At 65.9% G+C, this 56251-nt stretch carries 51 protein-coding genes and 1 pseudogene (1 of these 52 cut by a window edge); 34 read left to right on the top strand and 18 right to left on the bottom strand.

The genetic code is table 11. The annotated features are described in order from the left end of the window. On the top strand, positions 1 to 762 hold the 3' portion of the coding sequence (locus tag AC3WON_RS05855; RefSeq protein ID WP_492351356.1) for a sensor histidine kinase. 543 nt of this gene lie to the left of the window's left edge; 762 of the gene's 1305 nt are visible here — the last part of the coding sequence; its start codon lies beyond the left edge, outside the window; it ends in the stop codon at positions 760 to 762. 16 nt (positions 763 to 778) lie between these two features. On the opposite strand, the gene AC3WON_RS05850 is transcribed toward AC3WON_RS05855, so the two are convergent. Further along, positions 779 to 2257 (bottom strand): efflux transporter outer membrane subunit, encoded by a 1479-nt coding sequence (locus AC3WON_RS05850; protein ID WP_492351355.1) that lies wholly within the window; start codon positions 2255 to 2257, stop codon positions 779 to 781. A gap of 122 nt (positions 2258 to 2379) precedes the next feature. On the opposite strand from AC3WON_RS05850, the gene AC3WON_RS05845 reads away from it, so the two are divergent. From AC3WON_RS05845 to AC3WON_RS05820, 6 genes are all read left to right on the top strand, one after another. Then, positions 2380 to 2868 (top strand): winged helix-turn-helix transcriptional regulator, encoded by a 489-nt coding sequence (locus AC3WON_RS05845; RefSeq protein ID WP_492319514.1) that lies wholly within the window; start codon positions 2380 to 2382, stop codon positions 2866 to 2868. Positions 2869 to 2942: 74 nt separating this feature from the next. Further along, on the top strand, positions 2943 to 4049 hold the full coding sequence (locus AC3WON_RS05840) for an HlyD family secretion protein (protein WP_492351354.1): 1107 nt from the start codon (positions 2943 to 2945) through the stop codon (positions 4047 to 4049). After that, positions 4049 to 5650: a DHA2 family efflux MFS transporter permease subunit gene (locus AC3WON_RS05835; protein ID WP_492351353.1), complete on the top strand. Its 1602-nt coding sequence runs from the start codon at positions 4049 to 4051 to the stop codon at positions 5648 to 5650. The genes AC3WON_RS05840 and AC3WON_RS05835 overlap by 1 nt, the downstream gene beginning before the upstream one ends. A gap of 13 nt (positions 5651 to 5663) precedes the next feature. Continuing rightward, the gene (locus AC3WON_RS05830; protein WP_492319517.1) at positions 5664 to 5855 is read left to right on the top strand and encodes a hypothetical protein; all 192 of its coding nucleotides are present in this window, start codon (positions 5664 to 5666) and stop codon (positions 5853 to 5855) included. 158 nt (positions 5856 to 6013) lie between these two features. Beyond that, complete coding sequence (locus AC3WON_RS05825; protein WP_492319518.1) at positions 6014 to 7066, top strand: alpha/beta fold hydrolase; 1053 nt, start codon at positions 6014 to 6016, stop codon at positions 7064 to 7066. Between the two features lie 232 nt (positions 7067 to 7298). Further along, the gene (locus tag AC3WON_RS05820) at positions 7299 to 7733 is read left to right on the top strand and encodes a MarR family winged helix-turn-helix transcriptional regulator (protein ID WP_492351352.1); all 435 of its coding nucleotides are present in this window, start codon (positions 7299 to 7301) and stop codon (positions 7731 to 7733) included. 32 nt (positions 7734 to 7765) lie between these two features. Here AC3WON_RS05820 and AC3WON_RS05815 read toward each other — a convergent pair whose 3' ends face one another. Further along, positions 7766 to 8542: an enoyl-CoA hydratase gene (locus AC3WON_RS05815; RefSeq protein WP_492319520.1), complete on the bottom strand. Its 777-nt coding sequence runs from the start codon at positions 8540 to 8542 to the stop codon at positions 7766 to 7768. A 291-nt stretch (positions 8543 to 8833) separates the two neighbouring features. Between AC3WON_RS05815 and AC3WON_RS05810 the strand changes: the two genes are divergently transcribed. The 3 genes from AC3WON_RS05810 to AC3WON_RS05800 all read left to right on the top strand — a co-directional run bounded on the left by AC3WON_RS05810 (position 8834) and on the right by AC3WON_RS05800 (position 11177). Continuing rightward, positions 8834 to 9322, top strand: a complete 489-nt coding sequence (locus AC3WON_RS05810) for a winged helix-turn-helix transcriptional regulator (protein WP_492319521.1) — start codon at positions 8834 to 8836, stop codon at positions 9320 to 9322. 128 nt (positions 9323 to 9450) lie between these two features. After that, positions 9451 to 10638 (top strand): thiolase family protein, encoded by a 1188-nt coding sequence (locus AC3WON_RS05805; RefSeq protein ID WP_492351351.1) that lies wholly within the window; start codon positions 9451 to 9453, stop codon positions 10636 to 10638. A 65-nt stretch (positions 10639 to 10703) separates the two neighbouring features. Further along, entirely contained in the window at positions 10704 to 11177 is a 474-nt protein-coding gene (locus tag AC3WON_RS05800) for a MaoC family dehydratase (RefSeq protein ID WP_492351350.1), read from the top strand. 298 nt (positions 11178 to 11475) lie between these two features. Here the strand turns inward: AC3WON_RS05800 and AC3WON_RS05795 are convergent, their stop codons facing one another. The 3 genes from AC3WON_RS05795 to AC3WON_RS05785 form a co-directional block, all read right to left on the bottom strand. Beyond that, positions 11476 to 14595 (bottom strand): efflux RND transporter permease subunit, encoded by a 3120-nt coding sequence (locus AC3WON_RS05795; RefSeq protein WP_492351349.1) that lies wholly within the window; start codon positions 14593 to 14595, stop codon positions 11476 to 11478. Further along, complete coding sequence (locus AC3WON_RS05790; protein WP_492340419.1) at positions 14592 to 15716, bottom strand: efflux RND transporter periplasmic adaptor subunit; 1125 nt, start codon at positions 15714 to 15716, stop codon at positions 14592 to 14594. Before AC3WON_RS05790 ends, AC3WON_RS05795 begins: the two co-directional genes overlap by 4 nt. A 94-nt stretch (positions 15717 to 15810) precedes the next feature. Continuing rightward, positions 15811 to 16428, bottom strand: coding sequence for a TetR/AcrR family transcriptional regulator (locus tag AC3WON_RS05785; protein ID WP_492319526.1), 618 nt, complete (start codon positions 16426 to 16428; stop codon positions 15811 to 15813). A 95-nt stretch (positions 16429 to 16523) separates the two neighbouring features. Here AC3WON_RS05785 and AC3WON_RS05780 point away from each other — a divergent pair, with 95 nt between their 5' ends. Next, positions 16524 to 17969, top strand: coding sequence for an efflux transporter outer membrane subunit (locus AC3WON_RS05780; RefSeq protein ID WP_492351348.1), 1446 nt, complete (start codon positions 16524 to 16526; stop codon positions 17967 to 17969). Positions 17970 to 17981: 12 nt separating this feature from the next. Here the strand turns inward: AC3WON_RS05780 and AC3WON_RS05775 are convergent, their stop codons facing one another. Beyond that, the gene (locus AC3WON_RS05775; protein ID WP_492351347.1) at positions 17982 to 18305 is read right to left on the bottom strand and encodes a putative quinol monooxygenase; all 324 of its coding nucleotides are present in this window, start codon (positions 18303 to 18305) and stop codon (positions 17982 to 17984) included. Between the two features lie 73 nt (positions 18306 to 18378). Further along, a complete protein-coding gene (locus AC3WON_RS05770) occupies positions 18379 to 19128 on the bottom strand; it encodes an SDR family oxidoreductase (protein WP_492319529.1) in 750 nt (249 codons plus the stop codon). A 113-nt stretch (positions 19129 to 19241) separates the two neighbouring features. On the opposite strand from AC3WON_RS05770, the gene AC3WON_RS05765 reads away from it, so the two are divergent. Next, entirely contained in the window at positions 19242 to 20159 is a 918-nt protein-coding gene (locus tag AC3WON_RS05765) for a LysR family transcriptional regulator (RefSeq protein WP_492351346.1), read from the top strand. 68 nt (positions 20160 to 20227) lie between these two features. Then, entirely contained in the window at positions 20228 to 21607 is a 1380-nt protein-coding gene (locus tag AC3WON_RS05760) for an FAD-containing oxidoreductase (RefSeq protein WP_492351345.1), read from the top strand. A gap of 12 nt (positions 21608 to 21619) precedes the next feature. Here AC3WON_RS05760 and AC3WON_RS05755 read toward each other — a convergent pair whose 3' ends face one another. After that, positions 21620 to 22252: a malonic semialdehyde reductase gene (locus AC3WON_RS05755; RefSeq protein ID WP_492319532.1), complete on the bottom strand. Its 633-nt coding sequence runs from the start codon at positions 22250 to 22252 to the stop codon at positions 21620 to 21622. 491 nt (positions 22253 to 22743) lie between these two features. Here AC3WON_RS05755 and AC3WON_RS05750 point away from each other — a divergent pair, with 491 nt between their 5' ends. Both AC3WON_RS05750 and AC3WON_RS05745 read left to right on the top strand, forming a co-directional pair. Continuing rightward, on the top strand, positions 22744 to 23682 hold the full coding sequence (locus AC3WON_RS05750) for a S1C family serine protease (RefSeq protein ID WP_492351344.1): 939 nt from the start codon (positions 22744 to 22746) through the stop codon (positions 23680 to 23682). Positions 23683 to 23716: 34 nt separating this feature from the next. Further along, entirely contained in the window at positions 23717 to 23932 is a 216-nt protein-coding gene (locus AC3WON_RS05745; protein WP_492351343.1) for a response regulator transcription factor, read from the top strand. Between the two features lie 34 nt (positions 23933 to 23966). Here AC3WON_RS05745 and AC3WON_RS05740 read toward each other — a convergent pair whose 3' ends face one another. Together AC3WON_RS05740 and AC3WON_RS05735 are read right to left on the bottom strand one after the other, a co-directional pair. Continuing rightward, the gene (locus tag AC3WON_RS05740) at positions 23967 to 24563 is read right to left on the bottom strand and encodes a DJ-1/PfpI family protein (protein WP_492319535.1); all 597 of its coding nucleotides are present in this window, start codon (positions 24561 to 24563) and stop codon (positions 23967 to 23969) included. A gap of 83 nt (positions 24564 to 24646) precedes the next feature. Continuing rightward, the gene (locus AC3WON_RS05735) at positions 24647 to 25771 is read right to left on the bottom strand and encodes an NAD(P)H-dependent flavin oxidoreductase (RefSeq protein ID WP_492319536.1); all 1125 of its coding nucleotides are present in this window, start codon (positions 25769 to 25771) and stop codon (positions 24647 to 24649) included. A 267-nt stretch (positions 25772 to 26038) separates the two neighbouring features. Between AC3WON_RS05735 and AC3WON_RS05730 the strand changes: the two genes are divergently transcribed. Beyond that, positions 26039 to 26935, top strand: coding sequence for a GntR family transcriptional regulator (locus AC3WON_RS05730; RefSeq protein ID WP_492351342.1), 897 nt, complete (start codon positions 26039 to 26041; stop codon positions 26933 to 26935). Positions 26936 to 27043: 108 nt separating this feature from the next. Here AC3WON_RS05730 and AC3WON_RS05725 read toward each other — a convergent pair whose 3' ends face one another. Next, positions 27044 to 27712, bottom strand: a complete 669-nt coding sequence (locus AC3WON_RS05725; protein ID WP_492319538.1) for a GntR family transcriptional regulator — start codon at positions 27710 to 27712, stop codon at positions 27044 to 27046. A 335-nt stretch (positions 27713 to 28047) separates the two neighbouring features. Between AC3WON_RS05725 and AC3WON_RS05720 the strand changes: the two genes are divergently transcribed. From AC3WON_RS05720 to AC3WON_RS05705, 4 genes are read left to right on the top strand one after another with little or no spacing between them, the layout of a single operon-like run. After that, positions 28048 to 29301, top strand: coding sequence for an MFS transporter (locus AC3WON_RS05720; protein WP_492351341.1), 1254 nt, complete (start codon positions 28048 to 28050; stop codon positions 29299 to 29301). Between the two features lie 28 nt (positions 29302 to 29329). Next, positions 29330 to 30142, top strand: coding sequence for a putative hydro-lyase (locus AC3WON_RS05715; protein WP_492319540.1), 813 nt, complete (start codon positions 29330 to 29332; stop codon positions 30140 to 30142). 27 nt (positions 30143 to 30169) lie between these two features. Then, the gene (gene pxpB / locus AC3WON_RS05710; protein WP_492351340.1) at positions 30170 to 31813 is read left to right on the top strand and encodes a 5-oxoprolinase subunit PxpB; all 1644 of its coding nucleotides are present in this window, start codon (positions 30170 to 30172) and stop codon (positions 31811 to 31813) included. A gap of 26 nt (positions 31814 to 31839) precedes the next feature. Continuing rightward, the gene (locus AC3WON_RS05705; RefSeq protein WP_492351339.1) at positions 31840 to 33570 is read left to right on the top strand and encodes an acetyl/propionyl/methylcrotonyl-CoA carboxylase subunit alpha; all 1731 of its coding nucleotides are present in this window, start codon (positions 31840 to 31842) and stop codon (positions 33568 to 33570) included. Positions 33571 to 33590: 20 nt separating this feature from the next. On the opposite strand, the gene AC3WON_RS05700 is transcribed toward AC3WON_RS05705, so the two are convergent. Continuing rightward, positions 33591 to 34394 (bottom strand): BPL-N domain-containing protein, encoded by an 804-nt coding sequence (locus tag AC3WON_RS05700; protein WP_492351338.1) that lies wholly within the window; start codon positions 34392 to 34394, stop codon positions 33591 to 33593. Between the two features lie 286 nt (positions 34395 to 34680). Here AC3WON_RS05700 and AC3WON_RS05695 point away from each other — a divergent pair, with 286 nt between their 5' ends. Both AC3WON_RS05695 and AC3WON_RS05690 read left to right on the top strand, forming a co-directional pair. After that, positions 34681 to 34866: a hypothetical protein gene (locus AC3WON_RS05695; RefSeq protein ID WP_010810228.1), complete on the top strand. Its 186-nt coding sequence runs from the start codon at positions 34681 to 34683 to the stop codon at positions 34864 to 34866. Positions 34867 to 35082: 216 nt separating this feature from the next. Next, on the top strand, positions 35083 to 35958 hold the full coding sequence (locus AC3WON_RS05690) for an EamA family transporter (RefSeq protein WP_492351337.1): 876 nt from the start codon (positions 35083 to 35085) through the stop codon (positions 35956 to 35958). Positions 35959 to 35982: 24 nt separating this feature from the next. On the opposite strand, the gene AC3WON_RS05685 is transcribed toward AC3WON_RS05690, so the two are convergent. The 3 genes from AC3WON_RS05685 to AC3WON_RS05675 all read right to left on the bottom strand — a co-directional run bounded on the left by AC3WON_RS05685 (position 35983) and on the right by AC3WON_RS05675 (position 39295). Continuing rightward, positions 35983 to 36675 (bottom strand): GntR family transcriptional regulator, encoded by a 693-nt coding sequence (locus tag AC3WON_RS05685; protein ID WP_492319545.1) that lies wholly within the window; start codon positions 36673 to 36675, stop codon positions 35983 to 35985. A 120-nt stretch (positions 36676 to 36795) separates the two neighbouring features. Then, positions 36796 to 38409 (bottom strand): OpgD/OpgG family glucan biosynthesis protein, encoded by a 1614-nt coding sequence (locus AC3WON_RS05680; RefSeq protein ID WP_492319546.1) that lies wholly within the window; start codon positions 38407 to 38409, stop codon positions 36796 to 36798. Between the two features lie 133 nt (positions 38410 to 38542). After that, positions 38543 to 39295, bottom strand: coding sequence for a TerC family protein (locus AC3WON_RS05675; RefSeq protein ID WP_492351336.1), 753 nt, complete (start codon positions 39293 to 39295; stop codon positions 38543 to 38545). A 205-nt stretch (positions 39296 to 39500) separates the two neighbouring features. Between AC3WON_RS05675 and AC3WON_RS05670 the strand changes: the two genes are divergently transcribed. From AC3WON_RS05670 to AC3WON_RS05615, 12 genes and pseudogenes are all read left to right on the top strand, one after another. After that, complete coding sequence (locus AC3WON_RS05670) at positions 39501 to 40478, top strand: 2-dehydropantoate 2-reductase (RefSeq protein ID WP_035818877.1); 978 nt, start codon at positions 39501 to 39503, stop codon at positions 40476 to 40478. Between the two features lie 276 nt (positions 40479 to 40754). Beyond that, positions 40755 to 41474 (top strand): GntR family transcriptional regulator, encoded by a 720-nt coding sequence (locus AC3WON_RS05665; protein ID WP_010810222.1) that lies wholly within the window; start codon positions 40755 to 40757, stop codon positions 41472 to 41474. Positions 41475 to 41833: 359 nt separating this feature from the next. Next, a complete protein-coding gene (gene frc / locus AC3WON_RS05660; RefSeq protein WP_035818879.1) occupies positions 41834 to 43066 on the top strand; it encodes a formyl-CoA transferase in 1233 nt (410 codons plus the stop codon). Between the two features lie 138 nt (positions 43067 to 43204). Next, positions 43205 to 43987 carry a fumarylacetoacetate hydrolase family protein gene (locus tag AC3WON_RS05655; protein ID WP_010810220.1) on the top strand — a complete coding sequence of 261 codons (783 nt, stop codon included), beginning with the start codon at positions 43205 to 43207 and terminating at the stop codon, positions 43985 to 43987. A 37-nt stretch (positions 43988 to 44024) separates the two neighbouring features. Further along, positions 44025 to 45587: a Re/Si-specific NAD(P)(+) transhydrogenase subunit alpha gene (locus AC3WON_RS05650; RefSeq protein WP_492351335.1), complete on the top strand. Its 1563-nt coding sequence runs from the start codon at positions 44025 to 44027 to the stop codon at positions 45585 to 45587. A gap of 14 nt (positions 45588 to 45601) precedes the next feature. Next, positions 45602 to 46999 carry a Re/Si-specific NAD(P)(+) transhydrogenase subunit beta gene (gene pntB / locus AC3WON_RS05645; protein ID WP_492319549.1) on the top strand — a complete coding sequence of 466 codons (1398 nt, stop codon included), beginning with the start codon at positions 45602 to 45604 and terminating at the stop codon, positions 46997 to 46999. 319 nt (positions 47000 to 47318) lie between these two features. Further along, a pseudogene (locus AC3WON_RS05640) lies at positions 47319 to 47519 on the top strand (oxalate/formate MFS antiporter); the annotation flags it as partial. A 576-nt stretch (positions 47520 to 48095) separates the two neighbouring features. Beyond that, a complete protein-coding gene (gene oxc / locus AC3WON_RS05635; RefSeq protein ID WP_492319550.1) occupies positions 48096 to 49835 on the top strand; it encodes an oxalyl-CoA decarboxylase in 1740 nt (579 codons plus the stop codon). Between the two features lie 42 nt (positions 49836 to 49877). After that, entirely contained in the window at positions 49878 to 51128 is a 1251-nt protein-coding gene (frc, locus tag AC3WON_RS05630) for a formyl-CoA transferase (RefSeq protein ID WP_035818898.1), read from the top strand. A 154-nt stretch (positions 51129 to 51282) separates the two neighbouring features. Then, positions 51283 to 51720, top strand: a complete 438-nt coding sequence (locus tag AC3WON_RS05625; RefSeq protein ID WP_492340420.1) for a PAS domain-containing protein — start codon at positions 51283 to 51285, stop codon at positions 51718 to 51720. A gap of 279 nt (positions 51721 to 51999) precedes the next feature. Beyond that, positions 52000 to 53577 carry an AMP-binding protein gene (locus AC3WON_RS05620; RefSeq protein WP_492351334.1) on the top strand — a complete coding sequence of 526 codons (1578 nt, stop codon included), beginning with the start codon at positions 52000 to 52002 and terminating at the stop codon, positions 53575 to 53577. 77 nt (positions 53578 to 53654) lie between these two features. Beyond that, positions 53655 to 54668: a Bug family tripartite tricarboxylate transporter substrate binding protein gene (locus tag AC3WON_RS05615; RefSeq protein ID WP_492351333.1), complete on the top strand. Its 1014-nt coding sequence runs from the start codon at positions 53655 to 53657 to the stop codon at positions 54666 to 54668. Between the two features lie 24 nt (positions 54669 to 54692). Here the strand turns inward: AC3WON_RS05615 and AC3WON_RS05610 are convergent, their stop codons facing one another. From AC3WON_RS05610 to AC3WON_RS05600, 3 genes are all read right to left on the bottom strand, one after another. Then, positions 54693 to 55286: a TetR/AcrR family transcriptional regulator gene (locus tag AC3WON_RS05610; RefSeq protein ID WP_492351332.1), complete on the bottom strand. Its 594-nt coding sequence runs from the start codon at positions 55284 to 55286 to the stop codon at positions 54693 to 54695. A gap of 152 nt (positions 55287 to 55438) precedes the next feature. Further along, positions 55439 to 55744: a LysR family transcriptional regulator gene (locus AC3WON_RS05605; RefSeq protein ID WP_492351331.1), complete on the bottom strand. Its 306-nt coding sequence runs from the start codon at positions 55742 to 55744 to the stop codon at positions 55439 to 55441. A 104-nt stretch (positions 55745 to 55848) separates the two neighbouring features. Beyond that, the coding region (locus AC3WON_RS05600; RefSeq protein WP_492351330.1) for a LysR substrate-binding domain-containing protein at positions 55849 to 56251 on the bottom strand (403 nt) is incomplete at its 5' end.

The following is a 56251-nucleotide window of genomic DNA, read 5'->3' as shown; positions in this document are numbered from 1 at the left end:
CTGGTGGCGCTGGCCAATGCCGCCGACGCGCTCGACCCGAATGCCAGGAGCCGGCCGCTGGACGAGACCGGGCCCACCGAACTGGCACGCGCCGCGCGCGCATTCAATGCCATGCGCGAGCGCATTGGCCGCTTTGTCGAAGAGCGCGTGCAGATCCTGGCCGCGATCTCGCACGACCTGCAGACGCCGATCACGCGGATGAAGCTGCGCGCCGAAATGACCGAAGACTCTGAAGACAAGCGCAAGCTGGTGGACGACCTCAACGAGATCGAGACGCTGGTGAAGGAGGGGCTGGCCTACGCGCGCGCCACGCATGGCGATGGCGAGACGCCGTCGCGGATCGACATCGTGTCGTTCGTCGAGAGCCTGGTCTACGACTACCAGGACACCGGCAAGGCCGTCACCATCCTGCAGCGTGCCGTCGGCACCCTCGAGACCCGCCCGCACGCCTTGCGCCGCATCCTGACCAACCTGACCGACAACGCGCTCAAGTTCGGCGGGGCGGCGGAGCTGAGCGTGCAGCGTGAGGACGGCGGCGCGGTGATCATCAGCGTGCTCGACCGCGGGCCCGGCATCCCGGCAGAGCAGCTCGAGTCTGTGCTGCAGCCGTTTGTCCGGCTCGAGGCATCGCGCAACCGGGAGACCGGCGGCACCGGCCTGGGCCTGGCGATTGCCCACCAGCTTGCGCTGGCGATCGGCGGCTCGCTGACGCTGCGCAATCGCGAGGGCGGCGGCCTGGAGGCGCGGCTCAGGGTGGGTTGAGCCGCCGCCCGCCACATTACCAGCCGCCCCCCAGCGCACGGAACGTTGCCACCGCCGCGCGCGCATTGTCGGCGCCCACACGTGCCTGCTGGTCGCGCGCGGCCAGCAGCAGGCGGTCTTCCTCCAGCACTTCGAACAGGCTGACCGCGCCGCCCTTGTAGGCGTCCTCGGCGGCGCCGCGCGAGCGCGCGTGGGCAGCCACTTCCACGGTCAGCTCCTTGCCCTGCAACTCCAGCTGGGTCAGCGTAATGATCGCGTTCTCCACGTCCTCGGTGGCGCGCAGCATGGCCTTGCGATAGGTGGCCAGGGCTTCGGCGTTGGCGCCCTTGGCCTGCGCCACTTCGGCGTCGACCCGGCCGAAGTCGAACAGCCGCCAGCGCAGTCCCGCGATCGCGGCGGGCTGGAAGGCGGACCCGGTGAACAGCTTGCCGGCGGAGAGGCTCTCGAAGCCGAGCAGCGCTGACAGCGACAGCTTCGGGTAGTACTCGGCAGTGGCCACGCCGATGCGGGCACTGGATGCCGCCAGCCGGCGCTCCGCGGCAATCACGTCCGGGCGGCGTTGCAGCAGGTTGGCCGGACCTTGCGCCACGGCGATCTGCGGCACGGCGGTGCATTCGGTCGGCGTCAGGAGTTCGGCGGCATAGGTGCCTGGATGCGCGCCCATCAGTACATCGAGGCGGTTCAGTTGTGTCTCCAGCTCGATCTGCAGCGGCGGGATGGTCACGCGGGTCTGTGCCAGCTGTGCTTCCGCCTGGGCCCGTTCCCGCTCCGCGCCGATGCCATCGGCCAGGCGCAGCTGAACCAGCTCGAGCAGCTTGGCATTGGTCCGCACCTGCTGTTGCGCGATGGCGATGCGCTGCTGCGCGCCGCGCACGCGGAAATAGGCATCTGCCGCTTCGGCGGCCACCAGCACGCGCACGCCCATGTGCTCGGCTTCCGCGGCCTGGGCCTCCGCGCTGGCGGCCTCGGCACCGCGCCGCAGGCCGCCGGCCACGTCGATCTCCCAGCTTGCCCCCACGCCTGCGCTGTACACCGTCTTGTTGCGGTCAAAGCCCGGCGCGTTCTTGCCGAGGCTGCCCAAGGGTCCTTCCAGCGACTGGCGCCGCCTGGCCACGCTGCCGGACAACGATGCCTGCGGCAGCAGTTCGGCGCCGGCGTGGCTGGCCGCGGCGCGCGCCTGGTCGACCCGCGCAATGGCCGCCGCCAGGTCGAGGTTCTGCTCCAGCGCGCGCTGGATGACGCGCGTCAGCGCGGGATCGTCAAAGGCCAGCCACCAGCTGTCCAGTGACGGCGCCGGCTGCGTGGCCTCGCGGGCGTCCAGCGCCGCTGCGTGCGGATAGGCCGCGGGCATGTCCGAGGCCGGCGTTTGGTACTCGGGGCCGACCGCGCAGGCCACCAGGGTGGCCGCGGCGCTGGCCGCAAGCAGGGTGGGCAGGAGGCGTGCGATACCGGCGCGGGTGCGTCGGAGCGGGGGATGGAATCGACTTTGGGGCATGACGGACACCTTTCAACAGCGACGGATAAAGCACAAGCCAAAAACTAACTTGCATGATGATAGTTACTACTCTAGACTAACTTTCAAATTGATAGCAACCCCATTTTCGGAGGAAGCCCGTCATGCAGAGAAAGCCGCTTGCTAAAACCCCGTGCCCCGTCGCTCGCACGCTGGCCCGCGTCGCCGACAGCTGGAGCGTCCTGATCCTGCGCGAAGCGTTCTACGGTGTGACGCGCTTTGACGAGTTCCAGCACAACCTGGGCATCGCGCCCAACATGCTGACCCGCCGCCTGAACTCGCTGGTGGAGGAGGGCATGCTGGTGCGGCGCCCGTACTGCGACCGCCCGCCGCGCTCGGAGTACGTCCTGACCGAGCGCGGCAACGACTTCCGCCCGGTCTTGCTGGCCATGCTGGCCTGGGGCAACAAGCATCTCGCGCCCGAAGGCGAAAGCGTGCAGCTGGCCAACCGGCTTACCGGCGAGCGTGTCGAGCCGGTACTGGTCGATGCCGCCAGCGGCCGCCCTGTCACCGACCCCGATTTCCACATCGCTCCCGGCCCGGCGGCTACCGACGGCCTGCGGCGACGGCTGAACCGCTCGGCCGAGGCCTGACCCGAACTCTCCCGAACCCTCCACCTATTCCGCCTCGCAGGCGGGGTAAGCCTTGAAAGCAGAAAGGAAGTGCCATGAGCAGTAATACGCTGACTGATCGGGCGGGTACCGAACCCGTTCCCGCTTCGAAATCCAAGGCCAGCCCCAGGCGGCTGCTGGCGACCGGCGCGCTGGTTGTCGCCGGACTGGCCGCGATCGGCTACGGCTACCACTGGTGGACAACGGCTCGCCACCTGCAGAGTACCGATGACGCCTATGTCGGCGGCGATGTCACGGTGATCGGCGCCAAGGTCGGTGGCTACATCGCGGAAGTCACGGTGACGGACAACCAGACGGTCCACGCGGGCGACGTGCTGGTGCGTATCGACGACCGCGACTACCGCGCCGCACTGGCCAAGGCGGAAGGCGCCGTGGCCGCGCAACAGGCACTGCTGGCAAACCTGGATGCCACCGCGCGCCTGCAGGAGGCGGTCATCGCCCAGGCCAGGGCTGGCATCTCGGCTACTAATGCAGACACCGTACGGGCGCGCGACGACCAGGTGCGCTACGCCAGCCTGGTGGCGAAGGCGGCTGTCTCCATCCAGAGCTCGCAGAAGGCTGACTCGGACTACAAGCAGGCCCAGGCCAATGGCGAGAAGGCGCGTGCCTCGCTGCTGGCCGCGCAGCGCCAGCTGGACGTGATCGGCACGCAGAAGCAGCAGGCGCAGGCGTCATTGGCGCAGGCGATTGCCGAGCGCGACATCGCCAAGCTGAACCTTGGCTATACGGAACTGCGCGCGCCCGTGGACGGCACCGTGGGCAACCGGCGCGCCCGCGTCGGCGCCTTTGCCGGTGCCGGCAGTCAGTTGCTGTCCATCGTTCCGGCCAGCGGGCTGTGGGTGGACGCGAACTTCAAGGAAGGGCAACTGGCGCACATGCGCCCCGGCATGCCGGTCGAAATTGAAGCCGATGTGCTGCCGGGGCGGGTCTTCCATGGCCACGTTGCCAGCCTGGCGCCCGCCACCGGTGCGCAGTTCAGCGTGCTGCCGCCGGAGAATGCCACCGGCAACTTCACCAAGATCGTCCAGCGCGTGCCGGTGCGGATCCGCCTGGACGAGCAGGACGCCCGGCTTGGCGTCCTGCGCCCGGGCCTGTCGGTGATCGCCCAGGTCAACACGCAGCCAGGCAAGCAGGTGCAGTGATGACCACGGCCACCCAGACCACCGCTGCGTCCGCCGTGGCGGCGATGCCGGACGAGATGTCCACCGCCGCCAAGGTGTTCGCCTTCAGCACGATGTGCGTGGGCATGTTCATCGCCTTACTGGATATCCAGATCGTATCCGCCTCGTTGCGCGATATCGGCGGCGCGCTCTCGGCCGGCGCCGATGAAACCGTCTGGGTGCAGACCAGCTACCTGATCGCCGAGATCATCGTCATTCCCTTGTCCGGCTGGCTATCGCGCGTGATGTCGACGCGCTGGCTATTCGCCGCGTCCGCGGCGGGCTTCACGGTGGCCAGCCTGCTGTGCGGGGTGGCGTGGGACATCAACAGCATGATCGTGTTCCGGGCGCTGCAGGGTTTCCTGGGCGGCTCGATGATCCCGATGGTGTTCACCACGGCTTTTGCCTTCTTCGTCGGCCCCCAGCGTGTCATCGCCGCCGCCACGGTCGGCGGGCTGGCCTCGCTGGCGCCGACGCTGGGGCCCACCATCGGCGGCTGGATCACCGATCACTATTCCTGGCACTGGCTGTTCTTCATCAACCTGGTGCCGGGTATCTTCGTCACCATCGCCGTGCCGCTGCTGGTCAAGGTCGACCGGCCCAACTGGTCGCTGGTGCGCGGTGCCGATTACCTGGGCATGGTGCTGATGGCGCTGTTCCTGGGTTGCCTCGAATACACGCTGGAGGAAGGGCCGCGCTGGGACTGGTTCGGCGACGACGTGATCCTGGCCACCGCCTGGATCTCCGGCTTGTCGGGCGTGGCGTTCATCTGGCGCACGCTGACCTATGCCAACCCGCTGGTGGACCTGCGCGCGCTCAAGGACCGCAACTTCGCGCTTGGCTGCTTCTTCTCCTTTGTCACCGGCATCGGCATCTTTGCCACCATCTACCTGACGCCGCTGTTCCTGGGGCGCGTGCGCGGCTTCAGCGCGCTGGATATCGGGCTGGCGGTGTTTTCCACGGGCGTGTTCCAGATGGCGTCGATCCCGCTCTATGCCTTCCTGGCCAACCGGGTCGACCTGCGCTGGCTGATGATGATCGGCCTGGGGCTGTTCGCGGTGTCGATGTGGTACTTCGCCCCCATCACGCACGACTGGGGCGCGGCGCAACTGCTGCTGCCGCAGGCGCTGCGCGGCATGGCCCAGCAGTTCGCGGTGGCGCCCACGGTGACGCTGACCCTGGGCAGCCTGCCGCCGGAGCGGCTCAAGCTTGCGTCCGGGCTGTTCAACCTGATGCGCAACCTGGGCGGGGCCATCGGCATCGCGGCCTGCGCGACCGCGCTCAACAACCGCGGCAACATGCACTTCCTGCGCGAGGCAGAGCACCTGAACATCCGCAATGAAGCCATGGGCAGCCTGTTGCAAGGGATCAGCGACCAGTTCGTCGCGGTCGGGCACGATGCGCTCGATGCGCAGACCGCGGCGCTCAGACAACTGTGGGGGCTGGCCTGGCGCGAGGCGCAGACCCAGACCTTTGGCGACATCTTCCTGCTGATCCTGGTCTGCTTCGCGATCGCCACCGCCATGGTGCCGCTGATGCGCAAGGTTGGGGTGCCGAAGGGCCCGTCGGCAGACGCGCATTGATGAAGGAACGACCATGAATATCAGTCTGTGCAAGCGGTTCCTGTCTGTCGCGCTGATCGCGGGGAGCGTCACGGTGGCGTATGCGGGGGAGCGCCCGCGCGACAACGGTGTGGCGTGCGCTCGTGCAGCGAATGCTTATTGCAATCTTCCAGATAAGGGCTATAGGCCAATGCCGCAAGGCGTGCCGCAGGGAGAGTCCGATTGACTGGTGTGCCAGTCCTCAACCGGGCTGCTTTGTATCTACGTATGTCGCCATCACGGATCCATACACAGCAATACAAATCCCCCTGAAATCCGACACATGCCGCTTGCCATGGCCTCCTAGACTCGTGCTCACATTGATCACGCAAACAGGAGAAGAAGATGTCGAAGACAGTCGATTTACCCCGTCGAGGCTTTCTGGGTGCAGCGGCAGCGACGCTGGCCACCGCGCCGTTCGGGCTGCCGCAGGCCGCCCGCGCGCAAAACGGTGTGTCGAAGGCGCCGGCGCTGCCCTTGACCACGCCGGGCACCCATGCCAGCTTCGCGCCGATCAAGCACGTCAATGCCGGCGTGCTCAATATCGGCTACGCCGAGGCCGGCCCTGCCACAGGGCCGGTCGCGCTGCTGCTGCACGGCTGGCCCTACGATATCCACAGCTTTGTCGACGTGGCACCGCTGCTGGCGGCCCGCGGCTATCGGGTGGTCATTCCCCACCTGCGTGGCTTTGGCTCGACGTCCTTCCTGTCTGCCGACACCATGCGCAACGGCCAGCCCGTGGCAATCGCCGCCGACATGATCGCGCTGATGGACGCGCTGAATATCCGCAACGCCGTCGTGGCCGGTTTTGACTGGGGCGCGCGCACCGCCGACATCATGGCGGCGATCTGGCCGGACCGCTGCAGGGGGCTGGTCTCGGTCAGCGGCTACCTGATCGGCAGCCAGGCAGCCGGCAAGCAGCCGCTACCGCCTGAGGCCGAGCTCCAGTGGTGGTACCAGTTCTATTTCTCCACCGATCGGGGCCGCGCCGGCTACCAGAAGTACACGCACCAGTTCGCCAGGCTGATCTGGAAACTGGCATCGCCGCAATGGCAGTTCGATGATGCGACGTTCAACCGCAGCGCCGCCGCCTTCGACAATCCCGACCACGTGGAAATCACCATCCACAACTATCGCTGGCGGCAGGGGTTGGCCAGCGGCGAGGCCAGGTTCGACGACTTCGAGAAGCGGCTCGCTACGGCGCCAGCCATCGGCGTGCCCACCATCACCATGGAAGGCGATGCCAACGGCGCGCCGCACCCCGAGCCCAGCGCCTATGCCAGCAAGTTCACGGGCCGCTACGAGCACCGGGACCTGACCGGGGGGATCGGCCACAACCCGCCGCAGGAAGCGCCCACAGCGTTTGCGCAGGCGGTGCTCGACGTTGACAGGCGCTGACGAAAGCGGGGGCGCAATGCGCAGATTGCTGATACTGGCTGCCATGACGCTGTCGGCGCTGGCATCGGAGCTGGGCGGCGCAGGCCATCGGTGCGCATGGTCGGGCATGCCCCGGACCATGCGCCCGGAGAAGCGGGCACGAAACAGGGGCGGCTCGGGCGCTGAGGGCTACACCGGCGCATGATAATATTCGCATGCGAACGAAAATCCCCCCCTTTATGGCGCACCTGACATGGAACATCGCCTCGTCTACCTGTTGAACGTGGGCCAGCGGCGCCTGCAGCGCTGGTCACAAACGCGCACTGCCGCGGGTGGCGTGACACCAGCCCAGGCCGGACTGCTTTTCTTCCTGGGCAGCAACGATGGCGCGCTGACGAGCGAGGCTGCCGCGGCGCTGGACCTGGGCGCGCCTGGGATGAGCGGCCTGGCCGACCGGACCGAAAGGGCCGGCCTGATCGAGCGCCGGCCGGACGAGAACGATGGCCGTGCCTCGCGCCTGTGGCTGACGGAGGCAGGGCGCCTGGCGCGCCAGCGTTCCAAGGCGAGCATGAAGGCATTGAATGCCAGGCTGACCGAAGGTTTCACCGCCGCCGAGATCGACGTGGTGGCGCGCTGGCTGACCAGCCTGCAGACAAAGTTTCCGGCCGCGGACGAGGGCGAGGTGTAGCCTGGCAGCGGCCGGAAAGCGAGGCAGTCGACTTACTGCCCGGCAACCCTGGTGAAGTCAGGTTTGCGTTTTTCGGCGAAGGCGGAGAATGCTTCCCGGGCTTCCGCACTGGCCAGCCGCTCCTCGAACCTGGCGCTTTCGCTGTTCATCTGCGAAACCAGTTTTTCCGCATCGCGCATGAGCTGTTTCATTGCGCTCAGGGAGCCCGCCGGCCTGGCGGCAATCTTCTCGGCCATCCGGCGCGCATCCGTGCGCAGCTGGTCATTGGCGCAAATCTTGTTCGCAATGCCCCATGCCACGGCGGTTTGCGCATCAAGCGGCTCGCCCAGCGCGAACATCTCGAAGGCCCTGGCGTGTCCGATCCGCAGCGGGAGCAGGTAACTCGACGCCGCTTCGGGAACCAGGGCGAGATTGACGAAAGGCGTGATCAGTTGCGCATCCTGGCCGAGTACGACGTAATCACAATGCAGCAGCATGGTGGTCCCGACGCCGACGGCCTTGCCATTGACCGCGGCGACAATCGGTACGGTCGAATTGGCAAGGGCGCGCAGGAAGCGATGCACGTGACGTTCGCTGGGGCCATTTCCCGAGGCGATCGCCGCGAATTCGCCGAGATCATTGCCAGCGGTAAAGCTGTCTCCGTCCCCCTGCAACAGCAATACCCGGATAAGCCGGTCCTGCTGTGCCTGCTCGATAGTGTCGGCAAGCGCGCCGTACATCTCGTTCGTCAAGGCGTTCTTCTTGTCCGTCCGGGCAAGCGTAAGGGTCAGCACGCCGCCGGTGAGGTCAACGCGGATTTCCGGGGTCATTGGTCGGTCTCCAGGTGAGAGTTGCACGCCTGCCGTGCAGGCTTCGCGATTAAGTTCGCATACGAAGTATATAGATGGTTCGCGTGCGAAGTAAACGATGGAGGCCGGGCAGCGTGCGGAATCAGCACCTGGACCAGCGTCCTCCACACAGACGGTGCGGGCAGACGCGTGCTTGCGGTGCTGATAGGCGCGGAATACAGCACAAGCGGAAAGCGAACTTGCATGATGATAGTGACTGCTCTAGACTGACTTTCAAATCGATAGCAAGTAGGTTTTTCGAGGGAGCCAATCATGCAGAGGAAGCCACTTGGTGAAACGCCGTGTCCGATCGCACGCACCGCGGCCCGCGTTGCCGACAGCTGGAGCGTATTGATCCTGCGCGAAGCCTTTTACGGCGTGACCCGGTTCGACGAGTTCCAGCAAAACCTGGATATCGCACCCAATATGCTCACCCGTCGCCTGAACTCGCTTGTCGAAGAAGGCATGCTGGAGCGTCGCCAGTACTGTGACCGCCCGCCCCGCTCCGAGTACATCCTGACCGAGCGCGGGCGCGATTTCCGCCAGGTGCTGCTGGCGATGCTGGCCTGGGGCAACAAGCATCTCGCGCCTGAAGGCGAAAGCGTGCAGTTGGCCAACCGGCGCACCGGCGTGCGCGTGGAGCCTGTGCTGGTCGACGCCGCCAACGGGCGCCCGGTCACCGATGCCGACTATCACCTTGCGCCCGGCCCGGCTGCCAGCGACCGCGTGCGCCAGCGGCTGACCCGCTCGGCCGAAGCCTGAGACGGATTTCCCGCATGGCCAATTCTTGTTGCAACTTTCAAGGCCCGGCCACCGGGCGCATACCGCATGGCGCCTCAACTGTAGTGCGTGCGGCCGATTGATACCGGGTGTTTGGCAGGGAGAATGCGATGCATGCAAGAGATGTCGTGCTGTGCCAGCCGGTGCGGACCGCTATCGGCGCCTATAACGGCTCATTGAAAGGCGCTCCGGCGGCTGATCTCGGCGCCGCGGCGATACGGGCAACCGTGGCGCGGGCGGGAATCGATCCAGGCGAGGTCGGCAGCGTGGTGTTCGGAAACGTGATCCAGGCCGGCAACCGCATGAACCCGGCCCGGCAGGCTGCCATCGGGGCAGGGCTGCCGGTTTCGGTTCCGGCGATGACCGTCAACCGTGTCTGCGGCTCGGGAGCGCAGGCGATCGCCACGGCCGCCGACGAGGTGCGGCTCGGTTATGTCGACATCGCTGTCGCCGGCGGCATGGAGAACATGGACCGTGCGCCATATCTGATGCCGTCCGGCCGCTGGGGGCAGCGCATGGGCGATTCCGTCCTGTACGACAGCATGCTGCACGACGGCCTGTTCGACGCCTTCTCCGGTGAGCACTCCGGATGGCATACCGAGGACCTTGTCGCCCGCTACGCCCTGACCCGCGAGGCCCAGGATCGCTGGGCCGAGCGTTCGCAGCGGAATTTCGCGCTGGCGCAGGCGAACGGGCGATTCACCGGCCAGATTGCCGGGGTGGCGACCAAAGGGAAGGGCGGTACGGCCATGTTCGACGTGGATGAAGCCAACCGCCCTGATACCAGCCTCGATACGCTCGGCCGGCTCAAGCCGGCTTTTCGACCGGACGGTACGATTACCGCCGGCAATGCGCCCGGGCTCAACAGCGGCGCAGCGGCCATGATCGTGGCCGAACGTTCGGTGGCTGAAGCCAGGGGGCTGGAGCCGATGGGACGATTGGCCGCTTATGGTGTCGGGGCCGTGGAGCCCGGCATGTTCGGGCTGGGTCCGGTCCCGGCGGTGCGGCAGGCGCTGCAACGCGCCGGCTGGGAGCTGGGCGACATTGAACGCATCGAGATCAATGAAGCATTTGCCGCGGTGCCGCTGGCCGTCGCGGCCGAGCTCGGATTGCCGCACGACATCATCAACGTCGACGGTGGCGCCATTGCCCACGGCCATCCGATCGGTGCGACCGGCGCCGTGCTGACGACGCGGCTGCTGCATGCCATGCGGGCCGACGGCATACGGCGCGGCATCGTCACGCTGTGCATCGGCGGCGGACAAGGGATTGCGCTGGCGCTCGAGGCGCTGGCCTGATCCGTCTGTTCTCGTGACGGGCGTGCATGGATCGGAAAGATCAGCGCAAACTATCTGGAGAAGAAATGAGCATTCAATACATTGAGGACCTCGCGCCGGGCCAGAAATACGGTTCGGGGCGGCTGACCGTCGAGCCAGAACGGATCAAGGCCTTTGCTGCCGAGTTCGACCCGCAGCCTTTCCACCTCGATGAAGCCGCTGCACACGACACCCTATTTCGTGGACTGGCGGCGAGCGGTTGGCATACCGCCGCGCTGACGATGCGCCTGCTGGTCGACGGCGAATTCCGGCCCGCAGGCGGCATTGTCGGCGCGGGCTTCGAGGAACTGCGCTGGCCAAAACCGGTACGCCCCGGCGATGAACTGCATATCGAGAGCGAGATACTGGAAGTGCGGATTTCGAAATCGCGCCCCGACCAGGGCATCGTGAAGGTGCGTACCACAACCTTCAACCAGGCCGGCGAGCCAGTGCAGGTTTTCACCGGCAACCTGATCGTCCGGCGGCGCCCCGCAGCCGCCGCGCAGGCAGATGCGTCATGAAGATTCTTGTACTCGGTGCGGAGGGGGGCATGGGCGGGATGCCAGTTTGCGCCGCGGCGATCGGGCATAGCCGCGGCGCAGGCGGGTGACCGCATTGCCCGGCCAGCTTGAGGCTCTTGGCAATGCGGGTCAGCTTGGCGTGTTCGTTGCTCAGGAAGGCTTGCGCCTGGGCCATTGTCATCGGCTCGATCGCGCGCTGGAGATTGACGGCGCGCCGGATACGGCTTTCCGGGCTGACCCGCCCACGCATTCATGGCCTCCACCACCCGTGCCGTCATGGCATCCGGTGTCTGTCGGATCAAGTGGCGGCCGTGGGCGTGTTCACGCCGCTGTCGTTCAAATCCGCGGGCGTCATCTCGTTCGCATCGGCAGGCATCCTGATTTGGTACCAGATGGCATACATCGCTGGCAGGAACACCAGCGTCAGCACCGTGCCGGCAAAGGTGCCGCCGATCAGCGTGTAAGCCAGCGTCCCCCAGAACACTGAATGCGTCAACGGTATAAAGGCCAGGATAGCCGCCAGCGCGGTCAGGATCACTGGCCGGGCACGTTGTACCGTGGCTTCGACGACAGCGTCGAACGGCGCCAGTCCCGCGCGCTTGTTCTGGTGGATCTGCCCGATCAGAATCAGCGTGTTGCGCATCAGGATACCGGACAGTGCGATCAAACCGACCAGGGCGTTGATGCCGAATGGCTGCCGGAACAGCAGCAAGGTCGGGACTACGCCGATCAGTCCCAGCGGGCTGGTGGCGAGCACCATGACCATGGCCGAGATCGATCGCACTTGCAGGATGATGATCAGCAAGGTCAACGCAAGCATGATCGGGAACAGTGGCAGCAAGGCCTTGGTGGCCTTGTCGGATTCCTCGGTGGCGCCGGCCTGCTCGATCCGGTAGCCGGCCGGCAGCCTGGCGATGACCGGTTGCAGTTGCTGCAGGACGGCCGCGGACACGTCGGGTGGCTGCAGCCCCTCGGCGATGTCGCCGCGCACCGTAATGGCAGGCGTTCGGTCGCGCCGGCGCAGGATCGGGTCTTCCATGCGCACATCGACGGTGCCTACCTGCGAGAGCGGAATGCGCTGTCCTGCCGCACCGGTCAACGTGAAGCCGGAGATCTTCTCCGGGTCCAGGCGTATGTCACCCGCGGCGCGTGCCAGGACCTGCACCGAGCGAATGTCCTCGCGGACTTCGGTGACCGGCAGGCCGTTGAGGAGAAGCTGCAATTGCTGGGCGACGCCGCTGGAAGTCAGGCCGACGGCCTGCAGCCGATCCTGCTGGAGCGTAAAGTGCAAGGCGGGCGCGCGCGGTCCCCAGTCGGTATTGACGGTTCTCATCAGTGGGCTGGTGTCCATCACCCGGCGCACGTCCGCCGCAATGGCACGCAGCTTGTCCGGGTCCGGCCCGGCGACGCGGAATGCCACGGGGAAGGGCGAGTATGGGCCGAATACCAGTTGGTTGACGCGCACCCTGGCCTCTGGCGCGAGTCCGGCGGCGACCGCCTGGCGCAGCCTGAGCTTCAGCGCCTCGCGTTCGTCCTGGTTCTCAGTCCGCACCACGATCTTTGCGAAGGAGGGATCCGGCAGCTCGGGGGACATGGCGAGATAAAACCGGGGCGCACCCTGACCGATGTAGGCCGTCACGATCTTCGCCTCTGCCTGCCTGGCGAGCCAGGCTTCCACCTTGGACGTTGCCGCGCTGGTCTGGGCGATGGACGTGCCATAAGGCATCTGGACTTCGACCAGCACCTCGGGCCGGTCGGAAGTCGGGAAGAATTGCTTTTTCACCAAGCCCATGCCCAGCACGGACACCACAAAGCTGCCCACCACGACGGCGGCCACGATCCATTTGCGCTGGATGACGCGCCCTAGCAGACGTCGGAAGCGGTTGTAGTTCAAGGTGCCATAGATGGCATCGTGGCCGCCTTCGGTCTTGCCGATCTCAGGCAGCAGCTTGACGCCCAGGTAAGGCGTGAAGGCGACGGCGACGATCCAGGACACGACCAGTGCAATGCCCACGATCCAGAACATGTTGCTGGTGTATTCGCCGGCGGTGGAACGCGCAAAACCGTTGGGCATGAAGCCCACCGCCGTCACCAGGGTGCCGGACAGCATCGGCGCGGCAGTGTGACTCCAGGCATAGGCGGAGGCGGCAACGCGGCCGTAGCCTTCCTCCATCTTGACCACCATCATCTCGATCGCGATGATGGCGTCGTCCACCAGCAGGCCCAGCGCAAGGATCAGCGCGCCCAGGGTAATGCGGTCAAAGTTCTTGCCAGTGGCCGCCATGACGACGAACACTGCGGCCAGCGTCAGCGGCACAGCCGCTGCAACGACGATACCGACGCGCCAGCCCATGCTCAGGAAACACACCGCCAGCACCACGAGCAGGGCGACAAAGAACTTGACCATGAACTCATCGACCGATGCGCTGATGTTGACGGACTGGTCGGTCACTTTGGTCAGGCTCATGCCCAGCGGCAACGCTTCATTGATTGCTGACACTTCCGCATCCAGCGCCTTGCCCAGGTCCAGGCCGTTCCAGCCGTCGCGCATCACGATGCCCAGCAGCAGTGCGGGTTCGCCGTTGTTGCGGATCAGGAAGGTCGCCGGATCCTCATAGCCGCGTTCAACCGTGGCGACATCCGAAAGCTTGAGGGTCCGGCCCTGCGCCACCACTGGCGTGTCCCGGATCTTCTGCAGTTTGTCGAAGGCGCCGTCGAGGCGAATGAAAACCCGGGGACCCGAGGTGTCGATCGAGCCGGCCGGCGTGAGGGCGTTCTGGCTGTTCAGCGCGGTGAAGATGTCCTGCGGCGAGATACCCAACGTGGCCAGGCGATCATGGGAAAAGGAAACGAAAATGCGTTCGGACTGTTCCCCGATGATGTTCACTTTCTTCACGCCCGCTACGTGCAGAAGTCTCTGCCGCAGTGTTTCGGCGTCGCGTACCAGCACCCGATGTGGCTCGCCTTTTGCCTTCAACGCAAACAGGGCGAAGGTTACGTCCGAATACTCGTCATTGACGATCGGGCCGATGACGCCGGCAGGCAAGCTGCCCGACTCGTCCAGAATCTTCTTGCGCGCCTGATAGAACTCCTCCTGGACCTCCGACGGCGGTGTGCTGTCGAGCAGGGTCACTGTGGTGAACGCCAGGCCAGGCCGCGTGTAGGTTTCGGTGCGGTCATACCAGCGCAGTTCCTGCATGCGCTTTTCCAGTCTTTCCGCCACCTGGTCCTGCATCTCCTGCGCCGTCGCTCCCGGCCAGGCCGTGATGACCGTCATGGTTTTCACCGTGAAGGCGGGATCTTCCGCCCGGCCCAGCTGGAAGAAGGCGATAGCGCCGGCCAGCGACACCAGGACGATCAGGAACAGCGTGACAGATCGTTCACGGACAGCGAGTGCCGAAAGGTTGAACCCACTCATTGCTGCACTCCACGAGCAGGAATCGGACTGGCTCCGGTTCCGCTTGCCGCGATGCGAACCTGCTCGCCGTCGCGCAGAAGATGGGCGCCGAGGGCAACGATCCGGTCCCCGACCCTGAGTTCACCTGCGACACGCGCGGCGTCGTCATCCAAACCGCGGACCTTCACCGGGCGCCAGGTGACGCGATTGGATCTCTCGTCCAGCACCCACACGCCAGGGCCTTTGCCCGGGTCGAAGAGGGCACCGATCGGCACCTGCAGGTCGACTTGCTTCGACGGGCGGATTTCCGGAATCCGGAGGGTAACGGTCGCGCCGAGCGGGGCCTCGGCCAGCGTGCCTTCGAGCACGTACCGTGCTTCGTAGGTGCGGGTCAGCCGGTCCGCCGAGTCGGAAAGCTGCCGGAGTTTCGCCGGCACGGTCAATGTGTCATTGCCGTATAGCGTCGCCTGGCTTACGGAGCCCACGGGGGGCCGGAGCGTTTCCGGCAGGTGAACGATGGCTTCGCGGCGGCCGGCATGCGCCACGCGTACCACGACCTGGCCGGCGTTGACGACTTGGCCGGCATCGGCCAGCGTCTCGACGACTACGCCGTCGGCGTCGGCGAGCAAAACCGCGTAGCCAGTTGCATTGCGCGCCACATCGGCCTGGGCTTCCGCTGCGTTGAGCTGTGCCCTGGCCGACTCCGCCGCGGCCTTGATCTGGTCATAGGACGAGGCCGATACGGCGCCGGACCCGACCAGGTCGCGATACCGGGCCTCATCCTCCGCGGTTTGCCTGGCCCGCGCCCGCGCGGCGACGACGGCCTCCTGCTGGGCGTGCGCCGCCAGCTTGAGGTCGTTCGGGTCGATGCGCATGAGCGGCTGGCCGCGCTTGACGGTCTGGCCGGTATCGACCAGCCGCTCCAGCACTTTGCCAGAGACACGAAAGCCCAGATCGCCCTGGACCCGGGCGGCAACGGTCCCCGTGAATGAACGTGTCGTGGCGGCCGGGTCCTGAACGGTCCCGATTCTGACCAGCGGCGGCTGGCTGCGCGGATCGGGAGGCGCCGTATCGCCGCAAGCGGCTAATACAAGCGGCAACACGCACGCGGCGGCGGATGAGGCAAAGCGGCGCTGAAGCATAAGGTCCTCTCAAGCGAGACTGGACCTGAATTATTGTTCTTGTGACCAATTTAGTCAATGGTCACAAGCAAATCCGCTAGCGATGTGCACCACCTTAAGGAGCAAGGCTGCGCAGTATCAGGCTGGAAAGCTGGACGTGGGCCTCCGCAGCGAGATCGAGGTTGTGCTGTAGCAGCAGCGGATCGATGTAAGGGCGCATGACGAGATAGATGCCCTTGGCGGTCTCATCCAGTGGCGTCTTGCGCTCAAACTCCCCGGACTTGCGTCCTTCCAGAACAATCCGCATTACCACTTGCTTGATGTGGTCCTCATAGGTCAGAACAGGCTGCCACCGCTCCTGGGCTGCCGCCGAAGCAATGGCGTAGAGTTTGCGGTCCTGGAAGAAAAGACGGGCGCTGGCCTCCATCAGGGCCTTGAACAGGCGCCGCAAACGTTCCGACGCGGTCGGGACGTCTGCAATCGCCGCATCAACCTCGGCCGTGATGGCGCACAGGCAGTTCGCGCAGATCACTTCTCCGATCGCCTGCTTGGAATCGAAGAACTTGTAGATGTAAGCCTTGGAAAAGCCGATCGCCTTGGCCAGGTCGGAAACTGTCGTCTTCTCATAGCCATACAGGCTGAAGTGCTCGGTCGCCGCCGCCACGATCTGGGAGCGGACATTGTGGTCGACAGGGCCTCGGGACGGCAGGGCGGTGGGTGTGGTTTCGGTCATGCAGCGAGCTTAGCGCTCCAGATGGCTGTTGACAACCAGTGACCATTTTATAATATAGTCACACATTCCTGTTCGCCCTGGCTTCCGTGAACCCCATGCTTACCCATCGCTTTCTTGCCCTGCTGTTGAGTGTCGGCGTATTGACGGGTTGCGCCGTCGGCCCCGACTACAGACAACCGGGCGCCCCGCTCCCCGACCGCTACCTGGGCCAGTCCGGCGTTGAACAAAGGCATGCGTCATCCGCTGCCGAGCTCGTCACGTGGTGGGAAGGATTTGGCGATCCGCTGCTGACCCGGCTGGTGTCATTGGCATTGGATCAGAACCTGGACCTGGCGCAAGCGTCGGCGCGCGTCACCCAGGCACGCGCGGGGCTCGGCGTGGCCAATGCGGCCTTGCTTCCTTCGGGCAGCGCCAGTGCGCAGGCGGCCAGAAACTATCAGTCGATCGAGACGCCCCTCGGGAAGCTGCTCGATGCAACGCCCGGCTTTGACAGATATGGCAACAGCTACGAGGCAAATCTCGGCGCAGCCTGGGAACTGGACGTATTCGGTGGACTGCGCCGTGGGCGGGAAGCCGCCCTGGCGGAGTACCAGGCATCGACTGCGGGCGCGACCGCGACGCGTCTCGCTGTGGCCGCCCAAACTGCGGATCTCTATATCACCGTGCGCGGACTGCAGTCCCGCATTGCCATCGCCAGGCAGCAAGTGGAGACCCAGCAGAAGCTGCTTTCGACGGTGAGCCTGCTTTACAGCAAAGGGCTTGCAGCCGAACTGGAGGTACGACAGGCCGAAGGCGCGCTCGCTCAGGTCCGCGCGACCGTCCCGGTGCTGGAGACAGGCCTCGATGCAGCGTTGAATGCGCTGGACGTAATGCTTGGTGTTCCGCCCGGCACGTATCGCGCCGAACTGGCCGGCCCTGAAGCGATTCCCGCCGCACCGCAGCTCGCCGGAACGGGCTCGCCGGCGGATCTGCTGCGACGCAGGCCCGATCTCATCGTCGCGGAGCGCCGGCTGGCGGCGGCGAACGCACGAATCGGTGTAGCCATTGCGGAGTACTACCCAAAATTCTCGCTCAGTGCCCTGTTGGGCAGCGCCACAACCGTAGCCAGCGGGAACCTCTTTTCCGCGGGCGCAAGCCAGGCAGCAGGCGTGCTGGGCCTGCGCTGGCGTCTGTTTGATTTCGGCCGCATCAATGCACAGATCGAACTGGCCCGAGGGCAGGAGGCAGAAGCGCTGGCGGCATACCGTCAGGCTGTGCTGCGCGCGACCGAGGATGTCGAAAATGCCTTCTCCGCGCTGATCAAGCGTGAAGATCAGGCAGGCACGCTGGCACAAGGCGAGACCTCGCTGACCCAGGCGCGCAATGCCTCATTTGCCGCCTACCAGAAAGGCGTGGTCCGCTTGATTGAGGTCTTGCATGCTGACGAGAGTCTTCTGCGGACGTCCGACGCCAGAGCGCAGGCACAGACAGAATCAGCGCGGGCCGCCGTGGCGGCGTTCAAGGCGCTCGGCGGGGGGTGGGAACCGGCAGCTGCCTTATAGGGCAATACCGCTCTAGTTGCCGGCTTTCTGGTAGTCGCGCACTGGCGTCAGAAACTCCAGCGTGCGTGGTGCTTTCAGCAAATTGGCCAGCACCGCCTCATATTCGCGCCGGTAGGACGCTTTCAGGTGGTGGTCCCTGAAATGCTGCGCGCTGCAGGCCCAGTTCTCATAGAGAACAAGCGTGTCAGGATCTTCGAGCGAGCGGTGCAGATACGTGTTGATAAAGTCCGGCTCCTTCGACATCTGGTTGAGGACATCAAGGAGTTTTGACTCGAGCTCGGCGCGCCGCTCGGGCTTGCCCGGCAGATGGACGATAAAGGCAATGGATTGGTTCATGGTACTGCTCCAGGCAGGATGGGCCACCTCATGCGCGGACCGCGCTCACGCCGCGGCCCGCAAAGGCATTGACTTACAGTTGGCTCATGCCACCGTCGGCGATGATTTCGGTACCAACGATGAAGGCCGATTCCGGCGCCGACAGATGCAGCACCGTCGACGCAATCTCGGCCGGCTGGCCGAAGCGGCCCAGCGGGATCTGGCTCTGGATCTGCGCGGCGGTGGCCGACAGGGTGTCGGCTTCCAGGCCCAGCTTGCCATACAGCGGCGTCGTCACCGGCCCGGGGCTGACCACATTTACCCGGATGCCCGAGCTGACCAGCTCACCCGACAGGGTCCTGGCCAGCGAGATCAGTGCTGCCTTGCTGGCGGCATACACGGAAGACATCGGCATGCCGATGCGCGCATTGATCGAGCCGTTCAGCACGATCGACGTGCCCGGGTTCAGCAGCGGCAGCAGCGCCTGGATCTGGAAGTACGCGCCCTTCACGTTGGCGTTGAAGGTGGCGTCCCACAGTGCCTCGTCCACATCGGCAACGGCGGCAAACCTGGCAATGCCGGCGTTGATGAAGACGGCGTCCAGGCGGATGCCGGCGTCGGTCAGCTGGCGAGCCAGGTCACGCGCGGCCTGCACGGTGCCGGTTTCGTTGCGGATGGCGATGGCCTCGTTGCCGAGCGTGGCGCGGGCGACTTCCAGTGCCGCTGCGTCGCGGCCGGTGATGACCACGCGGGCCCCTTCCTGGGCGAATGCCTGGGCAGCCGCCAGGCCGATTCCGCTGTTGCCGCCAGTGACCAGAACGGTCTTGCCTTCGAAGCGATTCATGATGTCCTCCGGTTGGGAAAGTTGAACTTGAACAATCGCGTGACTGCAGTATGGGCGCTGGCCTCCGGTTTGCCATACGATCGATCCGACGAACACGTTCGAAGGAGTCGCACATGTTGTCGGAAGACGAACTGGCCCTGCTGGAGGCCATCCGCGAGGCCGGCAGCCTGTCGCGCGCGGCGGCCAGGCTGGGCAAGGCGCCGTCCACGGTGTCGCACGCCGCGCGGCAGCTGGAGCAGCGCTTCGACGCACTCCTGTTCGACCGCCGCCGCTACCGCCTGCAGCTGACGCGTGCCGGCGAATTGCTCACAGAAGAAGCCGCCCGGCTCGCGCAGGATGTCGCGCGCGTCACACAACGCGTGCGGCAGGTCGCCAACGGCTGGGAAGACCGGTTGTGGATCGTGACCGACGAGCTGATGGAATTCGAGACCCTGATGCCCGTCATGCATGCGTTCGACGCGCAGGAATCCGGCGTGGCGCTGCGCGTCACGCACGAAGTGCTGGCCGGCACCTGGGAAGCGCTGCGGGACGGCCGCGCCGACCTGGTCATCGGTGCCACCAACGAGCCGCCCGCCATCCCTAACCTGGGGTGGTTCGAGCTGGGCGTGATCGAATGGGTGTTTGCGGTTTCGCCCCGGCATCCGCTGGCGGCCGCCCGCCAACCATTGACGCGTGAGGAGATCGCCCGCCATCGTGCCGTGGTGGTGGCAGATTCATCACGCCTCACGGGCGGCCGTGCTTACGGCATGGTGGGCGGACAGCGCCTGCTGGCCGTGCCGAGCATGCGAGCCAAGACCCTGGCGCAGCGCGATGGCCTGGGGATCGGCTGGCTGCCCAGGCACCGGGTCGGCTCGCTGCTGCAGCGCGGCGAACTGATAGAGAAGCGCACCGCCGACCCGCGCGAGCCCAACCTGCTCTACGTGGGCTGGCGCGGCGATCACGAAGGCCGCGCGCTGCAATGGTGGCTGGAGCAGTTGCGACGGCCCCGGCTGGCCAGGCTGCTGGTGCGGGGCGTCGACGCCTACGCGTAGCTGGCAGGGCAGCGTCCTACCATCTAAAGTAGCTTGTGGCTTTGCGGTACCAGGCAAGGAGAATCGTGATGGCCCAAGGATTCGACGCGATCATCATCGGCACCGGGCAAGCCGGCCCCGCACTCGCTGCGCGGCTGGCCGGCGCGGGTATGAAAACGGCCGTCATCGAGCGCGCGCGTTTTGGCGGCACCTGCGTGAACACCGGCTGCATTCCCACCAAAACCCTCATCGCAAGCGCGTACGCGGCGCAACTGGCGCGGCGGGCTGCCGAGTACGGCGTGACCATCGGCGGGCCGGTCGCGGTCGACATGAAGCAGGTGAAGGCACGCAAGGACGAGATCTCCGGCCGTTCCAGCAACGGTGTGGAACAGTGGATGCGCGGGCTGGAGAATGGCACGGTCTATCAGGGGCACGCTCGCTTCGAAAGCGCGCGCAGTGTGCGGGTCAACGGCGAACTGCTGGAAGCCGACCGGATTTTCGTGAACGTCGGCGGCCGGGCCCTGGTTCCGCCCATGCACGGGCTGGACCAGGTACCGTACCTGACCAACTCGAGCATGATGGAGGTGGATTTCCTGCCGGAGCACCTGATCATCGTCGGCGGCAGCTACATTGGCCTCGAGTTTGGCCAGATGTACCGCCGTTTTGGGGCCAGGGTGACCGTTGTCGAAAAAGGCCCGCGCCTGATCCAGCGCGAAGACGAGGATGTGTCGCAGGCAGTGCGGGAGATCCTGGAACGCGAGGGGATCGAAATCCGGCTCAATGCCAATTGCCTGAGCGCGCGCAGGGAAGGCGATCACATTGCGGTCGGGCTGGATTGTTCGGACGGGGCGCGCGACGTCCACGGCTCGCACCTGCTGCTGGCGGTGGGGCGCGTGCCCAACACCGAGGACCTGGGGCTGGACCAGGCCGGGGTCGAGACCGACGCTCGCGGCTATATCCAGGTAGACGAACAGCTGCGCACCAACGTCCCTGGCATCTGGGCGCTTGGCGATTGCAATGGCCGCGGTGCCTTCACGCATACGTCATACAACGACTATGAGATCGTCGCTGCCAACCTCCTCGACAACGATCCCCGCAAGCTGACGGACCGCATCGCGGCCTATGCCATGTTCATCGACCCTCCGCTCGGCCGCGCCGGCATGACGGAAGCAGAAGCCCGGCAATCCGGACGCAGGCTGCTGGTCGGCTCTCGCCCCATGAGCCGCGTCGGGCGAGCCGTGGAGAAGGGCGAGAGCCAGGGCTTCATGAAGGTCGTGGTCGACGCCGATACCCGCATGATCCTGGGCGCCGCGATCCTCGGCTTGACCGGCGATGAGGTGATTCACTCACTGCTCGACATCATGTATGCCAAGGCTCCCTATACCACCATCAGCCGCGCGATGCACATCCATCCGACGGTGTCGGAGCTGGTGCCGACGCTGCTGCAGGAGCTGCGGCCACTGGCCTAGGTGCCGCCTCCTTCAGAGCAGTTTGCATGCCTCATCGAATTCCAGGCGGGGGCTGCGTGGGAACAGCTTGGCAGGGTCGCCATAGCCAAGATTGCACAGGAAGTTCGATTTCACGTGGCTGTCCGGGAAATATTCGAGCTGGAAGGCATTGTCCTTAGGGTCCGCGGGAAAGAATTCGTGATCGACCTTGGCATTGTCGAAGCCGGACATCGGCCCGCAGTCGAGCCCCAGCGAGCGGGCGGCGATGATGAAGTACGCGCCCTGCAGGGAACTGTTTCGCCTCGCGGTAGTCAGCGCGAGCTCGGGGGTTTCGGCGAACCACGAGCGTGCGTCCGCATGCGGAAACAGCTTGGGCAGAAGTTCGTAGAACTTGATGTCATAGGCGATGATGGCTGTGACCGGCGCGGCCATGGTTTTCTCTACATTGCCCGGCGCCAGCGCGGGCAACAGGCGCTGCTTGGCCTCAGGGGTACGCAGGAACAGAATGCGCGCGGGAGAGCAGTTGGCGCTGGTCGGCGCCCATTTCATCAAGTCATAGAGCTGCCGCAGGGTTTCGTCGCTCACGGGCTGGTTCAGCCATGCGCTGTGCGTGCGAGCATCGCGAAAGAGCAGATCCATGCCTTCTTCACTCAAGCGCTTGTTCATGGTTATCTCCTGGAAACGGGACCACGCGGCTGCCCGGCCAGGGCGCCGCTTCTGTCTAGCATAGGCAGCGCCGCTCGCCGCCGCGCCGCAGGCTTTCGCATGGATCCGCAGAGATTGTCCGCGCCATCGGCATGTGCCAGCGCGGGCAGGGGCTCAGGTATCCGCAAAGCCGCTTTGGCACGCCGGGCGAAACGCGCAGTGATCCGGTCGAAGTGACGATTGCCGGCCCTGGTGCTCGCGGTGATACTGGCAAACACCTGGCGCACCTGTGCCACGAAAAATGGGGGAGCAATGGCGAGAAGGCAAAAGCTTGTGCAAACACATACGCCGCGCGCGAGTTCCCCCTGCACCAGCTACCCATCAGGGTGGTGCGCGGCCGTCGCGCGCCTGTCATTGTGAAACCACTCGTCTGCGCTTGCCTGCCTGGCTTCCTCAAGCTGGCCGGGCGCGCGACGCATCGGTTCATGTAGCAAATGGCAGGAGTCATCACCATGGAAACCTCAACCCCCAGCGGAAATCCCTTGCAGGATCTTTCCGCCAACCTGGCAGCCATCGCCGAGCGCGTCGGCCAGAGTGTCGTGGCGGTGCACGGGCGGCATCGCTTTCCCTCCAGTGGAGTCATCTGGCAACCCGGCGTGGTGGTCACGGCCGCGCATACGCTCAGGCAGGAAGACGGCATTGAAGTCACCCTGGCCGATGGCCGTAGCGTGGCGGCCGTCCTGGCGGGACGGGACCCTGGCACCGACCTGGCCGTACTGAGGCTCGATGGCGTGGAGTTGAACCCGGTCGAGAGCGGTGATGCGCGCGCCCTCAAAGCGGGCCATCTGGTGCTCGCGGTGGCGCGAGTGGACCGGCTCGGCACCAGCGCGGATTTCGGCGTTGTCGGCACTGCCGGCGGTCCATGGCGTACCTGGCGAGGCGGGCAGTTCGACGCCTTCGTGCGGCTTGACGGCGGCCTGCGCCCCGGTTTCTCCGGAGCGGCCCTGGCGGATATGCAGGGGCGGGTCATGGGCCTGTGCACATCGGCGCTCGCGCCTGGCGCCGGCATCCTGATTCCGGCTGCGACCGTGGCGCGCGTGAGCGGCGAACTGCTAAGCAAAGGACGTGTCTCGCACGGCTACCTTGGCGTGGGCACGCAGCCGGTGAACCTGTCGGAGTCTTGGGTGACGAAGCTGAATCTGGCATCCGGGCGCGGGTTGCTGGTGGTATCGCTTGCGGCGGGCGGGCCCGCGGAGCAAGCCGGGGTGCTGATCGGAGATGTGCTGGTCGAACTGGATGGCAAGCCATGCCAAGACATGGACGACGTCCATGCCGCGCTGGGCGGCGACCGCATCGGGCAGTTGCTGAAGATCGGGCTGATCCGGGGTGGCGAGCGCAAGGAGTGCTCGGTCACGGTGGGCGAACGCCAGTCACGGAATTCGTGCAGCTGAGATTCATGCAAGCCGTCGCATGCCGGATGCCAGGATGACCGCGGCTCTGACCGAAACGCTCACCCCACGCGAGCTTGAAGTGCTGGCCATGCTCGCCGAAGGGCTTGGCAACAAGGAAATCGCGCGCCAACTCGACATATCGGACAACACGGTGAAGTTCCACCTGTCCGCCATTTTCGGCAAGCTCGGCGCAAGCAGCCGCACCGAGGCTGTATTGCAGGGTATGCGGCACGGTCTCATCCTGGTGTAGGAGGCTCAGCCCGGAGTCACATCACCAGCGCGCATCAGAGGAACGGCGCAATGTTCGCCATCGCGCGCGACACGTAGGCCTCCTTCTCGCCCACTGGCGCCACATAGTCAATCGCGCTGCGTGCAGCCTCGACGCCTTCCAGGCGGGCGATGAACCAGGCGGCCAGGTACTGCGACGCCAGGCATCCGCCGGCGGTTGCAACGTTTCCCTTGGCGACAAACGGCTGATCGAGCACAGCCACGCCGGCCTCCACTACCCATGGCTTGGAGATCAGGTCCGTACAGGCCGGAACGTCGTTCACCAGGCCCAATTTGGCGAGGATGAGCGTGCCCGAGCATTGCGCGCCCAACAACTGGCGCGTCGGGTCGAAGCGCAGTTGCGACATCAGCGCGGCATCGGCAACGACGTCCCGGGTTCGTATCCCGCTACCCACCAGCACAGCGTCCGCGTTGCATGCGTCCTCCAGCGATGCTTGCGACTCAATCACCACACCGTTCAGCGAACGCACCTTGGCCGCCGGGCTGGCGATCGAAACCCGCCAGCCGGGCCGCTTGACCCGGTTGAGGATGGCGAGCGCGATCAGCGAGTCGATTTCGTTGAAACCTTCGAAGGTCAGGATGGCAATATGCATGGGGCCTCGTGGGAGTGGAGACGTTGGGTTGCGCCATCGTAGAGCCGGCAGTCAGTACATTCAAATAATTGTTATAGATACGCTCAGGCTGCGTCCTGCGGGTCCGCAAACGCCGCCATGCGCAGGACCGCTTCCCTGAGCTCCGACCTGAGTTGCGCCACCAGCTCCGCGGCCGGCAGGGACCTGGCCAAGGGCGCTGCCTGCCCGGCCCACTGCGCTGCATACTCAGCGCTTCCCGCGGCCTTGGCTGCGGCGTGAAGCGCCTTTCCCGCGTCATAGGCGATCGGGTAGTCCGGCACCGGCGGTGCGTCGGCGGCGATGCCGAGTGCCGTGAGCCGGTTGGTGAAGCCCCTGGCCGCGCGGCCCGATATGGCGCGGGTGAGCGTGGTCGCGCGCGGCTGGGGCGCGGTCAGCGCCGCGCGATAGGCGGCATCGGCAGATGACTCCGGGCAGGCGACGAATGCGGTGCCAAGCTGGGCGGCTTCCGCCCCGAGAGCCAGCACCGCGGCAATGCCTGCCCCGTCCATGATGCCGCCCGAGGCAATCACCGGAAGTTTCGTGCCCAGCACCAGGAGACGCACCAGAGCCAGCGTGCCGAGGCCTTCGTCGTAGCCATCGGTGTCGAAGGCGCCGCGGTGTCCGCCGGCTTCGATGCCTTGCGCGACGATGGCGTCCACGCCGGCGGCCTCTATCTGGCGCGCTTCATGCAGCGACGTTGCACTGGCCAGCAGCACGATCCCAGCCGCGCGCAGCGCGTCAATTTTCTGCTGGGCGGGAAGGCCGAAATGGAAGCTCACGACCGCTGGCTTTTCTTCCAGCAGCATCTGGAACATGGCGTCGTCGGCCACGAAACTCTTGTAGATCTCGCGCAGGCTCGCCGGTGTGGTCCCGCCGTGCTCGGCAAACTGGGCGGCAAGGTAGCTGAGCCAGGCCTGCTCGCGCACCTCATCGGCCTTGGCCGGGGCGTGGCAGAACAGGTTGACGTTGAATGGCTTGCCGGTCAGCGCTCGGGTCTCGCGAATGGTCTTGCGCGCGGCTTGCGCGTCCATTGCCCCGACACCAAGCGAGCCCAGCCCGCCGGCCTCCGACACGGCGGCAGCCATGGCCGCTGTGCTGACACCGGCCATGGGCGCCTGGATGATGGGCGTGGAAATGCCCAGGATTGAAAGAAGGTTGCGGCGGTGGCTGGAGGGCGTGGAAGTGTCCATGAAGGTCTCTTTCTCTTTGAAGTGCAGGATTCCGCTCGGGAGCTCATCGAAGGCGAGGCTGTACCGGAGGGTATCGAGCATGCCATGAAATCCGGCGGCGTGAGATGTTGCTGCGGCTTCGCAATGGATTGTTCATCGCGCGGCGCATCCGGTCCTGTCGGTGCGGGGCAAGGTGGCTTACCGCACGCGCCCCGCATTGCAGGCTTGGGATACCCGGCAACTATCGACTAGCTTGGAAGCCTTGGGGCCGCTTCGATGGGGCATTTGATGAAGACGATCACAGGGCGCCTGGTCACGATTGTTTCCGTGGACATAGCAGCGGGCCTCCTTGCCGCAAGCGGCGCGTGGGCCTCTGACGTCGTCTGCAAATCCACTGCGCGCGAACCCCCCGTACGCTGCAACAACCCGGATGGCTCCGGGGTGAGATGCAACCTTGCGACGGGCGAGGTCGGCCAGAAGGCGCGCCCGCGGCATCTGATCTGCGATTCCTCCAGGCTGTCAGAGCGCTACGAGCGCATCTACGCCGAGCAGCAGAGGATGCTGCGCAAGGGCAGGATCCTGGACTCGGACATCGCGGCGTGGCGCGGCCGGCGCGATGCCTGCGACTCGGTACGCTGCCTGGAAAGCCTGTTCGGCAGATTCTGGCGGGAGCGGGATTCGATGCGAATCACGCCAGGCCGCTCCGACGCCGCGAATCCGGCGGCAACTGCCAGATCGACCCCGGCCAGCCAGGAGGCGGCACCGCCGCCCGAGGCGGCTTCCGCACAGGCCCCACAGACCTCAACGCAGATTCCTGCGCCGACGCAGCGCGTGCAAGAAGAGCCGCCGCCGGCGGAGCCGCCTGCCATGTCGCCCGCACCGGAACCCGTCGAACCAGCACGGCCGACGGCTCCCGCTGTCGCAGCGCTGCCGGTCTGGCACGCCACAGCGCCTCCGGTTGCCGAGAACGAGAACAGCCGCGCGGACAAGTCCCATCCGGCAGCCCTTGCCGTGGAGAGCCTGCTTTCAGGGCTGGTCGTGATGGGTGCGGGTTTACTGTGGACGCGCCGTGCTGCGAGCGCGCAGGATCGGACGCGTTTCGCCATCCCGGCGGCGGCGGTGGTCGTCTATGGCTTGCTGCTTGTGAATGCGCTGCTGCTGCCGTTTACGCTCGCCGTGAAGTGAGGGCACTGGCGCCTTACCGACGCCAATGCATGGCGCCGCATCTTGAGCAGGCGGTGGCCATCGCGGCTCGGCGTGCAGCAGCTATGCATGGATGCGCCGCACCGGCGTTCAACGCCCCTTGAAAATCGGGTGCCGGGCGCAAACCGACAGCACGATGCGCTCGGACTGCACCAGGTAGTCGTTGAGGGCCGCGGCACACTCTGCGAGCTTGCCCGCCTCGAACAACTGCAGGATGTGCTGGTTCATCTCGACATATGGGCCATGCAGGAATTCCGCATCCTGCAGCATGCCGAAAGCCAGGCGCAGCTCGGCCAGCAGGTGGGAGAACATCACGTTCAGCCGCTCGCTGTCGGCCAGTTCCACGATGGCCATATGGAACTCCATATTGGCGGTGCCCGCGCCCTGCCAGTCGCCGCTGTCGCGGCAGCGCAGTCCCATTTCCACCGCTTCGCGCAGGTGCTTCCTGGCCGGATGGCTGGGATAGGCCTGGGCGATGGCCTGGCACTCGATCATGCGGCGCACGCGGTAGATGTCGATGATGGCCGCGATGCTGGGAATTGCCACGGATACGCCGCGGTTGGGTTCGTGCTTGAGCAGGCCTTCCTTGGTCAGCACGCGAAAGGTCTCGCGCAAGGTGTTGCGCGAGATCTGCAGGCTCTCGCTAAGCGCGGCTTCCGACAAGCGCTGCCCGGGCGCGAATTCGCCATGCACGATGCGCTGGCGAATCTGCTCCGTGACCCGCTCGGCCAGGTTTCTTACGTCAGTACTGGATGTCATGTTGGCTTACGTCGGGGGCGACAGGTTCCGGCATGCCCCCGTGCGGCGATGTTATCTCACTTTGTTGAACAATAGGCACAAGATTGGTGCGAACGATGCCCTACAGGCGTGACTTAGGTGTATACGAGGATCGAATAGCAGCCAATATTGTTCAACAATAAGGCACGGTGGTTGAGTCATACGTGCATATAAATGAACATGGTATGTGTTTTGCTAGACAGCGGCTGGGGTGCGGGGCCGCTGTTTAGCAGTCTTGCTCGCTACCGGAACTTCGTCGTGAAGACAGCACGACGAGCCTTGTCCACGCTTTGTCCTTATCCATAGTGAGCGCAACCATGTGGCTTAAAGAAACCAACCAGGCTGAGCGCAAGACGCTCTTTGCCGCCTTCGTCGGCTACGGGGTCGATGCCTTCGACTACATGATCTACACCTTCATGATCCCCACCTTCATCCTGGTGTGGGGCATGACCAAGGCCGAGGCTGGCTACATCGCGACGGGCGCGCTCATCAGCTCGGCCATCGGCGGCTGGCTGGCCGGCATCCTGGCCGACAAATATGGCCGCGTGCGGATCCTGCAGCTGACCGTGCTCTGGTTCAGTTTCTTTACGTTCCTGAGCGGCTTCACCCAGTCCCCCGAGCAACTGTTCCTGACCCGCATGCTGCAAGGCCTGGGCTTCGGCGGCGAATGGTCGGTCGGTTCCTTGCTGATCGCCGAGATGATCCGGGCCCGCCACCGCGGCAAGGCGGTCGGACTGGTGCAAAGCAGCTGGGCCATCGGCTGGGGCCTGTCGGCGATTGCATTCTGGGCGGTCTATGCCGTGTTCGAGCAGCAATACGCATGGCGCGTGCTGTTCTGGGCCGGCGTGCTGCCGGCGATCTTTATCCTGTATATCCGCCGCAATATCTCCGAGCCCGAGGTGTATCAGGAAACCAGGGCCAAGCTGGCCCGCACCGGCCAAAGCAATAGCTTCATGCTGATCTTCAAGCCCGGCGTGCTGCGCGTGACGGTGCTGGCAAGCCTGCTGGCGACCGGCATGCAAGGTGCCTACTATTCGGTGACGACCTGGCTGCCCACCTACCTCAAGATGGAGCGCAATCTCTCCGTGCTCAACACCAGCGGCTACCTGATGGTGCTGATCGCCGGGTCCTTCGCCGGCTACCTGACCAGCGCCTGGCTGTCCGACCGCCTGGGGCGCCGGCGTTGCTTCATGCTGTTTGCGGTGAGCGCGGCCTTCCTCGTGATCTGCTATACGCAGTTGCCGATCACCGACGCTGCGATGCTGGTGCTGGGTTTTCCGCTGGGCTTCTTCCTGTCCGGCATCTTCTCGGGGATGGGGGCCTACCTGACCGAGCTGTACCCGAGCCATATCCGCGGCTCCGGCCAGGGTTTCTGCTACAACTTTGGCCGTGCGGTCGGTTCCGTATTCCCGGCCATGATCGGGCATATGAGCGCATCAATGTCGCTGGGTGTTGCCATCGGCTATCTCGCCGCCGGCGCCTATGGGCTGGTCGTCATCGCCTGCCTGCTGTTGCCGGAAACGCAAGGGCGCGAACTGCTCGCCGAAGCCGGGGCCGAGGCTGCGCATTGATCAGATCCAAGACACTGGAGCAACCCTCATGCAAGATTCCGCACTGGAACGCACCCGCATCGCCGCCGTGAACGCCGCGCGCGCAGCGCGCGCAAGCTACCGTGCCGGCACCGTACAGCCTACCGCCGGCATTGCACCGGGGATGACGCAAGCCAACATGATCGCGTTGCCGCGCGACTGGGCCTGGGACTTCCTGCTGTACGCACAACGCAACCCCAAGGCCTGTCCCGTGCTCGACGTGATCGAAGCGGGTGCACAGCAGACCGTGCTGGCGCAAGGGGCCGATATCCGCACCGACATCCCGCTGTATCGCGTGTGGCGCGACGGCAAGCTGGTGGAGGAGGTGGCGGATGCCACGCCCCTGTGGACTGAGCATCCGGATCTGGTCACCTTCCTGATCGGCTGCAGCTTCACCTTCGAGACGCCGCTGCAAGAGGCAGGCATCGAGGTGCGGCATATCGCCGACGGTTCCAACGTGCCGATGTACCGCACCAACCGCCAGTGTCGCCCGGCTGGCCGCCTGCATGGCGAGATGGTCGTGTCCATGCGGCCCATCCCCGCGCATCGGGTTGCCGATGCGGTCTCCATCAGCGCACGCTTCCCGTCGGTGCACGGCGCGCCCGTCCATGTCGGCGATCCGGCCGCGCTCGGCATTGCCGATCTCGCCAGGCCTGACTTTGGTGACGCCGTGCGTATCGAGCCGGGCGAGATCCCGGTGTTCTGGGCTTGCGGCGTCACGCCCCAGGCGGCCGTGATGGCGTCAGGCGTGCCGTTCGCCGTGACGCATGCGCCAGGCCACATGTTCATTACCGACGTGCCAGACAGCACGTATCACGTCTAGGACCGTTGGGTCATTGCGGAGCTAGTTTTGCGTTTTCTGCCCGTCACTTCGAATGCCCTGCTGGTGGAACTGGCCGATCTGGACCAGACCCTGGCCCTGCTTGCCTCGCTGCAGCGCGATCCGCTGCACGGCGTAGCGGAGCTGGTGCCCGCCGCGCGCACCATCCTCGTCCACTTCCGCCCAGCGGCCACCAGCGCCGCCGCGCTGGTATCGGCCATTGCCGCGCGCGACCTGTCGCAGCGCGTGGAGCGCAGCAACATCCTGGTCGAGATTCCGGTGCGCTATGACGGCGAGGACCTGGCCGAGGTGGCCCAGCTGCTTGGCATCACGCCCGCGGAAGTGGTGCGCCGCCACACCGGCAGCGAATACACCGTTGCCTTTACCGGCTTTGCGCCAGGCTTTGCCTATCTCAGCGGCGGCCATCCCAGCTTCGACGTGCCGCGCCGCAGTACGCCGCGCACGCGTATTCCCGCCGGCGCCGTGGGCCTGGCGGGCACTTTCAGCGGCGTGTACCCGCAGGCCAGCCCGGGCGGCTGGCAGATCATCGGGGTCACCCCCGTGGCCATGTGGGACCTGAATCGCGAACAGCCTGCGCTGCTGCAGCCCGGCTATCGCGTGCGCTTCATCGACATCGCCACGCTCGATGGCGTACTCGATGCGGACAATGCCATCGCCGCCGGCGCCCCGGCGCGCCAGCCGTTGCCGACGGACCAGGCGCCTGCTGCCGCGGCGCTGAAGGTGAAGGCCACCGGGCTGCAGACCGTGTTCCAGGACCTGGGCCGGCACGGCCAGGCGGGGCAGGGCGTCTCGGCCTCGGGTGCGATGGACCAGGCCGCCCTCAAGATGGCCAACCGCCTGGTCGGCAACCGCAGCGACGGCGCGGCACTCGAGACCGTGGGCGGCGGCCTGCAACTGCAGAGCGTGGGCGAAACCGTGCTGGCTGTCGCCGGCGCCGATGCGGCGCTGACGGTGCGCACTGCCGATGGCCGCCGATGGAGCGTCCCGAACCACCAGGCCGTGGCGCTGGCCGATGGCGACACGCTGAGCATTGGCCAGCCTCTTGCCGGCGCCCGCAGCTATGTGGCCGCACGCGGCGGGTTTGCCGTCGCGCCGGTGCTGGGCAGTTGTGCGACTGACACGCTGGCAAAGGTCGGCCCCGCGCCGCTGGCCGTGGGCGATGTGCTGGAGCTGCTGCCGGCACCGGCCGGCGCCGTCGTGGGCACCCCCGGGTTGCCTGCGGCCGACCTGCCCACGGTGGAGCAGGACGTCGTGCTGGACGTGGTGCTCGGTCCCCGCACCGACTGGTTCACTGCCGAGTCCGTGGCGCGCCTTGCCGCGCAGCGCTGGCAGGTCACCCCACAATCCAACCGCGTGGGCCTGCGCCTGGCCGGCGAGGTGCCGCTGGAGCGCGCCATCACCGGCGAGCTGCCCAGCGAGGGCACCGCCCTAGGTGCGTTGCAGGTGCCGCCAAGCGGCCAGCCCGTGCTGTTCCTGGCCGACCACCCGCTGACTGGCGGCTACCCCGTGATCGGGGCCGTGGCGCCTTACCACCTGGACCGCGCCGGACAGGTTCCGGTTGGCGCCTGGCTGCGCTTCAACCCGCTCGGCGCCTTCGAAGAACTTCAACCGTCAGAACTGCAACCGTCGGCGCAGCGACCGTCTGCCGCCTGAGCGCACAAGCCTTAACAGAGATTGCGATGAAGAAAGTCCTGATTGCCAACCGTGGCGAAATTGCCGTCCGCATCATCCGCGCCTGTGCCGACTACGGCGTCGGGTCGGTGGCCGTGTATGCCAATGCCGATATCGACGCGCTGCACGCGCGGCTGGCCGACGAGGCCTACGGCCTGGATGGCGACCGTCCGGCCGACACCTACCTGAACATTCCCAAGTTGCTCGATATCGCCCGACGCAGCGGGGCAGATGCCGTGCATCCAGGCTACGGCTTCCTGTCGGAAAGTGAAGCGTTTGCCAGGGCAGTGATCGATGCCGGCCTGGTCTGGATCGGCCCGTCTCCCGCCACGATTGCGCGGCTGGGCGACAAGGTGGAAGCGCGCAAGATCGCCCTGCAGGTTGGTGCGCCGCTGGTCGCCGGCACGGCAGACCCGGTCGTGGACGCCAGCGAGGTACTTGCCTTTGCCGAGCAGAACGGCCTGCCGATCATCATCAAGGCGGCTTTCGGCGGCGGCGGCCGCGGCATGAAGATCGCATGGCGCATGGATGAGGTGGAAGAGCTGTACGCCTCCGCTGTGCGCGAGGCTGTCACTGCCTTTGGCCGAGGCGAGTGCTTCGTTGAGCAGTTCCTCGACAAGCCCCGCCATATCGAAGCGCAGGTACTGGCCGACCAGCATGGCAATGTCGTGGTGCTGGGCACGCGCGACTGCTCGCTGCAGCGCCGCAACCAGAAGCTGGTCGAAGAAGCCCCGGCGCCGTTCCTGACCGACGCGCAGCGCGCGCGTATCCATGCCGCCGCCCGCGACATCTGCGCGGCGGCCAACTACACCAGTGCCGGCACCGTGGAATTCCTGCTCAGCGCCAGCGGCGCGATCTCCTTCCTGGAGGTCAACACCCGCCTGCAGGTGGAGCACCCCGTGACCGAGCAGACCACCGGCGTGGACCTGGTGGTCGAGCAATTGCGCGTGGCGGATGGCTTGCCGCTCTCCATTACCGAAACCCCGGCGCCGCTGGGCCATTCGATCGAGTTCCGCATCAACGCCGAGGACGTGGGCCGCGGCTTCCTGCCCACGCCCGGGCCGGTGCAGACCTTCGAGGCGCCGTCGGGCCCCGGCGTGCGCGTGGATTCGGGCGTGCAGTCCGGCTCGGTGGTCCCCGGCACATTCGACTCGCTGATGGCCAAGCTCATCGTGACCGGTGCCACGCGCGAACAGGCGCTGGCGCGCGCACGCCGCGCGCTGCGCGAGTTCCGTATCGAGGGGGTGGCGTCGGTGCTGCCGTTCCACCGTGCGGTGATCAACCATGCAGATTTCGTCGGCGCGGATGGCTTCAGGGTCCACACGCGCTGGATCGAGTCCGACTTCGCCGAGCCGCTGGCGGCGGCCACCCGTGCCGAGCCCCGGCACGATGCCAGCCTGCTGCGCACCGCCATCGAGATCGACGGCCGCCGCGTGGTGCTGGGCCTGCCGGCGCAGCTGCTGCGCGGCCTCGCCGATGCGCCCGGGCAAGGCAGCGCCGCGGCGCCGGCCCAGGCCGCCGCTACCGACCCGGCCGACCTGCCATCCCCGATCGCCGGCACCGTGCAGACCTGGAAGGTCGCAGTTGGCGACGAGGTCGAGGAAGGCGATCTGATCGCCGTGATGGAAGCCATGAAGATGGAGATGCAAGTCCATGCCCATCGCGGCGGCCGCGTAACGTGGCAGGCGGCCGCGGGCACTTTCCTGACGGCGGGAACGCGGCTGGTCAATATTGTGTGAATGCACTTAGGGTGCGCCGCTCAGTTCAGCGCAAGCCCCGCGTGCGCCAGCAAGCGGCGAAACACCGCCAGGCGTGTATCGCCGGTCTGCGCCAGCCGGTCACAGACATGGAGGTGTTCAGGCATATCGCTGTGTCCGCGCAGCGCATCCTTGCACTCCCGCTCTGAGATCTCCAGGTGGACGCCGGCGAGCACCGCGCGGCCCTTGCCAACCCGTGAACTGACGATGGCGGGCGGCGTGCCATCGATATCCGCATAGACGGCCAGGACCTGCGTGTCGGGGCCGAGAGCGTCGCCGAAGTCAAAGCGGCAGCCGCCATGGTAGTGGGCGTATAGCGACATCGGGACATCGGTCAGCCTGTCCGTGGTCCGCAGTTTCACCGCGGCCGTGGTACGCGGCGTGCCGTCATACAGCATGCCGTCGGTCAGTTCCGGCAGCGAGCCCACTGCCACCGCGTCGACAAAGCACAGTTCGCGCGGGCCGCAGATTGCGCCCCTGGTGCCGGCGTGAAACGCCAGTTCCCGGCATGCGTAGTAAGCGCCCGCGCAAATCCCGAGGTAGGCGCCGCCCTGCTCGACGAAATGCCGGATGCGCGCGTTCGGGGCCCCGTTCAGCATTGCACAGTAGGGAAGGTCGGCGCCTCCCGGCATGACAAACAGCACCGCCCCATCGAACAGCGTGGCGTCGTGCCGGATGTCGTCTGCCATCACCGCACGGATCTCGTAGGTGCTGGCATGGAGTTGGTGCCCGATGGTCCGCATCAGGCATGCGGTCCAGTCGGAAGCGCCGGCGTCGACATAGGTCAGGATCTTGGGCCTTGGCATACCGGCATCCGTTTTTGAATAACGAACGGGAACTCACGGGACGGCTCAGGTACCGGTCTCGGATAGGAGGTTGGGTGATTCCAGGTGCTCTTGTTGTGCATTGGTAAAGCACATCGTTGCCCTGAATGGATTCAAGCATAACGCGGCCGACCGGCAAGATTTCAGTGGCAACGCCACCAGCCGTTGCTCTCCCACATACGTACTTTCACCTAATGCTGCAGCGCGACAATTCCTCTGCTACAATCGGGGAAAACCCCATGAGGGTAATCCCGAAAGGAAGGACGCCATGAACACCCAATCCGATATCAAGCTGACTGACCAACTCGAACGCGAACTGATCGACCGTGAACTCGGTACGCAAAGCCTGGGCTTCGCCCATGACGTGAAGCGCGCCATCGCCTTCGTCCAGAGCGCGATCGAGCGCCTGCAGACCCAGGCCCGCAAGGCCCACGTGGTCTACGCCAACGGCTAAAGAGTTGTTTGCAGCAGAGTAGTTGCGGCCCGTTGCGGGCTGCGTTGTAGAACCGGCCATACGTGCGCCCGCCCGGGCAGACGCGGCCGGTTTTGTTTTGCCCGCGGTTTTTGCGTGCTTTGTGAATAACTTTCGCAAGGCTTGCCAGACCTTTTCGTTTGGCCGGGGCCTGGCAGGGGGCTATCGTGGATGCCTTCGCAATACGCCTTTTCGACCATGCCCCCGCTTGTGCTGCTGTGCCTGCTGATCACCTATGTGGTCTGGGGCACGACCTACCTGGCGATCCGCTTTACGCTGGAGAGCTTTCCGCCGCTGTTCATGATGGGCACGCGCTTCCTTTGCGCGGGCCTGCTGCTGGCCGCCTGGCTGGCGTGGCGGGGCACGCCGATGCCGTCGTGGCGGCTGTTGCGCAACTGCGCGGTGCCGGCGCTGTTCCTGCTGGTGGGCGGCATGGGCCTGACCGCGATTGCCGAGCAGACGATTTCTTCCGGTGCCACCACGGTGATGATCGGGTCGATGCCGATCTTCGCGCTGGTCTGGAGTGCCTGCTTCGGCAGCCGGCCGAAATGGTATGAGTACGTGGCGATCGCGATCGGCAGCCTGGGCATCCTGGTGCTGACCGCGGGCGCGGAATTCCGCGTCAGTACCGGGGGCGTGGTGGCGCTGATGCTGGCAGTGGCGAGCTGGTCGTTCGGCTCGCAGCTGGCGCGCCGCCTGGAGCTGCCCCAGGGTGCCGCGGCATTTGCCGCGGAGATGCTGATCGGCGGCGCGGTGCTGATGGTGCTGTCGGCGCTGCGGCAGGAGCCGTGGCCGGCATCGGTCAGCGCGCAGGCCGGCTGGGCCTGGGTCTACCTGGTGGTGGCGGGGTCGCTGGTGGCGTTTTCTGCCTATATGTACCTGGTGTCCACGGTCAGCCAGACGCTGTCGGCCAGCTATGTCTATGTGAACCCGCCGGTGGCGCTGGCGATGGGTGCATGGCTGGGCGGCGAGCAGATCGCGCCGCAGACGCTGGGTGCGGTGATGCTGATCCTGGTGGCGCTGGCCGTGCTCAGCCTGGGCACGCTGCGCACGGCGCGGGCCCAGGCGGCCTGATACTGCCGGCTGCTGCCGGGCAGATCAACTGCCCGACTGTTCCTGGATCCAGAGCGACAGCCGCACCTTGTAGGCCTGCTGGATATGCCGGCGTGCGATCTGTTCCGCCAGCGCCGGGTCGCGCTGTTCGAGCGCCTCCACCAGCGCGATATGTTCCTCGTACGAGCTGCGCGCGCGTCCCGGCACTGAGAGCGTAGTGCGCCCCAGCAGCGCCATCGACTCATGCAGCGAGCGCAGGTTCTTCAGCAGGTAGCGGTTATGCGCGCAGCGGTGCAGGGTTTCGTGGAACAGGCGGTTGTTCTGCGCCAGCCGGTCCGGGTCGTCGGCGAACGCCAGGTCGCGCTCGACGATATCGCGCAGCAGCGAGATCTCCACATCGGTGGCGTGGCGCGCGGCCAGCGCGGCGGCGGTGCCTTCCAGCACTTCGCGCATCACGTACAGCTCGCTGACCATGCTGGCGTCGAGCTGGGTGACCATCATGCCGCGGTTGGGCTCGTTGACGACCAGCCCTTCGGACTCCAGCCGCGACAGCGCTTCACGCACCGGCGTGCGCGACAGGCCCAGGGATTCGGCCAGTTCCACCTCGCGCAGCCGCGTCCCGGGGGACAGCTGGCCGGCCTGGATGGCGGCGCGCAGTTGCTGGTAGGCGCGCTCTGAGCGCGGAAGCGATGCGGCCTGGCCACTCTCGGCGGCGCCGGCGAACTCTTGAGAAATCATGTGAGGCTGGCTGATGCGGTTGGACTGTCGTAGCCAGCCATCATACCCGCTCGTGCGCGCCTGACATCACGGCGACGCAATATGGTGTAAAGGGCCCGGCGCGTGGCCGTGCCTTGCGCCTTAGCCCGCCGGCGACTGGAACGGGTGGTATTGGTAGAGCCAGGTCTCGGACAGCGGCTTGCCGTTCATCCTCAGGAACAGGCGGATATCGACCGGCTGGTTGCCGTCGGCGGTCAGGTCGAACTGGGCACGCCAGTGGCCCGGCACACCGTTGGGAACGGCCTCGGTGAAGACGTAGGAGAAGGTGCCGCGCGAGGCGGTCAGCACAGCCTCGGGTTTGACGCCGAAGGGCAGCTTCTCCAGCGGCGCGCCCTTGAACTCGACCATGAACTTGCGTACGCCCTTGGGCCGCGGCTGGCCCGGCTGGCCGCCATTGCCCAGGCGCGTGGCCACGCAGCGCGCCAGCGGCGACGGAAAGGGCTCGTCGGCCTGCCAGTGCAGCCGGTAGCGCAGGCGGTAGGTGCTGCCGGCCTTGGCCGGGGCCTTGGGCACCCACATGGCGACGATGTTGTCGTGGATCTCGTCATCGGTGCGCAGCTCGACCAGTTGCACCGAACCGGCGCCCCAGCCGTCGCGCGGCTCGACCCACAGGCTCGGGCGGCGCTCATAGTTGACGCCGTCCTGGTAGTGGTCGAACAGGCGGTCGCGCTGCAGCAACCCGAAGCCCTTGGGGTTATCGTCGGAAAACGCCGAGGCCGTGGTCTGCGGCGGGTTGTTCAACGGGCGCCAGATATGCTCGCCGGCGCCGTTCCACAGCGCCAGGCCGTCGGAATCATGCACCTCCGGGCGCCAGTCGACGGCGGTGCCCTTGATGCCTTCGGAGAACCAGAACATCGAGGTCAGCGGCGCCAGCCCCAGCCGGCCCACATCCTTGCGCAGGAACAGCGCGCACTCCACATCCATGATCACGGCCTTGCCACGCTGCATGACGAAGCGGTAGGCGCCGGCGATGCTGGGGCCATCCAGCAGGGCGTAGACCGTGACGGTATCGCCATTGCCCTCGGGGGTCTCGAACCAGAAATGGGTGAAGGCCGGGAATTCCTCGGACTTGCCGGCTTCGGCCACGTCGATGGCGATGCCGCGCGCGGACAGCCCGTACTGGTACAGGTCGCCGATGGCGCGGAAATACGACGCGCCGAGGAAGGCAACCCAGTCGTTCTTGCGCCAGTCGCGTGTCTTCTGGTCGCCGAGGCGGCTTTCCTGGAAGCGGAACCCGGCAAAGCCGCTGCCCGGCGGCAGCTTGTGCGCGGGGCTGTCGGCCGGCATGTCGAAGTAGGCGTCGTCGTAGACGATCTCGCGGGTCTTGCCAGGGCCGCCCTTGGCGCGTTCGATCACGTGCATGCGCACCGGCGTGCGGAAGTACGTGCCGAGGTGGAAGAAGGTGGCCGGGAACTGGCCGGGGCCACTGGCAAAGAGCGCGTCGTCGGTGCGGAAGCGGATCTTGCCGTGGGCGTCGTAGTCGATGCGGGACAGCACGTCCGCGGGCGGCGACGCTGGCGGCGCGTAGGGCTTGCCGGCCAGCGCGCGGGCGCGTTCGATCAGGGCGTCGAAACCGAATGGCTGGGCGTCGCCGAGCTTGATCCGGCTGGCTGCCAGCACCGACGGGGTAATGCCCAGTGCGGCGAGCGCGGCGGAGGCAGTGGCTGAGACCAGCAGGGTTCGGCGGTTCATCATGTGGCGAAAGCGTCCTTTTATTGTCCGGGGGTTGTGCAGAACTGTAAGAGACGCCGCCGTCAGCGAAAAGTTCGGACACCCTCTGTTACAGGCGGCCGCCCGCAGCCCGGCTGCAAGCGGCCGCCGCCGCACATCAGGCCTGCCCGCTGGCCCGGCGCCGCTGGCGCCGTTGCCGCGCCAGCATGTTCAGCCCCTCGACCGCGGCCGAGAACGCCATCGCCGTATAGATATAGCCCTTGGGCACATGGGTGCCGAGGCCCTCCGCGATCAGCGTCATGCCGATCATCATCAGGAAGGCCAGCGCCAGCATCACGATGGTCGGGTTGCGGTTGATGAAGTTGGCCAGCGGCGTGGCCGCGAACAGCATCGCCATCACCGCGGCGATCACCGCCACGAACATGATCTGCACATGCTCGGTCATGCCGACCGCGGTGATGATGCTGTCGATCGAGAACACCAGGTCCAGCACCAGGATCTGGCCGATGGCCGCGGCAAAGCTCTGCACCGCCTTGGCCGTGCCGCCTTCCTCGCCTTCTTCGGCGGCGGTGACGTGGTGGTGGATTTCGCGCGTGGCCTTCCAGACCAGGAAGGCGCCGCCCGCGATCAGGATGATGTCGCGCCACGACAGCCCCTGGCCCAGGATGGTGAACACCGGCTCGGTGAGCTTGACGATGAAGGCAATGGTGGCGAGCAGGCCCAGGCGCATCACCAGCGCCAGGCTGATGCCGATCTTGCGCGCCTTCTCGCGCATGGCTTCAGGCAGCTTGTTGGTCAGGATCGAGATGAAGATCAGGTTGTCGATCCCCAGCACGATTTCCATGGCCACCAGCGTGGCCAGTGCCGCCCACGCGGCGGGATCCTGCAGCAATGCCAACGACGCTTCCATGAGAGCTCCGGGTGTCAGGTTCCAGGCTGGCGCCGGACGGTGGTCCGCCCGGGGCACATGCAGGCGTCATGTTAGCGCAGCGCCGCTTGCCCGCGCAGTGTGATCCGGAAAGATAAAGGTTGTTTGACGCGGTTGCCATGTGCCTCGATGGAATATAGTATGTGATATATCAAAAGATCCAAATCGAGCCATCAAGGAGACAGCAATGAAAGTGTGTATCTACGGCGCAGGCGCGATCGGCGGCTATGTCGGGGCGCAGCTTGCACGCGCGGGGGCGGAGGTCAGCTTCGTCGCGCGTGGCCCCCATCTCGCGGCGATGCAGGAACATGGTGTCAGGCTGCTGATCGACGGCGAGGAGCGCGTGGCCAAGGTGCGCTGCACCAGCGATCCGCGCGAGCTCGGACACCAGGACTATGTGTTCATCACCCTCAAGGCGCATTCCGTGCCGGGCGTGGTGGACCAGATGCAGCCGCTGCTGGGGCCGGAAACCGCGGTCGTCACCGGCGTCAACGGCATTCCGTACTGGTACTTCTACAAGCATGGCGGCGAGCTGGCCGGCAGCACGCTGGAAAGCGTCGATCCCGGCGGGCGCCAATGGAAAGGCCTGGGGCCGGAGCGGGCGATCGGCTGCGTGGTCTATCCCGCGGCTGAGATCGTTGCGCCCGGCGTGATCAAGCATGTCTACGGCAAGAAGTTTCCGCTGGGCGAGCCGGATGGCAGCCGCTCGGCGCGCGTGACCCGGCTCAGCGAAATGATGATGGCCGCCGACCTGGACGCCCCGGTGCGCGACAATATCCGCGACGAGATCTGGCTCAAGCTGTGGGGTAACCTGTGCTTCAACCCGATCAGCGCGCTCACGCATGCCACGCTCGACGTCATCACCGCCGACCCGGCCACGCGGGCGCTGTCGCGCCAGATGATGGTTGAGGCGCAAGGCATCGCCGAGCGTTTCGGGGTGAAATTCCGCGTCGACGTGGAGCGGCGCATCGACGGCGCCGGTGCCGTGGGCGCGCACAAGACCTCGATGCTGCAGGACCTGGAGGCCGGGCGGGCCATGGAAATCGACCCGCTGCTGACCGTGGTGCAGGAAATGGGACGTCTGGTTGCGCAGCCCACGCCGATGTGCGATGCCGTGCTGGGTCTGATCAAGCAGCGCGACACGATGGCCAAGCTGGCCGCCTGAGCGCGGCTGGGAACAGGGGATACCGCGGGTCAGGTATCCCCTGGCGCACGCCAGGCGCGCCAAGGTAGCGTGAGCCGGGCTTGCGAAGCGAGAAAGGCAGGGCGATAGTGATATACCATATACGACAGACCGCGCACCGCTACTGTGCCGATGCATGACAACAACGCATTGTTTGATGCGTTTTCGTAATGGGTCAGGCGTTTTTGCTAAGCTGTGCGGCAATGCGGGGGGCAGCCATTCCGGCCACCCTGCCGCTGGTCTCACACGAGCTCATTCATGTCTGCGCAAAGCCAATCCATCGTCCAGCCCAACGGGCTGGCCTTGTCCGTGCAACCGATCAATGCCGGCGCGAGCCTGCGCGACCAGGCCTACGCCATGTTGCGCCAGGCCATCGCCGACGCTGACATCTACCAGTCGCGCGACGAGATCCGCCTCGATGAGCGGGTTCTGAGCGAGGCCATGGGTGTCAGCCGCACACCCATCCGCGAAGCCATGACGCTGCTGGAGCAGGAGGGCTTCCTGCGCACCGTGCCCCGGCGCGGCATCTACATCATGCGCAAGACCAAGCGCGAGATCGTGGAGATGATCCAGATGTGGGCCGCGCTGGAAAGCATGGCCGCGCGGCTGGCCACCGAGAACGCCACCGATGCCGAGATCGCGCAGCTGCGCAGCATGTTCGACAGCTTCCGCGATTCCACTCCGGCCGAGCATATCGAAGAGTATTCCGACGCCAATATCGCGTTCCACCAGGCGATCGTGCAGCTGTCCAAGTCGCAGATCATCATGGACACGATCCGCAATATCTTTATCCACGTGCGCGCGATCCGGAAGATGACGATCTCGCAGAGCGACCGGGCGGCACGTTCGATCGTGGACCACCTGCGCATCATCGAGGCGCTGGAGAAACGCGATACCGAGCTGGCCGAGCGGCTGGTGCGGCAGCATTCGCTGGATCTGGCTGACTACGTGGAACGGCACTGCGACTTCCTCGACTGAAGGCGGGCGGGGGTAGGGCGGCAATACGGCGGACCTTGGTCCGCCGTTTTGCTTTTGTGCGTTCCCGGATGACGCGCGAGCTTTTCGTGTTGTGGTATGTGATATATCAATGTGAAAAAGATGCTGGCTGACTGATTCGGGATTTGACTGGGTTTCCCACTTCGGGCAAGCAAAACAGGTCGATTGCTGCATTGCATCGTCGAAATTTGTGTTGCATCGGGCAAACTCCTCTTGCTCTCTTCTGATATATCACATACCGTATGTCATCAATAGGGCCGGAACGGACGCGAGCGAGTACGCGCCGAGCACCAGGAACAGACCATATACAAGTGAAACCATCGTCCGAGGAGACATCCGAAATGGAAACCAAGGCACTGCAAGGCGTTCGCATCCTGGATATGACCCACGTCCAGGCGGGCCCCTCGGCCACGCAGCTGATGGCGTGGCTGGGCGCGGACGTGATCAAGGTGGAAATGCCCGGCCGCGGGGACATCACCCGCAGCCAGCTGCGCGACGTGCCCAACGCCGACAGCCTGTACTTCACCATGCTCAACAGCAACAAGCGCAGCCTGACGCTGAACATGAAGACGCCCGAAGGCAAGGCGCTGCTCGAAGACCTGGTCCAGCGCAGCGACGTGCTGATCGAGAACTTCGGGCCGGGCGTGCTCGAGCGCGCGGGCTTTGACTGGGACCACCTGCAGGACCTGAACCCGCGGCTGGTCTATGCCTCGATCAAGGGCTTCGGCCCGGGGCCGTACGCGGACTGCAAGGCGTATGAGAACGTGGCCCAGTGCATGGGCGGTTCGGCCTCCACCACGGGCGATGCCGAGGGCGTGCCCACTGTCACCGGCGCGCAGATCGGTGATTCGGGCACGGGCGTGCATTGCGTGGTCGGCATCCTGGCCGCGCTGCTGCAGCGCGAGCACACCGGCCGCGGCCAGCGCGTGGAAGTGGCGATGCAGGACGCGGTGCTGAACCTGTGCCGCGTCAAGCTGCGCGACCAGCAGCGCCTGTCCAACGGCCCGCTGCGCGAATACCCGAACGAAGAGTTCGGCGACCACGTGCCGCGCGCCGGCAATGCCTCGGGCGGCGGCCAGCCCGGCGCGGCGCTGCGCTGCGCGCCGGGCGGCCCCAACGACTATGTCTACGTCATCATCCAGCCGCAAGGCTGGGAGCCGCTGATGCGCCTGTGCGGGCGCGAGGACCTGATCACCAATCCGGACTACGCCACGCCAGAAGCACGCCTCAAGCACCTGGCCGACTGCTTCGCCGTGATCGAGAAATGGACCGGTGGCCGCAGCAAGTTCGACGTGATGGCGGCGCTCAACGAGGTCGATGTTCCGTGCGGCCCGATCCTGTCGATGAAGGACCTGATCGAGGACGAGTCGCTGTACCAGCGCGGCTACCTGAAGGAGCTGGAGCACCCGCAGCGCGGCAGCTACGTGCAGCTGGGCTGCCCGATCACGCTCTCGGCATCGCCGGTGGAGATCGAGCGTTCGCCGCTGCTGGGCGAGCATACCGAAGAAATTCTCGAGTGGCTGGGGCGCTCGCCCGCGCAGATCGCCGCGATGAAGCTGGCCGGCGCGGTATGACGCAAGCCTGACGTCATTCCCGCCTGTGCGGGAATGACGAATCCGGGCGCGAGCCGCCCACGATCCCATTTCTTCCAAGATCCTGCAACCGACATCGGAGCAGGCAGGGCCCCGCTTTGCCTGCGCAAGGAGCATGCTGTGCAAACCTGGATACGCTTTCGCCGCGCTGACGGCAGCATCGGCCATGGCCGCATCGACGAAGCCGATGGCAACCGTGTCGTCGAATATGACGGCGACGGTTTCAACGACCCCGCCCCTACCGGCGCCGTGCATGAGCGCGCGTCGCTGACGCTGCTCGCGCCCTGTGCGCCGGGCAAGGTGGTGGCGTTGTGGAACAACTTCCACGCACTCGCGCGCAAGCTGGAAAAGCCCGTGCCTACGCACCCGCTGTTCCTGCTCAAGCCGGCCTCGTCGCTGGCCGGGCCGGGCGATGCGGTGCAGCGCCCCAAGAGCTACGACGGCAAGATCGTCTATGAGGGCGAGCTGGGCATCGTGATCGGCAGCAAGGCGCGCAATGTGTCGGTGGCCGAGGCCGGCGCGCATATCTTCGGTTATACCGTCGTCAACGACGTGACCGCGGCCGAGCTGATCACGGCCGACCCCAACTTCCCGCAGTGGACGCGCGCCAAGGGCTTCGACACCTTCGGCTGCATCGGCCCGGCCATTGTCTGCGGCTTCAACTGGAAGGCCGCCAGCGTCATCACGCGGCTCGATGGCGTGGAGCGGCAGAACTACCCGCTGTCGGACATGATCTTCTCGCCCGAGGAACAGGTCAGCCGGATCTCGCAGGACCTGACGCTGATGCCCGGCGACGTGATTGCGTGCGGCACCTCGATCGGCGTGGGATCGATGAAGGACGGTGCGGTGGTCGAGGTGGCGATCGCGGGCATCGGCTCGCTGGTCAACCACGTGCGCGGCTGAGCCGGTGCCCGATTCCTTCCATAAAACGGTGAATGCCATGCCAATGACGATCGGTGTGCCACGCGAAGTCCACCCGGGCGAGCGGCGCGTTGCCGCCACGCCCGACTCGGTCAGGGAACTGCTCAAGCTCGGCTATCAGGTGGTGGTGGAGAGCGGCGCCGGCCAGGAAGCGTCGTTCTCCGACGCTGACTACAGCGCCGCCGGTGCGGCCATTGTCGACGCGGCCAGCCTGTGGGCCTCGGTCGACGTGGTGATCAAGGTGCGCCCGCCGCAGGTCCATCCCAGCCTGGGCGTGGAAGAGGCGGCGCTGCTGAAGAAACATGCCACGCTGATCGGCTTTGTCTGGCCGGCGCAGCAGATGGCGATGCTGGAGCGGCTGACGCAGCGCGGCGCAACCGTGCTGGCGATGGACTGCGTGCCGCGCATCTCGCGCGCGCAGAAACTCGATGCGCTCAGCTCGATGGCCAATATGGCTGGCTACCGCGCGGTGATCGAAGCCGCGCATGCGTTCGGGCGGCCCTTTGCCGGGCAGATCACGGCAGCGGGCAAGATCCCGCCGGCGTGCGTGCTGGTGATCGGCGCGGGCGTGGCGGGGCTGGCGGCGATCGGCGCGGCGCGCAGCCTGGGTGCGGTGGTGCGCGCCTTCGATACGCGACCGGTGGTGCGCCAGCAGATCGAAAGCCTGGGCGCCGAGTTCCTGACCGTCGAGATCGAAGAGGACGGCAGCGGCAGCGGCGGCTATGCCAAGGAGATGAGCCCGGCTTTTATCGAAGCCGAGATGCGTCTCTTTGCCGAACAGGCGCGCGAGGTCGACATCATCATCACCACCGCGCTGATCCCGGGCAGGCCCGCGCCCAAGCTGCTCGAGGCCGGCACGGTGGGCCTGATGCGCGCCGGCAGCGTGGTGGTCGACCTGGCTGCTGAGCAGGGTGGCAACTGCGTGCTGACCGTGCCGGGCGAGGCGGTGCGGCAGCACGGCGTCACCATCATCGGCTACACCGACCTGCCCAGCCGCATGGCGGCGCAGGCCAGCCAGCTCTATGGCACCAATATCCGCCACCTGCTGACGGAGCTGACGCCGGGCAAGGACGGCCAGCTCGTGGTCGACATGGACGACGAGATGATCCGCGGCGCCACGGTGCTGCACCAGGGCACGGTGACCTGGCCACCGCCGCCGCTGACGGTGGCGATCCCGCAGCAGCAGGCGCCGGCCGCGCCGCCGCCGGTGCAGGCCGAGGCCGAGCCGCCGCGCAGCCGCACCGGCGCGACGCTGGTCGCGCTGGCCATCGCGGCGGCGGCGCTGCTGGGCCTGGGCGCGGTCGCGCCGCCGGCCTTCATGGCGCATTTCACGGTGTTCGTGCTGGCGATCTTTGTCGGCTACCAGGTGGTGTGGAACGTCACCGCCGCGCTGCATACACCGCTGATGAGCGTGACCAATGCCATCAGCGGGATCATCGTGGTGGGCGCGCTGGTGCAGCTGGGCAAGCCGTCGCTGGTGACGGCGGTGATTGCCGGCAGCGCGGTGCTGCTGGCCACCATCAATATCGCCGGCGGCTTCCTGGTGACGCAGCGCATGCTCAAGATGTTCCAGCGGGACTAGAGGGGGAGACAAGGATGCCATCCGGAATCAGCAATATCGCTTACCTGGGCGCCAGTGCGCTCTTCATCCTCAGCCTGAGCGGGCTGAGCCACCCCGGCACCGCGCGCCGCGGCAACCTGCTGGGCATCGCTGGCATGGTGATCGCGGTGCTGACCACCGTGCTGGCGGGCAGCCCGGACGGCATCGCCATCATCATCGGCGCAATGCTGGTGGGCGGCATCGCCGGTGCCCTGCTGGCCAGGCGCGTGGAAATGACGCAGATGCCGCAGCTGGTGGCGGTGCTGCACAGCTTCGTCGGCCTGGCCGCGGTGCTGGTGGGCTACGCCAACTACCTGGATACCCATGCGCTCACCGGCGCGGAGAAGGCCATCCATGAAGTGGAAACCTACCTTGGCATCCTGATCGGCGCGGTCACGTTCACGGGCTCGATCATCGCCTTCCTGAAGCTGCAGGGCACCATGGGCGGCAAGCCGATGTTGCTGCCGGGCCGGCATGCCTTGAATGCCATCGCGCTGCTGGTTTGCGTGTGGCTGGGCTATGCCTTCCTGAGCGCGCCCGACGCGCAGCAGGGGCTGGTGCCGCTGGCGGCGATGACGGTGATTGCGCTGCTGGTCGGCGCGCACCTGGTGCTGGCCATCGGCGGCGCCGACATGCCGGTGGTGGTGTCGATGCTCAACAGCTACTCCGGCTGGGCCGCGGCGGCCACCGGCTTCATGCTGGGCAACGACCTGCTGATCATCACCGGCGCGCTGGTGGGATCGAGCGGCGCCATCCTCAGCTACATCATGTGCAAGGCGATGAACCGCAAGTTCCTGTCGGTGATCCTGGGCGGCTTCGGCGCAGTGCAGGCACAGGGCGCGGCGACGGAGCAGGGCGAGGTGCTGCCGGTGTCCAGCGAGGAAGTCGGCAACCTGCTCAAGGACGCCAGCGACGTGATCATCGTGCCGGGCTACGGCATGGCGGTGGCGCAGGCGCAGGGCACCATCAGCGAGATCGCGCGGCGGCTGCGGGCGCAGGGCGTCACCGTGCGCTTCGGCATCCACCCGGTGGCGGGCCGCCTGCCCGGGCACATGAACGTGCTGCTGGCCGAGGCGCGCGTGCCGTACGACATCGTGCTGGAGATGGAAGAGATCAACGACGACTTCGAGAAGGCCGACGTGGTGCTGGTGGTGGGCGCCAACGACATCGTCAACCCCGGTGCGCTGGAAGACCCAGGCAGCCCCATTGCCGGCATGCCGGTGCTGGAAGTGTGGAAGGCCCGCACCGTGGTGGTGTCCAAGCGCAGCATGGCGGCGGGCTATGCGGGCGTGGACAACCCGTTGTTCTACAAGGACAACACGCGGATGTGGTTCGGCGACGCCAAGGGCAGTGTCGATGCCCTGCTGAGGCAACTGGAGGAAGCGCCGGCCTGAGTTGCTGAACAGTTCAGGCGGTGGCTTTTGTTGTCTGGATGGGCCCAGCCATAGACAATCTTGGAAGCCCGGCAGGCGATTCATGCCAGCTCCGCGATATATAAACGATCACGAATAGATACGATAAAAAACTTTAAGACTAGTCAAATTAAGCTTCAGGTAGCATCAATCCACGACTTCATGTGCCGCAATGCAGCTCGGGCTATGAAAAGGCCTTCCTGACCTTCGGCATTTTGCAGGGCGTGTGCATTTTCGTGCTGGCACTGCTGCTGGTGAAGCCCAAGGCGCCCAAGGGCGCGGTGGCGGCCAAGGCGGTACTGTGGTGGTGCCGCTGGCATCGGTCCTGTCGGCGCATGGTGGCTGGGGAGCCGTGTTCTCGGTGGCGGCGGTGGTGACGATTGCGGCAGGGATCTCGGCCAAGGTGTTCCTGGCGCCCATGCGCAAGCGCTTTATCATCGGGCATGCCGAGGCAGTGCGCGTGTCCGACGGCGCGTGCCTGGCTGGCATGTCGCCGCATAGGCGGAAGGGTAGAGGGGGAGCCTCGCGTAGGCTGCCGGGCTTCCGGAGTGGGGGCAGGACATTCCCATAGTGGGCGCGCTGGTGTTCGCGGAGGCCGTCAGTGCGCGGCAACGTGTTCCAGAGGGCCACAAAGTCGCTGGAATTTTGGTATGTAGTATATCTGCATGCGTAATTCCGACTAGATTTCCAGGTTTCGACATGGCCCGGAAATCTGTGCCGATTGCGCATGAATGGCGTGCTTTCAGGAATTGGGTTGATTTAGCGGTAGTTGCCTGCAAAATTGCTGCGCCGCATCGACGAAACTTGAAGATCTAGGGGAAATTCTTCTTGCTTCGTTCTGATATATCACATACCGTATGTCATCAAGATCGAATGAAACGATCGGGCGCCGCAAGGCATACGGGTAGCAACAGCGAAGGGCGAGAAGGCGAGAGTGCCCCGCCCCGTAAAGAGTTCAACGAGGAGACCAAGACATGTCCGAAGTCGTCGAAGCCAAGCGGGTCGGGAGCACCACGCGGAAGACACGCTGAATTAGAAGAATTCCAACCCCAGTCAATTTGTATAGAAGGAATCAACCATGGCAGAAGTCGGAAACGAACTGCAGCGTCACGCCACGGAAGAACATCAGGCACAAACCGATGGTTTTCATCTGGTCATCGACGCGCTGAAGCTGAACGGCATCGAAAACATCTACGGCTTGCCCGGCATTCCGGTCACCGATCTGGCCCGTCTGGCGCAGGCCAACGGCATGCGCGTCATCAGCTTCCGTCACGAGCAGAACGCAGGCAACGCAGCAGCGATTGCCGGCTTTCTCACGCAAAAGCCGGGCGTTTGCCTGACCGTTTCTGCGCCGGGCTTCCTGAACGGGCTGACGGCGCTGGCGCATGCGACCACCAACTGCTTCCCGATGATCCTGATCAGCGGCTCGAGCGAGCGCGAGATCGTCGATTTGCAGCAGGGGGACTACGAAGAGATGGACCAGCTGGCCATCGCGCGTCCGCACGCCAAGGCTGCCTTCCGCGTGCTGCACGCTGAAGACATTGGTGTCGGGATCGCGCGTGCCATTCGTGCCGCCGTGTCGGGCCGTCCGGGCGGTGTGTACCTGGACCTGCCGGCCAAGCTGCTGGGCCAGTCGATGGAAGCCGAGAAGGGCCGCAAGTCGCTGATCAAGGTGGTGGATCCGGCCCCGCGCCAACTGCCTGCACCGGACTCGATCGACCGTGCTGTCGCGCTGCTGAAGAGCGCCAAGCGCCCGCTGATCCTGCTGGGCAAGGGTGCCGCGTACGCACGCGCCGAAGCGGATATCCGCACGCTGGTCGAGAAGACGGGCATTCCGTACCTGCCGATGTCGATGGCCAAGGGCCTGCTGCCCGATACGCATCCGCAATCGGCCTCGGCCGCACGCTCGTATGTGCTGGCTGAAGCTGACGTGGTGTTGCTGGTCGGCGCCCGCCTGAACTGGCTGCTGTCGCACGGCAAGGGCAAGACCTGGGGCAAGCCGAAGCAATTCATCCAGATCGACATCGCGGCGACCGAGATGGACAGCAACGTCGCCATCGCCGCGCCGGTAGTGGGTGACATTGGTTCGTGCGTGTCGGCAATCCTCGACAAGGTCGGCAATGACTTTGCCAAGCCGGGCGCCGAGTGGCTGAACGCGGTGGCCGACCGCAGGGACACGAACCTGGCGAAGATGGCCGAGACCCTGGCCAAGTCCAGGGATGTCTCGCCGATGAACTTCCACGGCGCGCTGAGCGTGCTGAAGGATGTGGTCAAGGCCAACCCGGGCATCTCGTTCGTCAACGAAGGCGCCAACACGCTGGACTACGCCCGTGCCGTGATCGACATGTACGAGCCGCGCAAGCGCCTGGATGTAGGCACCTGGGGCGTGATGGGCGTGGGCATGGGCTACGCGGTCGCCGCGGCGGTCGAGACCGGCAAGCCGGTGCTGGCGCTGTGCGGCGATAGTGCGTTCGGTTTCTCGGGCATGGAAGTCGAGACGATCTGCCGTTACAACTTGCCGGTCTGCATCGTCATCTTCAACAACAACGGCGTCTACAAGGGTATCGACGTGAATCCGACCGGCGGCAAGGATCCGGCGGTCACGACGTTCGTCCCGGGCGCGCGCTACGACAAGATGATGGAAGCGTTCGGTGGCGTCGGCCACAACGTCACCACGCCGGCGGAACTCGAGGCTGCGGTGAACGAAGCCCTGCGCTCGGGCAAGCCCACGCTGGTCAACGCTGTCATCGATCCGGCTGCCGGCACGGAAAGCGGTCGTCTGACCAATCTGAATCCGCAAAGCTCGGCCAAGAAGTAATTCACCCGAATTTCACCCCTCTGATCCAATAGGAGAACGAAAGTGAACCTCCCACTCAACGGCATCAAGATCATCGACTTCACGCACGTCCAGGCCGGTCCCGCCTGCACGCAGCTTCTCGCGTGGTTCGGTGCGGACGTGATCAAGGTCGAGCGCCCCGGTTCCGGCGACGTGACGCGCACCCAGCTGCGCGACATCCCGGATGTCGATGCGCTGTACTTCACCATGCTCAACAGCAACAAGCGCAGCCTGACGCTGGACACCAAGAAGCCGGACGGCAAGAAGATCCTGGAGCAGCTGATCCGCGAGTCGGACGTGCTGGTCGAGAACTTCGGCCCGGGCGCGCTGGACCGCATGGGCTTCTCGTGGGAACGCATCAACGAACTGAACCCGAAGATGATCGTGGCTTCGGTCAAGGGCTTCAGCGACGGCCACCACTATGAAGACCTGAAGGTCTATGAGAACGTGGCCCAGTGCGCCGGCGGCGCGGCCTCGACCACCGGCTTCTGGGATGGCCCGCCGACGGTGTCCGCCGCGGCGCTGGGCGATTCCAACACCGGCATGCACCTGGCCATCGGCATCCTCACCGCGCTGATCGGCCGCGACAAGACCGGCAAGGGCCAGAAGGTGGCCGTGTCGATGCAGGATGCGGTGCTGAACCTGTGCCGGGTCAAGCTGCGCGACCAGCAGCGCCTGGACCGCCTGGGCTACCTGGAAGAGTACCCGCAGTATCCGCACGGCAGCTTCAGCGACGTGGTGCCGCGCGGCGGCAACGCGGGCGGCGGCGGCCAGCCGGGCTGGGTGCTGAAGTGCAAGGGCTGGGAAACCGACCCCAACGCCTATATCTACTTCACCATCCAGGGCCATGCCTGGGAGCCGATCTGCAAAGCGCTGGGCAAGCCGGAATGGATTTCCGATCCCAACTACGCCACCGCCAAGGCTCGCCAGCCGCATATCTTCGATATCTTCAACACCATCGAGGAATGGCTCGCCGACAAGACCAAGTACGAGGCCGTGGACATCCTGCGCAAGTTCGACATCCCGTGCTCGCCGGTGCTGTCGATGAAGGAAATCGCCGATGATCCGTCGCTGCGAGCCAGCGGCAGCATCACCGAGGTGCCGCACAAGGAGCGCGGCACCTACCTTACGGTGGGCAGCCCGATCAAGTTCTCCGACCTCAAGCCGGAGATCACCGGGTCGCCGCTGCTGGGCGAGCATAGCGAAGAGGTGCTGGCCGGCCTGGGCTACGGCGCGGACGACATCAAGCGCCTGCGCGAGTCCCAGGTGATCTGACGCTGCCCGCCGGCACTTGTGCCGGAGTGTACGCCGGGGTCTCGCGCATAGCGGGCCCCGGCGTTTTTGCTTGCAGCGTGGCCATGTGGCACGCTACCTTGATGGCCATGACAGGCCGGCGCCGACCGGCCCTGGTAATAACGAGGGAATCCCCATGACAGACCAGATCGATTACGCGCAACTGGTGTCCGCCATCGGCGACGCCATCATCATCTCCGACGCCAAGGGCGCCATCACGCTATGGAATCCCGCGGCCGAGCGCATGTTCGGCTTTACCCAGGCCGAGGCCATGGGCAAGTCGCTCGACCTGATCATCCCTGAGCGCCTGCGCGGGCGGCACTGGGAGGGCTACGACAAGACCATGGCGACCGGCATCACGCGCTACGGCCACGATCTGCTCAAGGTGCCCGCGGTCGACAAGGACGGCAAGGCCATGTCGATCGCCTTCACCGTGGCGCTGCTCAAGGATGATGCGGGCGCTATCACCGGCATCGTCGCCGTGGTCCGCGACGAGACCGTGCGCTTCCAGGAGGAGCGGGCGCTGAAGAAGCGGCTGGTGGAGCTGGAAAACCAGGTCAAGGAACAGGCCTGAGGCGCGTGCCTTTTCCGTGATCCAGGGCCAGCCGCGCAGCGCGTCGGCCCGGTGGCCAGGCCTGGTCCTGGCCGTTTCCTGTTTGCGCGGCGGCCCCGGCCGGGGCCCCCGCGCAGGTTCGTTTGTCCCCCCGAGTTTTCCCGAATAGGTGGCCGGCATGCGCTTCCAGCACCGCTTTGGCGTAGCCGATCCTGGTCTTTTTGGTACCAAAATCGTTGACTGAGTACCGAATGCCTCCTACATTGGGAGCCCTGACAAAGACAGATCCGAGGAGACAACATGAGCCGTCAAGCTTCGGCCGCTGCGGTAGTCCATGGCGGCGCTACGGTGGGCCAGCTCTATGCGGCCGCGCTGCGTGCCCGGCCCGGCGTGCCCGCCATCGTCGGCGACGACACCACGCTGAGCTATGAGGCGCTCGCGCGGCAGTGCGCGCGCGTCGCGCGGCTGTTTGCCGCCCGCGGCCTGGCGCGCCAGGATGCCGTGGCCTTCCTGGTGGGCAACCGCGCCGAAGCGGTCGCCGCCATCATCGCCGCGCAGCTGGCCGGGCTGAAGAACGTATCGCTGCATCCGATGGCATCGGAAGCGGATCACGCCTTCGTGCTGCAGGATGCCGGGGTGCGGGCGCTGGTGGTGGACAACGCCCGCTTCACCGAGCGCGCGCGCGTGCTGGCAGCTGGCGCCGGCCTGCAGGTCCTGCCGCTGGACGATGGCGAGTTCGGGCCTGGCCTGGCCAATGCGGCGGCTGCGTTCGATGACGCGCCCGTGGTCCCCGGCGACGACCCCACGGAAATCAGCCGGCTGGCCTATACCGGCGGCACCACTGGCCGTTCCAAGGGCATCCTGCATACGCACCGCACCACGGTGACGGTGCTGCAGTACATGCTGGCCAGCTACGAATGGCCGGCGCAGATCCGCTACCTGGTGACCACGCCGATCTCGCACGCGTCCGGCAGCCTGTTCCTGCCGACGCTGCTGCGCGGCGGCACCATCTACCTGTGCGACAAGTTCAGCCCCGCCGATTTCCTGCGCCGCGTGGCCGAACAGCGGATCAACCTGACCTTCCTGGTGCCCACGCAGATCTATGGCCTGCTCGATTGCGACGGGCTGGACGCGGCCGACCTGTCCAGCCTGGAGCTGGTGCTTTACGGCGCCGCGCCGATCGCGCCGGTGCGCCTCGCTGACGCGCTGCGCCGCATCGGCCCGGTGTTCGGGCAGGTCTACGGCCAGGCTGAAGTGCCGATGTGCATCAGCTACCTGAGCCAGCGCGACCACGATCCGGACAACCCCGAGCGCCTGCGCTCGTGCGGCAAGGTGATCCCGGGCAACCAGGTCAAGCTGCTGGACCCCGACCTGCGTGAAGTCGCGCCGGGCGAGGTGGGCGAGCTGTGCGTGCGCGGTCCGCTGGTGATGGAGGGCTACCTGAACCGGCCCGAGGAAGACGCCAAGGTCTTTGCCGGCGACTGGCTGCATACCGGCGACATGGCCCGTTGCGACAGCGAGGGCTTCCTGTACATCGTCGACCGCGCCAAGGACATGATCATCAGCGGCGGCTTCAACGTGTACCCGAGCGAGGTGGAGCATTGCCTGGCGCTGCACCCGGCCATCGCCATGTCCGCGGTGATCGGCATCCCCGACCCCAAGTGGGGCGAGGCGGTCATCGCCGTGGTCGCGGCCCGGCCCGGTGCCGCGCTTACCGAGGCCGACGTGATCGGCCACGTGACGCAGCACAAGGGCGTGGTCAATGCGCCCAAGCAGGTGGTGTTCGTGGATGAGCTGCCGCTGACCGCGCTGGGCAAGATCGACCGCAAGGCCATCCGCGGCCGCTACTGGGGCGGCCAGGAGAGGCAGGTGGCCTGAGCGTGCCCACCGCATGCCGCACGGCCCCGCAAGAGGGCCGGCGGCCTGCCAGACCGACAACAATGGAGGAGACCATCATGGCAATCCGCTCACGTTTCAACGCTATCCGCCCAACCCGGGCGCTCCACGCCGCGCGGGCATGCCTGCTGGCGCTGGGCCTCGCCTGCGCCAGCGTGCACGCCGCCGACACCTACCCGGCCAGGCCGGTCCGCTTCGTGGTGCCGTTCGCGCCGGGCGGCGTCACCGACCTGACCGCACGCACCTTCGCCAAATACATGGGCGATGCCCTGGGCCAGCCGCTGGTGGCGGAGAACAAGCCGGGCGCCGGCGCGACCATCGGTGCCAACTTCGTGGCACGATCGGCGCCGGACGGCTACACGCTGCTGCTGGGCACCAACGTCACCCATGCGATCAACCCGCGCCTGATCGCGGCGACGCCCTACGACCCGCTGAAGGACTTCCAGGCGGTGGCCGTGTTCGGGCTGAATGGCAATGTGCTGCTGGTGAACAACAACTTCCCGGCCAAGACCTTTGCCGAGTTCCTGGCATACGTCAAGGCCCGGCCCGGCAAGGTGAACTACGCGTCGGGCAGTCTCGGCAGTTCGGCGCACCTGTCGGCGGAGTTGCTCAAGCAGGACGTGAAGGGGCTGGAGTACACGCACGTGCCCTATGGCGGGCCGTCCGAAGCCATGGCCGCGCTGATAGGCGGGCACGTGGACTTCCTGTTCGCCAACATCGGCGCCGCGGTCACGCAGGTGAAATCGGGCAAGGTGCGCGCGCTGGCGGTAACCACCGCGAAACGCGCGCCGCAGTTGCCGGACGTGCCCACTATCGCGGAATCGGGCGTCCCCGGTTTCGAGGTCGTGGGATGGATGGCGGCCTTCGTGCCCAAGGGCACGCCGGCGCCAGTGGTGACGCGGCTGAACGAGGTCATCAACCAGGCCCAGAAGAACCCGGATCTGCGCACCACGCTGGATGCCGCGGCGCTGATCCCGGTAGTGGCGGCGCCCGACCAGGCCAGCCGCTTCGTGCAGGATGAATACGTCAAGTGGGGCCGCGTGATCCGCGCCGCCAACGTCCCGCTGCAATAGCAGGGCAGGTGCCGCGATCCGCGGCTAGGACGTGCCGGCGCCGGCGCCGGCTTCGGGCCGGCACAGCAGGCCGTTCAGGATGATCTCGTAGAACTCGCTGAAGGCATCGCCGATCTTCAGGCCGGTTTCCTTCAGGAACTGCTGATTGCGCAGCCGGTACGCCGCGCCCAGGATCGCTTCGGAAACCAGCCGCGGATTGTGCGGCGCCATCAGCCCTTGCCGCATGCCTGCCTCGAGCAGGCTCTCCAGCCCGCGCACGCGCGCCAGCTGGTAGTCGTCGAATATCGCCCGGCCGCTGTCGATCGCATCCAGGTCCGCCAGCGCGGCCTTGCTCAGTCCCGACGTGTTGAGCGCGGCATGCAGGTAGGCGGACACTGCCCGCGCCGCATCGCTTTCGCGGCGCGCCGCGGCAAAGCCCCTTTCCAGGTTGTCAGCGAGCACGTCGCGGCAGATGCCGACGAACAGCGCTTCCTTGGTCGGCGCGATCTCGTACAGGCGCCGCCGCGAGCAGCGCATGCGTCGGGCAATCTCGCCGATGGTCAGCGACGACACGCCTTCGGTGCTCAGCAGCCGGGTCAGTTCGTGGACAAATTCTTCATCGGTGCGTCGAGTCGGCATGAAACGGGTGGCAAGCCGGGCAAGCGCCGGGCGCGTGAGTGTAGATGCCGAATCTTACGACGACTGCGCGGTGCAGGCATGGCGATGGATCGCAAGCAGGCTTCCATCAGGCGAGGCCGCTCGCGCGCCTCGCCGTGAACTGACCGGCCCCCTCAGTTGAGATGACCGACCGCGCGCAGGTATTCGTTCTTCTTCTCGAAGATCAGCGCGCTCAGAAAGGCGGCGTCATAGGCGGCCAGCAGGTGCGCGTGGTGTTCTTCGATATAGCGGGCCACGCGCGCCTTCTCGCATTCGATGCCGCACAGCCATTCATACATCTCGGCGTCCCAGCGGAAGCGCAGGCCCAGCTCGATAAACGCGGCGTTGTAGGCGGCGAGCTGGGTGTCGCGCGGAATGGGTTGGTTATCGGTGCCGACCGTGATGGCAGCCTGGCGGCTTTCCTGCTGGACCTGGTTCATGCTCGTCTCCTGAGATGCGCTGTAGCGGTTGGGTTGAGACAAGCATAGGGACCGCGAATGATTTACGATAATTAAAGTTTCATAGCAATACCATAATCAATCGTTTATGCATTCTGGCGGATCAAACCTTCCACGCCGGTAATTCGCTCGATCAGTCCCGCGCCTTCCTCCATCAGGAACTGCTTGAACGCCAGCGCCACCGGTGGCAGCCGCTTGTTCTTGCGGTGCACCACATACCAGTTGAGCATCACCGGGAAGCCCTCGATGTCCAGCACGGCGAGCTTGCCGGCCTGCAATTCCAGGCCGACCGTGTGCGCCGACAGGAAGGCGATGCCCATGTTGGCGATCACGGCCTGCTTGATGGTCTCGGTGCTCTTGATCTCCATCGCGATGCGCATGTTCGACAGACGCCCGGCAAAGCCCTCCTGCATCGAATTCCAGGTATCCGAGCCTTTCTCGCGTGAAACGAAGGCTTCATCAGCCAGCTCGGCCAGCGGGATATTGCGC

This window comes from Cupriavidus sp. FW305-46 (genome assembly GCF_058787075.1).
The sequence above is the reverse complement of the archived record's forward strand: the minus strand, read 5'-3'. Positions and strand labels throughout refer to the sequence as shown.

What these genes read in the sequence shown, in the direction of transcription:
- AC3WON_RS05850 (WP_492351355.1), bottom strand. Translation starts at nt 2,257, where the DNA reads ATGCCCCAAAGTCGATTCCATCCCCCGCTCCGACGCACCCGCGCCGGT.
- AC3WON_RS05845 (WP_492319514.1), top strand. Translation starts at nt 2,380, where the DNA reads ATGCAGAGAAAGCCGCTTGCTAAAACCCCGTGCCCCGTCGCTCGCACG.
- AC3WON_RS05840 (WP_492351354.1), top strand. Translation starts at nt 2,943, where the DNA reads ATGAGCAGTAATACGCTGACTGATCGGGCGGGTACCGAACCCGTTCCC.
- AC3WON_RS05835 (WP_492351353.1), top strand. Translation starts at nt 4,049, where the DNA reads ATGACCACGGCCACCCAGACCACCGCTGCGTCCGCCGTGGCGGCGATG.
- AC3WON_RS05830 (WP_492319517.1), top strand. Translation starts at nt 5,664, where the DNA reads ATGAATATCAGTCTGTGCAAGCGGTTCCTGTCTGTCGCGCTGATCGCG.
- AC3WON_RS05825 (WP_492319518.1), top strand. Translation starts at nt 6,014, where the DNA reads ATGTCGAAGACAGTCGATTTACCCCGTCGAGGCTTTCTGGGTGCAGCG.
- AC3WON_RS05820 (WP_492351352.1), top strand. Translation starts at nt 7,299, where the DNA reads ATGGAACATCGCCTCGTCTACCTGTTGAACGTGGGCCAGCGGCGCCTG.
- AC3WON_RS05815 (WP_492319520.1), bottom strand. Translation starts at nt 8,542, where the DNA reads ATGACCCCGGAAATCCGCGTTGACCTCACCGGCGGCGTGCTGACCCTT.
- AC3WON_RS05810 (WP_492319521.1), top strand. Translation starts at nt 8,834, where the DNA reads ATGCAGAGGAAGCCACTTGGTGAAACGCCGTGTCCGATCGCACGCACC.
- AC3WON_RS05805 (WP_492351351.1), top strand. Translation starts at nt 9,451, where the DNA reads ATGCATGCAAGAGATGTCGTGCTGTGCCAGCCGGTGCGGACCGCTATC.
- AC3WON_RS05800 (WP_492351350.1), top strand. Translation starts at nt 10,704, where the DNA reads ATGAGCATTCAATACATTGAGGACCTCGCGCCGGGCCAGAAATACGGT.
- AC3WON_RS05795 (WP_492351349.1), bottom strand. Translation starts at nt 14,595, where the DNA reads ATGAGTGGGTTCAACCTTTCGGCACTCGCTGTCCGTGAACGATCTGTC.
- AC3WON_RS05790 (WP_492340419.1), bottom strand. Translation starts at nt 15,716, where the DNA reads ATGCTTCAGCGCCGCTTTGCCTCATCCGCCGCCGCGTGCGTGTTGCCG.
- AC3WON_RS05785 (WP_492319526.1), bottom strand. Translation starts at nt 16,428, where the DNA reads ATGACCGAAACCACACCCACCGCCCTGCCGTCCCGAGGCCCTGTCGAC.
- AC3WON_RS05780 (WP_492351348.1), top strand. Translation starts at nt 16,524, where the DNA reads ATGCTTACCCATCGCTTTCTTGCCCTGCTGTTGAGTGTCGGCGTATTG.
- AC3WON_RS05775 (WP_492351347.1), bottom strand. Translation starts at nt 18,305, where the DNA reads ATGAACCAATCCATTGCCTTTATCGTCCATCTGCCGGGCAAGCCCGAG.
- AC3WON_RS05770 (WP_492319529.1), bottom strand. Translation starts at nt 19,128, where the DNA reads ATGAATCGCTTCGAAGGCAAGACCGTTCTGGTCACTGGCGGCAACAGC.
- AC3WON_RS05765 (WP_492351346.1), top strand. Translation starts at nt 19,242, where the DNA reads ATGTTGTCGGAAGACGAACTGGCCCTGCTGGAGGCCATCCGCGAGGCC.
- AC3WON_RS05760 (WP_492351345.1), top strand. Translation starts at nt 20,228, where the DNA reads ATGGCCCAAGGATTCGACGCGATCATCATCGGCACCGGGCAAGCCGGC.
- AC3WON_RS05755 (WP_492319532.1), bottom strand. Translation starts at nt 22,252, where the DNA reads ATGAACAAGCGCTTGAGTGAAGAAGGCATGGATCTGCTCTTTCGCGAT.
- AC3WON_RS05750 (WP_492351344.1), top strand. Translation starts at nt 22,744, where the DNA reads ATGGAAACCTCAACCCCCAGCGGAAATCCCTTGCAGGATCTTTCCGCC.
- AC3WON_RS05745 (WP_492351343.1), top strand. Translation starts at nt 23,717, where the DNA reads ATGACCGCGGCTCTGACCGAAACGCTCACCCCACGCGAGCTTGAAGTG.
- AC3WON_RS05740 (WP_492319535.1), bottom strand. Translation starts at nt 24,563, where the DNA reads ATGCATATTGCCATCCTGACCTTCGAAGGTTTCAACGAAATCGACTCG.
- AC3WON_RS05735 (WP_492319536.1), bottom strand. Translation starts at nt 25,771, where the DNA reads ATGGACACTTCCACGCCCTCCAGCCACCGCCGCAACCTTCTTTCAATC.
- AC3WON_RS05730 (WP_492351342.1), top strand. Translation starts at nt 26,039, where the DNA reads ATGAAGACGATCACAGGGCGCCTGGTCACGATTGTTTCCGTGGACATA.
- AC3WON_RS05725 (WP_492319538.1), bottom strand. Translation starts at nt 27,712, where the DNA reads ATGACATCCAGTACTGACGTAAGAAACCTGGCCGAGCGGGTCACGGAG.
- AC3WON_RS05720 (WP_492351341.1), top strand. Translation starts at nt 28,048, where the DNA reads ATGTGGCTTAAAGAAACCAACCAGGCTGAGCGCAAGACGCTCTTTGCC.
- AC3WON_RS05715 (WP_492319540.1), top strand. Translation starts at nt 29,330, where the DNA reads ATGCAAGATTCCGCACTGGAACGCACCCGCATCGCCGCCGTGAACGCC.
- AC3WON_RS05705 (WP_492351339.1), top strand. Translation starts at nt 31,840, where the DNA reads ATGAAGAAAGTCCTGATTGCCAACCGTGGCGAAATTGCCGTCCGCATC.
- AC3WON_RS05700 (WP_492351338.1), bottom strand. Translation starts at nt 34,394, where the DNA reads ATGCCAAGGCCCAAGATCCTGACCTATGTCGACGCCGGCGCTTCCGAC.
- AC3WON_RS05695 (WP_010810228.1), top strand. Translation starts at nt 34,681, where the DNA reads ATGAACACCCAATCCGATATCAAGCTGACTGACCAACTCGAACGCGAA.
- AC3WON_RS05690 (WP_492351337.1), top strand. Translation starts at nt 35,083, where the DNA reads ATGCCCCCGCTTGTGCTGCTGTGCCTGCTGATCACCTATGTGGTCTGG.
- AC3WON_RS05685 (WP_492319545.1), bottom strand. Translation starts at nt 36,675, where the DNA reads ATGATTTCTCAAGAGTTCGCCGGCGCCGCCGAGAGTGGCCAGGCCGCA.
- AC3WON_RS05680 (WP_492319546.1), bottom strand. Translation starts at nt 38,409, where the DNA reads ATGATGAACCGCCGAACCCTGCTGGTCTCAGCCACTGCCTCCGCCGCG.
- AC3WON_RS05675 (WP_492351336.1), bottom strand. Translation starts at nt 39,295, where the DNA reads ATGGAAGCGTCGTTGGCATTGCTGCAGGATCCCGCCGCGTGGGCGGCA.
- AC3WON_RS05670 (WP_035818877.1), top strand. Translation starts at nt 39,501, where the DNA reads ATGAAAGTGTGTATCTACGGCGCAGGCGCGATCGGCGGCTATGTCGGG.
- AC3WON_RS05665 (WP_010810222.1), top strand. Translation starts at nt 40,755, where the DNA reads ATGTCTGCGCAAAGCCAATCCATCGTCCAGCCCAACGGGCTGGCCTTG.
- frc (WP_035818879.1), top strand. Translation starts at nt 41,834, where the DNA reads ATGGAAACCAAGGCACTGCAAGGCGTTCGCATCCTGGATATGACCCAC.
- AC3WON_RS05650 (WP_492351335.1), top strand. Translation starts at nt 44,025, where the DNA reads ATGCCAATGACGATCGGTGTGCCACGCGAAGTCCACCCGGGCGAGCGG.
- pntB (WP_492319549.1), top strand. Translation starts at nt 45,602, where the DNA reads ATGCCATCCGGAATCAGCAATATCGCTTACCTGGGCGCCAGTGCGCTC.
- oxc (WP_492319550.1), top strand. Translation starts at nt 48,096, where the DNA reads ATGGCAGAAGTCGGAAACGAACTGCAGCGTCACGCCACGGAAGAACAT.
- AC3WON_RS05625 (WP_492340420.1), top strand. Translation starts at nt 51,283, where the DNA reads ATGACAGACCAGATCGATTACGCGCAACTGGTGTCCGCCATCGGCGAC.
- AC3WON_RS05620 (WP_492351334.1), top strand. Translation starts at nt 52,000, where the DNA reads ATGAGCCGTCAAGCTTCGGCCGCTGCGGTAGTCCATGGCGGCGCTACG.
- AC3WON_RS05615 (WP_492351333.1), top strand. Translation starts at nt 53,655, where the DNA reads ATGGCAATCCGCTCACGTTTCAACGCTATCCGCCCAACCCGGGCGCTC.
- AC3WON_RS05610 (WP_492351332.1), bottom strand. Translation starts at nt 55,286, where the DNA reads ATGCCGACTCGACGCACCGATGAAGAATTTGTCCACGAACTGACCCGG.
- AC3WON_RS05605 (WP_492351331.1), bottom strand. Translation starts at nt 55,744, where the DNA reads ATGAACCAGGTCCAGCAGGAAAGCCGCCAGGCTGCCATCACGGTCGGC.